Source organism: Puia sp., assembly GCF_035546395.1.
Classification (GTDB): Bacteria; Bacteroidota; Bacteroidia; order Chitinophagales; family Chitinophagaceae; genus Puia.
Genome location: NZ_DASZXR010000008.1, coordinates 288,357 through 346,027, shown reverse-complemented (window position 1 = coordinate 346,027; position 57,671 = coordinate 288,357). Strand labels below are relative to the sequence as shown.

39 protein-coding genes and 1 pseudogene (2 of these 40 cut by a window edge) are annotated in these 57,671 nt (G+C 50.5%); 14 read left to right on the top strand and 26 right to left on the bottom strand.

From position 1 onward, the window contains the following. Together VHE34_RS09825 and VHE34_RS09820 are read right to left on the bottom strand one after the other, a co-directional pair. Positions 1-1,247, bottom strand: the 5' portion of a protein-coding gene (locus VHE34_RS09825; protein WP_325587243.1) for a glycoside hydrolase family 2 protein. The gene continues 586 nt to the left of window position 1, outside the view; 1,247 of the gene's 1,833 nt are visible here — the first part of the coding sequence; the start codon lies at positions 1,245-1,247; its stop codon lies beyond the left edge, outside the window. 3 nt (positions 1,248-1,250) lie between these two features. Next, positions 1,251-1,745: a hypothetical protein gene (locus VHE34_RS09820; protein ID WP_325587241.1), complete on the bottom strand. Its 495-nt coding sequence runs from the start codon at positions 1,743-1,745 to the stop codon at positions 1,251-1,253. A gap of 414 nt (positions 1,746-2,159) precedes the next feature. Here VHE34_RS09820 and VHE34_RS09815 point away from each other — a divergent pair, with 414 nt between their 5' ends. The 4 genes from VHE34_RS09815 to VHE34_RS09800 all read left to right on the top strand — a co-directional run bounded on the left by VHE34_RS09815 (position 2,160) and on the right by VHE34_RS09800 (position 7,845). Then, the gene (locus VHE34_RS09815) at positions 2,160-5,294 is read left to right on the top strand and encodes an NAD(P)/FAD-dependent oxidoreductase (RefSeq protein WP_325587239.1); all 3,135 of its coding nucleotides are present in this window, start codon (positions 2,160-2,162) and stop codon (positions 5,292-5,294) included. Continuing rightward, a complete protein-coding gene (locus VHE34_RS09810) occupies positions 5,291-6,817 on the top strand; it encodes a hypothetical protein (RefSeq protein WP_325587237.1) in 1,527 nt (508 codons plus the stop codon). Before VHE34_RS09815 ends, VHE34_RS09810 begins: the two co-directional genes overlap by 4 nt. Next, positions 6,783-7,274: a TlpA family protein disulfide reductase gene (locus VHE34_RS09805; protein ID WP_325587235.1), complete on the top strand. Its 492-nt coding sequence runs from the start codon at positions 6,783-6,785 to the stop codon at positions 7,272-7,274. The genes VHE34_RS09810 and VHE34_RS09805 overlap by 35 nt, the downstream gene beginning before the upstream one ends. A 256-nt stretch (positions 7,275-7,530) precedes the next feature. Beyond that, on the top strand, positions 7,531-7,845 hold the full coding sequence (locus VHE34_RS09800; protein ID WP_325587233.1) for a hypothetical protein: 315 nt from the start codon (positions 7,531-7,533) through the stop codon (positions 7,843-7,845). A gap of 459 nt (positions 7,846-8,304) precedes the next feature. Here VHE34_RS09800 and VHE34_RS09795 read toward each other — a convergent pair whose 3' ends face one another. The 5 genes from VHE34_RS09795 to VHE34_RS09775 all read right to left on the bottom strand — a co-directional run bounded on the left by VHE34_RS09795 (position 8,305) and on the right by VHE34_RS09775 (position 17,984). Continuing rightward, positions 8,305-8,493 (bottom strand): hypothetical protein, encoded by a 189-nt coding sequence (locus VHE34_RS09795; RefSeq protein WP_325587231.1) that lies wholly within the window; start codon positions 8,491-8,493, stop codon positions 8,305-8,307. 421 nt (positions 8,494-8,914) lie between these two features. After that, entirely contained in the window at positions 8,915-11,608 is a 2,694-nt protein-coding gene (locus VHE34_RS09790) for an alpha/beta hydrolase family protein (protein ID WP_325587229.1), read from the bottom strand. A 174-nt stretch (positions 11,609-11,782) separates the two neighbouring features. After that, positions 11,783-13,216, bottom strand: a complete 1,434-nt coding sequence (locus VHE34_RS09785) for a RagB/SusD family nutrient uptake outer membrane protein (protein WP_325587226.1) — start codon at positions 13,214-13,216, stop codon at positions 11,783-11,785. Positions 13,217-13,226: 10 nt separating this feature from the next. Beyond that, entirely contained in the window at positions 13,227-16,583 is a 3,357-nt protein-coding gene (locus tag VHE34_RS09780) for a SusC/RagA family TonB-linked outer membrane protein (protein ID WP_325587224.1), read from the bottom strand. 222 nt (positions 16,584-16,805) lie between these two features. Further along, positions 16,806-17,984, bottom strand: a complete 1,179-nt coding sequence (locus VHE34_RS09775) for a FecR family protein (protein ID WP_325587222.1) — start codon at positions 17,982-17,984, stop codon at positions 16,806-16,808. 289 nt (positions 17,985-18,273) lie between these two features. Between VHE34_RS09775 and VHE34_RS09770 the strand changes: the two genes are divergently transcribed. Continuing rightward, positions 18,274-19,209: a TlpA family protein disulfide reductase gene (locus VHE34_RS09770; RefSeq protein ID WP_325587220.1), complete on the top strand. Its 936-nt coding sequence runs from the start codon at positions 18,274-18,276 to the stop codon at positions 19,207-19,209. A gap of 2 nt (positions 19,210-19,211) precedes the next feature. Here the strand turns inward: VHE34_RS09770 and VHE34_RS09765 are convergent, their stop codons facing one another. After that, a complete protein-coding gene (locus VHE34_RS09765; RefSeq protein WP_325587218.1) occupies positions 19,212-19,796 on the bottom strand; it encodes an RNA polymerase sigma factor in 585 nt (194 codons plus the stop codon). A 335-nt stretch (positions 19,797-20,131) separates the two neighbouring features. On the opposite strand from VHE34_RS09765, the gene VHE34_RS09760 reads away from it, so the two are divergent. Together VHE34_RS09760 and VHE34_RS09755 are read left to right on the top strand one after the other, a co-directional pair. Continuing rightward, positions 20,132-20,389, top strand: a complete 258-nt coding sequence (locus VHE34_RS09760) for an HTH domain-containing protein (RefSeq protein WP_325587216.1) — start codon at positions 20,132-20,134, stop codon at positions 20,387-20,389. Positions 20,390-20,490: 101 nt separating this feature from the next. Then, positions 20,491-21,426: a TlpA family protein disulfide reductase gene (locus tag VHE34_RS09755; RefSeq protein WP_325587214.1), complete on the top strand. Its 936-nt coding sequence runs from the start codon at positions 20,491-20,493 to the stop codon at positions 21,424-21,426. A 3-nt stretch (positions 21,427-21,429) separates the two neighbouring features. Here VHE34_RS09755 and VHE34_RS09750 read toward each other — a convergent pair whose 3' ends face one another. The 12 genes from VHE34_RS09750 to VHE34_RS09695 form a co-directional block, all read right to left on the bottom strand. Next, positions 21,430-23,376 (bottom strand): YWFCY domain-containing protein, encoded by a 1,947-nt coding sequence (locus VHE34_RS09750; protein ID WP_325587212.1) that lies wholly within the window; start codon positions 23,374-23,376, stop codon positions 21,430-21,432. 12 nt (positions 23,377-23,388) lie between these two features. After that, positions 23,389-24,492, bottom strand: a complete 1,104-nt coding sequence (locus VHE34_RS09745) for a relaxase/mobilization nuclease domain-containing protein (protein ID WP_325587210.1) — start codon at positions 24,490-24,492, stop codon at positions 23,389-23,391. Next, positions 24,456-24,812, bottom strand: coding sequence for a hypothetical protein (locus VHE34_RS09740; protein WP_325587208.1), 357 nt, complete (start codon positions 24,810-24,812; stop codon positions 24,456-24,458). Before VHE34_RS09740 ends, VHE34_RS09745 begins: the two co-directional genes overlap by 37 nt. Then, positions 24,790-26,433, bottom strand: coding sequence for a conjugative transposon protein TraM (gene traM / locus VHE34_RS09735; protein ID WP_325587206.1), 1,644 nt, complete (start codon positions 26,431-26,433; stop codon positions 24,790-24,792). Before traM ends, VHE34_RS09740 begins: the two co-directional genes overlap by 23 nt. Positions 26,434-26,445: 12 nt before the next feature. Next, a complete protein-coding gene (gene traK, locus VHE34_RS09730) occupies positions 26,446-27,063 on the bottom strand; it encodes a conjugative transposon protein TraK (protein ID WP_325587204.1) in 618 nt (205 codons plus the stop codon). Between the two features lie 12 nt (positions 27,064-27,075). Next, a complete protein-coding gene (gene traJ, locus VHE34_RS09725; RefSeq protein WP_325587202.1) occupies positions 27,076-28,026 on the bottom strand; it encodes a conjugative transposon protein TraJ in 951 nt (316 codons plus the stop codon). Next, positions 28,010-28,642, bottom strand: coding sequence for a hypothetical protein (locus VHE34_RS09720; RefSeq protein ID WP_325587200.1), 633 nt, complete (start codon positions 28,640-28,642; stop codon positions 28,010-28,012). Before VHE34_RS09720 ends, traJ begins: the two co-directional genes overlap by 17 nt. A gap of 11 nt (positions 28,643-28,653) precedes the next feature. Further along, positions 28,654-31,842 (bottom strand): TraG family conjugative transposon ATPase, encoded by a 3,189-nt coding sequence (locus VHE34_RS09715; RefSeq protein ID WP_325587198.1) that lies wholly within the window; start codon positions 31,840-31,842, stop codon positions 28,654-28,656. After that, positions 31,839-32,168 carry a DUF4133 domain-containing protein gene (locus tag VHE34_RS09710; RefSeq protein WP_325587196.1) on the bottom strand — a complete coding sequence of 110 codons (330 nt, stop codon included), beginning with the start codon at positions 32,166-32,168 and terminating at the stop codon, positions 31,839-31,841. Before VHE34_RS09710 ends, VHE34_RS09715 begins: the two co-directional genes overlap by 4 nt. A 13-nt stretch (positions 32,169-32,181) precedes the next feature. Continuing rightward, the gene (locus tag VHE34_RS09705; RefSeq protein WP_325587194.1) at positions 32,182-32,511 is read right to left on the bottom strand and encodes a DUF4134 domain-containing protein; all 330 of its coding nucleotides are present in this window, start codon (positions 32,509-32,511) and stop codon (positions 32,182-32,184) included. A 203-nt stretch (positions 32,512-32,714) separates the two neighbouring features. After that, entirely contained in the window at positions 32,715-33,083 is a 369-nt protein-coding gene (locus VHE34_RS09700) for an RteC domain-containing protein (protein ID WP_325587192.1), read from the bottom strand. Between the two features lie 196 nt (positions 33,084-33,279). Then, complete coding sequence (locus tag VHE34_RS09695) at positions 33,280-33,786, bottom strand: Crp/Fnr family transcriptional regulator (RefSeq protein WP_325587190.1); 507 nt, start codon at positions 33,784-33,786, stop codon at positions 33,280-33,282. Between the two features lie 344 nt (positions 33,787-34,130). Here VHE34_RS09695 and VHE34_RS09690 point away from each other — a divergent pair, with 344 nt between their 5' ends. Continuing rightward, positions 34,131-34,514 carry an AraC family transcriptional regulator gene (locus VHE34_RS09690; protein WP_325587188.1) on the top strand — a complete coding sequence of 128 codons (384 nt, stop codon included), beginning with the start codon at positions 34,131-34,133 and terminating at the stop codon, positions 34,512-34,514. A 1-nt stretch (position 34,515) separates the two neighbouring features. Here the strand turns inward: VHE34_RS09690 and VHE34_RS09685 are convergent, their stop codons facing one another. Both VHE34_RS09685 and VHE34_RS09680 read right to left on the bottom strand, forming a co-directional pair. After that, on the bottom strand, positions 34,516-36,951 hold the full coding sequence (locus tag VHE34_RS09685; protein WP_325587186.1) for an outer membrane beta-barrel protein: 2,436 nt from the start codon (positions 36,949-36,951) through the stop codon (positions 34,516-34,518). Positions 36,952-37,115: 164 nt separating this feature from the next. After that, on the bottom strand, positions 37,116-38,426 hold the full coding sequence (locus tag VHE34_RS09680; protein WP_325587184.1) for a thioredoxin family protein: 1,311 nt from the start codon (positions 38,424-38,426) through the stop codon (positions 37,116-37,118). Positions 38,427-38,709: 283 nt separating this feature from the next. Here VHE34_RS09680 and VHE34_RS09675 point away from each other — a divergent pair, with 283 nt between their 5' ends. From VHE34_RS09675 to VHE34_RS09655, 5 genes are all read left to right on the top strand, one after another. Next, positions 38,710-41,367 carry an alpha/beta hydrolase family protein gene (locus VHE34_RS09675; RefSeq protein ID WP_325587182.1) on the top strand — a complete coding sequence of 886 codons (2,658 nt, stop codon included), beginning with the start codon at positions 38,710-38,712 and terminating at the stop codon, positions 41,365-41,367. Between the two features lie 511 nt (positions 41,368-41,878). Then, positions 41,879-42,463, top strand: coding sequence for a hypothetical protein (locus VHE34_RS09670; protein WP_325587178.1), 585 nt, complete (start codon positions 41,879-41,881; stop codon positions 42,461-42,463). Positions 42,464-42,587: 124 nt separating this feature from the next. Next, positions 42,588-45,254 (top strand): protein kinase domain-containing protein, encoded by a 2,667-nt coding sequence (locus tag VHE34_RS09665; protein WP_325587176.1) that lies wholly within the window; start codon positions 42,588-42,590, stop codon positions 45,252-45,254. Between the two features lie 467 nt (positions 45,255-45,721). Next, positions 45,722-47,236, top strand: a complete 1,515-nt coding sequence (locus tag VHE34_RS09660) for a hypothetical protein (protein ID WP_325587174.1) — start codon at positions 45,722-45,724, stop codon at positions 47,234-47,236. Positions 47,237-47,246: 10 nt separating this feature from the next. After that, positions 47,247-48,041: a glycosyltransferase gene (locus tag VHE34_RS09655; RefSeq protein WP_325587172.1), complete on the top strand. Its 795-nt coding sequence runs from the start codon at positions 47,247-47,249 to the stop codon at positions 48,039-48,041. Positions 48,042-48,143: 102 nt separating this feature from the next. Here VHE34_RS09655 and VHE34_RS09650 read toward each other — a convergent pair. The 3 genes and pseudogenes from VHE34_RS09650 to VHE34_RS09640 form a co-directional block, all read right to left on the bottom strand. Continuing rightward, positions 48,144-48,365 (bottom strand): annotated as a pseudogene (locus VHE34_RS09650) (IS1 family transposase); the annotation flags it as partial. A gap of 453 nt (positions 48,366-48,818) precedes the next feature. Then, entirely contained in the window at positions 48,819-50,282 is a 1,464-nt protein-coding gene (locus tag VHE34_RS09645; protein WP_325587170.1) for a RagB/SusD family nutrient uptake outer membrane protein, read from the bottom strand. Between the two features lie 27 nt (positions 50,283-50,309). Next, positions 50,310-53,654 (bottom strand): SusC/RagA family TonB-linked outer membrane protein, encoded by a 3,345-nt coding sequence (locus tag VHE34_RS09640; RefSeq protein ID WP_325587168.1) that lies wholly within the window; start codon positions 53,652-53,654, stop codon positions 50,310-50,312. 593 nt (positions 53,655-54,247) lie between these two features. Between VHE34_RS09640 and VHE34_RS09635 the strand changes: the two genes are divergently transcribed. Beyond that, a complete protein-coding gene (locus VHE34_RS09635) occupies positions 54,248-54,625 on the top strand; it encodes a hypothetical protein (RefSeq protein WP_325587166.1) in 378 nt (125 codons plus the stop codon). 76 nt (positions 54,626-54,701) lie between these two features. Here the strand turns inward: VHE34_RS09635 and VHE34_RS09630 are convergent, their stop codons facing one another. Continuing rightward, positions 54,702-57,671, bottom strand: the 3' portion of a protein-coding gene (locus VHE34_RS09630; RefSeq protein WP_325587164.1) for a SusC/RagA family TonB-linked outer membrane protein. It continues 246 nt past the right edge of the window; only the last 2,970 of its 3,216 coding nucleotides appear in the window; its start codon lies off the right edge, out of view — the gene reads right to left on this strand; it ends in the stop codon at positions 54,702-54,704.

Genomic DNA, 57,671 nt, shown 5'->3' with positions numbered 1-57,671 from the left:
TGCAGTTGTTCGATGTTCTCCGCGTTCTCCCGCTCGAATTCCTTCCGTCCTTCCGGCGAAAGGTTTCCGGGATAGGGCATGTCCTGCCATACCAACATTCCAATGCGGTCGCAGTGATAATACCAACGGGCTGGCTCGATCTTGATATGCTTCCGGATAGTATTGAATCCCATCGACTTGATCGCTTCGATATCCCATTTCAGGGCCGCGTCTGTCGGCGCCGTATAGAGGCCATCCGGCCAGTATCCCTGGTCGAGCACTCCGAGATTGAACGTGTAGCGGTTGTTCAGGAAGATCCGCTCCTGTCCCTCGGCATCCTTCCGGATCTCGATCTTGCGCATACCAAAATAGCTCTTCACCTCATCGACGACCTTTCCTTTGTTGAGCAAACGGACCGATAGATCGTACAAGAAGGGACTGTCGGGAGACCAAAGGCGCAGGTCTGCCAGTTTCAGCTGTAGTCGCTGGTTGGCCGGTCCTTTTATAACGCTGCCGTCACTGGCCATGGCTTCCACCTCCAGCTCTTTACCTGCAGCGCAATTCACGGTCAGATTCAGGCATTGACCGTCCACATCGGGCGTCATGGTCAAAGAATGGATGTACTGTTCCGGCACGATTTCCATCCACACGGTTTGCCAGACGCCGCTCGCCGCAGTGTACATGATGCCAGCGGGATGAAGTGATTGTTTTCCATGCGGATTTATCCCATCGTCCGTGGGATCCCAGATGGCAACGGAGATCTCGTTTGCGCCCTTTTTAACCAAGCCGGTTATATCACAGGTAAATTCCTGGTAGCCGCCGGTGTGCTCACCAGCCGGCTTACCGTTCACCAAAACCCTGGCCTGGAAATCGACAGCCCCAAAATGCAGCAGGTACCGGCGGTTGTGTTCTATCTTATTAAGTGAGAGGTGCCGATGATACCAAAGCTCCTGAGTGGGTTGAAGGGCCTTTTTTACACCGGACAAGGCGCTTTCCAGGGGATAAGGGACAAGAATCTTGCCGTCGTATTTCATGCCAACCGCCGATTTTCCCGAATCCGTGATGGCGTAATCCCAAAGCCCGTTCAAGTTGACCCACTCCGGCCGTACCAACTGCGGCCGCGGATACTCGGGTAATGCGTTTGCCGGTCCAACTTCCTTGCTCCATCGGGTGGGGAGAGTAAGAGCTGCCGGATGCCAGGACTCCTGTGCCTGGACGAAAAAAGCGAGCAAAATAAGCGCGAATGTGATAGTTCGTTTTGCATTCATGAATTAATCTTGTTTGGTATAGACCGCCTTAATGGAATAGTTGCCATTGCTGACCGTACTGACCGTCCGAACGATTTGTAGCGTCCGATCGCTATCGGACAAGGTCCAGACCTCCTTCGAAGTTAGTGGATATACTACTCCCGGGATCGCGGCGCTATCGAGGATGTAAGATGCACTTTCTTCCATAGACAGTCCGCCAGTGACAAATTCAACCGCAGCCATTTTGGTCCCACCGTAAAACCTTACCTGGGCCGCCATCCCATTCATCGGCAAGCCCTCCAGAACATGTGTGGTCCCGATCCGTTCAATGAAGATACTGTCCTTCCGTTGATCTACTTTGATACTATTAGAAGCTGCCGAGGCCGGGATATTCCCCAACTCAGTTCGTTGCTGATCCAACTGCCAGCTCCCGGAGAAATTTGCCTTTTGTGCGTAGCATATCCTTCCCGGTGCAAGGAGACTAATCGTGATAATGCTCGTCCCAACAAGAGATCTCATTTTCATATTCAAAATTGATTTATGGCTTTCAATTCGTTATCTGACAATTGATTATAAAGTCAGAAAAGTAATGGGGGTTTAAAATCGGCAACATCCCAAGCTTATTACTCCTACCGGAACTGATCCTTTCAGCCTTGCTGTTCCTTTTTTTGCAGTGCGCCGCTCACCTAAATATTCGCACTTATTTTTTATGACGCATGGTAAACCATTTAGTGCCTTAAGTGCACCTTTTAAATTTGTTAAGCGCCGCACATCCATTGTATCTTGCATCCAGTTAATCACATTAAACCTTTTCCGCCATGATCAGACAAACTATTTACCGACCAGGCGAATGCGATTATTCAGGCAACAGTTTCCGCCTCCTTTAATTTCTACTCCTTTTACAGATTCCCCTTTCACTAAAAAAAATTATGCATGCCTACCAAAGCCATTATTATTGGCGCAGGACCGGCCGGCTTGACCGCGGCCTATGAACTCTTGCAACATACCGATATTATTCCCATTGTCCTGGAAAAGTCAGGAGATATCGGCGGGATATCTAAAACGGTGAATTACAAAGGGAATCGAATGGATATCGGGGGACATCGCTTTTTCTCCAAATCGGACCGGGTAATGCAGTGGTGGCTAAATATAATGCCAGTCCAACCAATGGAAGAACAGCAATTCACGGTAACCTATCAGCGACACTCCAGGACGATTAAAAAAATGGAAACCTGCGGCCGGCAGGAGAATACCTCCGATCTCGTGATGCTGGTGAGAAACCGCCTTTCCAGGATTTATTTCTTAAGAAAATTCTTCAGTTATCCGATTCAATTGTCTTTGGATACGCTTCGCAAACTTGGATTGGCGCGAACTCTGGGCATTCTTGTTTCGTATAGTAAGGCAAGACTATTCCCAAGAAAACCCGAGAAAAGTCTGGAAGACTTCTTCATCAATCGTTTTGGCGAAAAGCTCTACCGACTCTTCTTCAAGGACTATACGGAAAAGGTTTGGGGCGTCCCGTGTACGAAGATATCTTCGGAATGGGGCGCACAGCGCATCAAAGGCATTTCCATTGCCAAAGCAATTGCGCATGCAGTCAAATCCTTTAAGCCCAAACCCAAGGTCGGCAAAAATGATATCAGTCAGAAAGGCACCGAGACTAGTCTGATCGAACGGTTCCTCTATCCGAAATTTGGCCCCGGTCAGCTTTGGGAAGAAGTAGCCCGACAGGTACAGGAAAAAGGGGGGCAAGTAATCTTTCATCAGGATGTTCGCGCCATTGAAATGGACGGGGAACAGGTCACCGCCGTTACTACGCTCGACGCGCAAACTGGTCAATCGCGCATCTGGGAAGGCGACTATTTCTTTTCCACTATGCCGGTTAAGGAACTGATCGCTGCGATGGGGAAAGAAGTTCCGGCCAATGTGCAGGAGACTGCATCCGGTCTACAATACAGGGACTTTATTACAGTTGGGATGCTTCTGCGAAAGATGGTACCGCCAAAAGGTGATGCAGCCGACGCGCCTTCGGGAATCCTCCCAGACACCTGGATTTATATCCAGGAGAAAGACGTCCGGGTTGGACGGCTGCAACTATTCAATAACTGGAGCCCCTTCATGGTAAAGGACCCAAATACCGTATGGATTGGGATGGAGTATTTCTGTAACACGACGGACGCTTTCTGGCAGCTTTCGGACGAGGAGATCAAGGTCCAGGCTGTTTCAGAGTTGGCAAAGATGGGCTTGGCAGATAGTGTCGATGTCCTCGACACCAACGTCCTGCGGGTAGAAAAAACTTATCCGGCCTATTTTGGCACCTATGAACGCTTCGAGGAAGTCAAACAATTTACCGACCGCTTTGCCAATCTCTTCCTGGTCGGTCGAAATGGAATGCACAAATACAACAATTCTGACCATTCCATGCTGACTGCCATGGTGTCCGTCGACAATATCCGTAAGGGCATCTCCACTAAGGATAATATTTGGAGCATCAACACCGAACAAGAGTATCATGAGGAAAAGGTCCAAGAAAAGACGGAGGTACCTGCACGTGCTGCTGCGTCCGTTGCAGTGCCCGGACAGAGGGAAGGTTTCAAGGACTATTTATTCAAAGACCGCCGGAATAAGCCCTTTCTCTGGACGGCCGGCATCGCCATAATCCTGCAATTTGCAATTTTTAAGCATTTTTACCCTCTGGCCGGTTTTATCAGTGGGGATTCCTACGTATATCTTGAAACGGCTTACGGCAACTTCGATATAAACACCTATCCAACCGGCTATTCTAAATTCCTGCGCATCTTTAGTGTCTTTTCGAATTCCGATTTTGCGCTGGTCGCTTTCCAGTACCTAATGTTTCAGGCTAGCTCGCTCTTTTTCCTATTCACCTGCTTCTATTTTTACCGGCCAGGCCGGATGGTGCGATGGCTCTTGTTCGTATTTGTCGTCTTCAACCCCGTATTTCTTTACCTGGGCAATTACGTACTTAGCGACGCTCTCTTTATCCCCTTGAGTATTAGCTGGTTCACTCTCTTGTTGTGGATTCTCCATCGGCCAACCACCCGATTGCTCATTGTCCAAGCCATAATCCTCTTCTTGGCCTTCACTGTTCGATACAATGCTTTGTTCTATCCGTTGGTCGGCGCTATTGCGCTACTTCTTTCAAGGCAGCGGATTTGGATAAAGCTGGCAGCCATTTCCGGCAGCTTTCTGTTGATCGGCTCATTTGTCTTGTTCATTAGTTCACGCTATAAGGAATTTGTTGGCATCTGGGAGTTCACCCCTTTCAGCGGGTGGCAGATCGCCAATAACGCCATGTATGCTTATCGATACGTGGACCATGACAAACTCGTCATCCCCCCGCCCCATTTCCGCGAACTCGACCGCATGGTCCGGACCTATTTCGATTCCACTAGGGACACCAAAAAGCACCCAGAGTCGATGCTCGTGGCCAGTACCGTTTACATGTGGGATCCCAGTTCACCCCTACAGAAATACATGGACCTGCAATTTAAAACAGACAGTATAGCCAAACCCCTTAAAAGATGGGCCACCGTGGCGCCGCTATATGCTGAATACGGCAAATGGCTGGTTCGGACTTATCCACTCGAATACGCTGCCCACTATCTATTGCCAAACGCGTTGAAATACTATACCCCACCCGTTGAATTTCTAGAGACTTATAACATGGGAATAGATAGCGTTGCCGGCATAGCCCAGATGTGGTTTCATTGGAAATCGCCCAAGGTCAAAACCCTGATGAAGGATTTTAATGTATCAACCCTTAATTGGTTTCCGATCGTCATCGGTGTATTAAATGTCCTCTTTTTGCTCAGCACACTATTTTATGGCATCCTCAACGGAATTAAAAACGATAATCGACTAGGACAAATTCTTTGGTTAACGATAGGCCTCTGGATCGTCAATTTCGGGTTTAGCGTTTACGCCTCACCTATTGCTCTTCGCTTCCAATTATTTCCGGTCCTAATATATATAACAGTAGCATGTCTACTTCTGGAATCCATCTGGAAAGCTGCCTTTTCATCCGCCATTAATACTTCGGTTTTATGATTCAGCAACTCACATCCCATCCTTTTAAACACTGGGCCTGGAATGACCGGGAAAACAGGACTTTGATCGCAGTTTTTGCTATCATTTCGATCGCAGCTTTCATTTGGCTAAAAGTGCTCTATCCGTTCCCCAACTTCCTACCTGATTCCTACTCCTACCTGACGGCCGCATACAACAATCAGTCAATCAATATTTGGCCTATCGGCTATTCAATGTTCTTGCGTCTTTTCAGCAGTTTCACCCGTTCCGATACCGCTTTAGTCTTTTCCCAATATTTTCTGCTTCAAGGCTGCCTACTTTATTTTCTGCTTACGCTTCGGTATTGGCTATCCCCATCGAAATGGACTTTCCGGATCATGCTCATTTGTTGTGTTGCGAATCCTCTGTCTCTTCTCATCAGCAATTTCGTCGCTAGTGATGCGGTCTTCGCTTCTCTAAGCCTTATTTGGCTCGCTCAACTCCTCACTATCCCCTTTCGGCCCACCATCAATTTATTAATCCGCCACGCAATAGTTGTTGTACTCGCCATCTTAGTCCGTCACAACGCGTTATATTATCCATTCGTAAGTCTGGCCTGCATCGCTTTTGCCATCAAACCCATAAAAATCAAACTGGTTGGGATAGCAGCCATGTTCACGCTGGTAGGAAGCATGGCAGGCCATTCGCTATATCACTATCGCCAACTCTCCGGCAAGGCCCAATTCTCCGCTTTTGGCGGTTGGCAACTCGCAAGCAACGCACTTTATGTTTATGCTCATGTTGAGCGCGAGGACGCTGTTGATGACGTCCCCAAACCGCTCCAACCTTTGCACCGTTTGGTAAACCTCCACCTCGACTCTCTCAAAAAACTTCCTTTCCGCCCAGATCTCCAACTGGGTATTTACTATCTCTGGGATGAAAAGGCCCCCTTAAAGGAATATCTTCGTCAGAAATGGGCAAAGGATTCGACCACCGACTTACTCACCAGATGGGCCTCTATGGGCCCGCTTTATGCCAAATATGGCGCCTGGTTGATTCGCCGCCACAGTGCGGGCTATCTGCGCTATTTCATTTGGCCAAATTTGGTTCGCTACTATACTCCCGACCCTGAATTTATACACTCCTATAACATGGGCAGTGACTCAGTAGAAGAAATTGCCCGCTTTTGGTTTCATTATAAAAGCACAAGAGTCCACGCGGCTACCAAAGACATTTCCTTGGCAGATGCTTTCCCTATTGTTCTAGCTCTCATTAACGTCCTATTCATATTATCATTCATCGGTTTTGCGTTCGTTGGAGGATTCCGTGATGCGCGTTTCGGTCTTCGCCGAGCTCTTCTTTTGATAGGGGTCGTTTGGCTGATCAATATGGGATTCAGTGTCCTAGCTTCGCCCATCGTCCTTCGTTACCAGTTGTTTCCCTTGTTCTTTACGCTAAGTTTCGCTGCCTTACTCTTAGAGTACATTATCCATCGAAGCACTTCCTCGAGTCAATCTTCAACGATTCATCATGAAACCTATCGCCAATCTATTGCTGTTAGTTAGCCTGGTTGCCTGTTCAAATCCCAACCGAGTGCGCACTGGCTTGGAAGGGAAACCGTTACCGGCATTCAATTTATCGCTACCTGATAGCACAACTAAATTCAATACTTCCCAAATACCTGTCGGGCGACCAGTTATCCTATTTTATTTCGGTCCATATTGCCCGTATTCTAAAGCTGAGATGGCAGACATCCTCGCGAATATGCCTTTCTTAAAAAATGTTCGTATCTACCTGATTACCACCGCTACCCATTCCGATATGATGTCCTGGCAAAAGATCTACCGTTTGGGAAATTATCCAAATATAATTCTAGGCAGAGACACGACTGACTTCTTCGGACACTATTTCAACACCATGGGCGTACCTTATCTCGCTGTCTATGACCATCAAAAACATCTGAAGGAACTCCTTATGGGAAAAATGGATTTCGAAACACTTAAAGAAAGCGTTTCGCCATAAAATATTTTTGCGCAAAAATTACCTGTACCAGCCTGATCAGTTGGTCCAGGAAAATCCGTCCAACTCCGCAGTCTTGCGATATCGACGGCATTCCTTTCTAGCTTATGGCCAGTGCACTGTCCTACAAGGAAGGGAGTGAGTACAAGTCGGGCGAAACCCGGCATTCACTGGGGCAGCCGAAAACCAGCAGAACAGAGTAGGCACATTGTACATCCCGGTAAAGTTTCGCTTTTTGATCCTAAAAAGCACCTTAGTTATGAAAAGAGCAAAAATCATGTTGATGGCCATCGCCGTATTCGGCGTCGTTGGCGGCGCATTGGCTTTCAAATCTTCGAAGTTTTTCAGTGGAACGTTTTACATTTGTACGACTACCACCAACGCAACGACTCAGTTGTACTGCACAGCCCCTGGCGTAACGACGGTAAACAATGGCATACCGCTCGTGGGGGTAAAAACGGTGTATGCGTCAACTACTTCACCGCTCGGCACCTGTCCCCATACAGTTGGTGCTCGCACCATTTACTGTACGACCCCTATTGCATTACAAGCATTTAGTCAAGCAGGGGAATAACAGTTGAATCTCACCACAGCGGTTCTGCCTCTTTTTAAGAGGTAGAACCGCTATCTCTTTCTTAAAATTGCGTTTTGTCTTTGTCTTGTCCTGATTTAGGTTGTCAAAATTGGTTGTAGTAATCAATAAACCATGCCATACTATAAGCTTAATCTTCCAGGATCGAAAGCTGCCTTGTCAGCAGGTATGAAGGTAAAACTCTTTATGGAAGTGATGCGCTAAACGGAGATAATCCATGCCCCAAGACTGTCGAAGAACTTCAGGAAACCATTCGCTTCGTCCAACTCAGGATCACCGCCCCTGGAGACGCTCATCGGCCGAAGAGGAGGAATTTCTCAACTCCATCTAAAAAAGCTCGACGCAAAATAGTAGTTAAGCTCAGAAACCTGTCACCGACTTCACCACGCGGCAACTCTGCGAGCTGTTTTTGCTATTCCCGAGGGCCCACTAAAAATTCTATCAAAGGAAAAGATTGCATATCAGCAGGCTGCCGTCGTTATCAAACTCGTCAACGATATCCGATCCACTCTTCCCTAAGTCCGCACAAATGAACTCTATCAATTGCTCAAACCTCCGCTCAGCAACCACGGGATCAAAATAGGAAGATACAAACTTTTCCAACTGCTTGTCGACCACGAACCTGCTCATTCAAAAAAAGAAACGAAAGCCCGTCACTACTGATTTATCGCATCCCATATTCAAGTACAACCACTTGATCAAAGGGCACGTGATTACCCACACCAACCTACTCGGGGTTAACATTACCACCGCTGTCCGGCTGGCGGATCGCTATACCTAGCTCGCCCTGGTTGCAGATGTCATCTCCGAGAGATCATCGGCTATCCCATACCCTGGGGACGATCAGTCCGTTAATGCCCTCCAAATGCCTATAAATGAATCCAATCAATGGTCAATATCTGACGCATTATACGGACAGAGGATTACGATATTGCTGCTCCAATTACGTCATGCTACTTTGAAACCACTTTATCGACATCTCCATTACGCAAAAGGGTGAGCTCTATGAAAATGTTTTTGTCAACTTTTTTCAGGGCGCGTCATTTGTCCTCTATTTTCCGACTGATTTCTTTCCTCCGGAAAGGTCCAACCCATCATCGATACCCTTCCATCTCGCCGAAACGCCCACACTCATCCACCGGGGCTCCGGTTGCCCTTTCAAATAATGGTCAAAGTACTGCGTCAGCCGCAAGGTATAATCTACCGCACTTTTACCTCCCAAATTATGCCCCTCGTCGTCGTATTGGAGCAGCCATACTGGTTTACTCATCCGGCGCAGCGCCGTAAATAGTTCCACTCCTTGCTCCCAGGGAACCGCGCCGTCTTGCCGATTGTGAAGGATCAGTAGCGGAGTCGCAATCTTTTTAACCTGGAATACCGCCGAGTTTCGAAGATACGCCTCCATATTTTCCCAATACGGTACTGCCATCCGATACTGACCATATTCAACAAAGAACTGGCCAGCACAGGACGCCAGGTCTGCCTCTCCGCTTTGGCTAACCATGTCACTCACGCCGGCCGAACTCGCCGCCGCCGCAAACAGACGCGTGCGTGTGATCAGGTAGTTCGTCTCGAATCCCGCGAAACTGTGCCCCTGGATTCCCATTCTATTGCGATCCACCCAGGGCTTTGCCGCCATCATATGCGCCGCCGATACTACGTAATCATAGATTCCGGCTCCAGGGTCGCCGGGCGTGTAATAGATATCCGGGCAAAAGACCAGATAGCCCCGGCTCACAAACCAAGGGATATTCATTCGCCCTCGGCAATAGGTGGGGTACAGGTAGTTGTTCAGACCTTCGCTCAGCCGCTCATAATAATTGAAGATAACCGGGTATTTTTTCTTCGGATTAAAATCCTCCGGTCGGTAAAGGATACCTTCTCCTCTGTGCCCGGAGAACGTGGTCCACCGGACCAGTCCACTCCGCATCCAGTTAAACTCCTGTTGGGGCTGAAGACTTGTTATCGGCTTAAAACTTTGAAAATCGGCCGTTATGAACAGGTTTGGGTATTCTGTGCTGCTCTGTTTCCGCAGCAGGTACCGCTCCGCATCTCGGGCCTTCCATAGGCCATTCGGAAAACTTGAATACGACAAGCTCCCAGAAAAATAATACAGTGCATCGTCCATCTGCAATAGCTCCGGGATCCCGCCATGATGCCAGTTGATCCTATAAAAGCCATTGCTTTTATTCTTCTCATCGAGAGCACACAAGATGATTCCTCCCTTATCATCCACCAATACCTCGTTGCCGCCACTATCCTGCTGGGAATAACTGCACCGCAACGCCACCCTATGCTTTCTTCCATAACCAGCGGTAAGATTGATGGGTAGTCGTCTACCTCGTGGATCCACTTTCCAGATATCATACTGGTCGTACAGCAAAACCGCACTATCACCCGGCAGCCACATCCCACAACCAAATGCGGTGGGAGGAACCGAATAGCCATCCCGTTCATCAACGACTGGAAACGGGATCCGGAAACTGATATTCCGACAGACTTTTTCCGAAATATCATATGCAAAATAGGCCCGTTTGATCTGGTCATACCACAACACATACCGGCCTTCTTGGGAGTATTGGGTAAACGGCGGAAAGAAGATTCCCCTGCCAATGATCTGCCTCGAACCGTCGTCCGTATTGATGAGATACATGTCGGACCGTTTCACCCCCTTAAAATAACCCTCTCCGGAATTATACTTCGTGGCGGTCAGCAGGTAGTTGTCGTTCCCCGCCCGGTTGAGTTCAGCCATCCCGCCAAATCCATCCGTCTCTTCCTCTAACCGCAATACCCGGTCAGCTCTGACCTGATAGACCGCTCTAAAAGATTCCAAGGTGTCCCTTTGCCTGTCACCCAGCTGAAAATATTGCAAAAACCGGTCCTGGTAATTCCAGATATCCACACTGGCCCCGATCCGTGTCGGTGGATAGACGGGCCGAATCCGCCGCAACCAAAAAAATACCTTCTTCCCATCCGGACTGAACTCGAGCTCTTCCGCCTCTACTGCATACCCTGCCTCTAGCCCCATCGTTCCCTCATCGACCATCACCCGGGCACTGTCGCCCCCTGCCCTATACCAGTACAGCACCTGACGAGTCCTTTCTCCACCTACCCCCTCCGCAAAAAAAGCCAACCTGTTTTCCTGATCCGAAAAGGTTAGATGGCTCAATCCCGTACCTCTGTAAACGACCTTCTTCTGTCCGCCTCCCAGGTCCACCCATTCAAGCTGCACCGCTTTGCCGTCCAAATTTCCGCTGCGCTCAATCACCAACGCTTTCCCGGTATTGCTGAACAGGTAATCCCGAACCGCGCCATAGTTCTCTTGTTTACCGGAATAAAGATCGGCTACTGCCAGCTCTCCGACGGTCAACCTATATCCCAGCCAACGGCCGTTTCCTGCTTTCGGCAGTTGATAAGAAGCCACCCCCGGGGTAAAAACAGCTCTTCGGGCCTTCAAGTCAATGACACATAAACTGTCACCGGCTACCTGGCAGATCAACCGTTTACTATCCGCTGTAAAGGTGGCCTGCCCGCCGCCCGCGATTTCCAACCGGAAAGGCTCATCGGTCGACTGTACATATAATACAGGCGGTCTGTCTCCTGCCACGATGCTGTAACACACATAGTTCCCATCAGGACTGATCGATTCCTGCTGAATATACGGCCAGTTCGAAAGAGCCGCCGTATCCAAGGCCGGCTTCTGCGCAAAAAGGACCAGTTCACATTCCAGAAGCAGTATTGTCAACAAATACCTCATTTTCGATTAATTTCTAGAAAAGTACAGTTCTTCGCCGCTATCTGCTTACCCGTGAAATTAACAGTAGAAAATGTCGCCACAAAAGCGCCAAAAATGTAGGTAGAGCTATTGGAAAATATGCGAAAGCGACGGGATAAGCCACAGAACACAGTCAAGACAATATTATTGGTATCCCCTATTCTGCTTTAGCCTCGGATCCGCTTGGATATCGCCATAAGGAATGGGGTAAAGACTATCAGTCGGCTCCCAGGTGCCTGCTTTTAAGGGCGTAACGCTACTCATCACTTGATCCACCACTCCGGTTCGTTTAATATCCAACCACCGGTGCCCATATTCAGTAAATAATTCTACACGGCGCTCTTGAATAATAGCGTTCAAGACATCTGCTTTTGTTGATGCTGCGGTAGGAGGTAGATTAGCCCTGGAGCGGATAATATTAAGATCAGACTTTGCGCCCTCTAGATTCCCCTGTTGCGCCCTTGCTTCGGCTCGGATGAGGTATTGTTCCGCCAGCCGCATTATAGTTGGGTACTCTGCTGGAGGCACCCCCGTATAATAAAGCTTATATTTGTAAGGAATGTAATATACATTCGGTCCGGAAACGACACTGTCCACCCACGCCTTTCTGCGCAGGTCCAAGGGTTCGAAACTGGCCAGCAGTGCCTCACCCAGTGTGAAAGGAGCAAAGGAAGCAGGTCCTCCGGAAAAAATTACGGACAAAAAAAGCCCGCCATCGTTAGTATTGCCGAAATCATTATTCGGTAGTTCCAACTGCCAAATAGCCTCCTGGCTAGACGTTAGGAATACGCTATCGATCCCTGCACTGTCCTGATACAGTTTATATACAGGATTGTTGATAACCAGGGTTGCCTCCTGTTCAGCACTGTCATAAACCCCCATGTACAAATAGACACGTGCAAGTAGCGCAGTCGCGACAGCACTATTGGGTCTCACTCTTTGGGTGGAAGGGTCACCTTTTGAATCCATATAATCGGTTCCTAGGCGACTTTGAGCGTCCTTTAAATCCGCCACAATCTCCGCATAGACAGCACTTGCCGGACTTTGCCCAAGAACTGCATTCTTATTATAGTCGGCACTCATAACAAGTGGAATATTTCCATAAATATTGACCAGATAAAAATTGCAGAACGCACGAATAAATTCTGATTCACCAATCGCCTGCTGTCTAATGGCCGGCGTAATAGCTGCGGAACCAGAAGCGCCAGCAATTATCTCGTTGGATTGATAGATAAGATTATAAAGATCCGCCCAGATGCTCGGGGGATTATTGCTTTTTTGCGCATTGCCATACGCTTGCTCGAGCACCGCTGACGTTCCGGAAAATAAATTAAACTCATCAGCGGACAAACCCAAAAACTCGGAGATCCCGAATTGACCTCCTGCAATTGAATTTCCTTCCATTGTGACGTAGATACCGTTCAACGCCGATTCGATTGTTGTATTAGTTGAATAAACCGAGGCAGCTGACAATTGAGTGATTGGCGGAGGAACCTCTACAAATTTTCTGCAGTTAAACGATACTATGCAAACCGTAGCAAAACAGATTATACATGTAACTTTTTTGTACTTTTTCATGTCAATTCATTTAAAGAGAAAAGTTAATTCCACCAGTGATGACTCGCAACGGTGGCAAAGCCGTCGAGCTTTGGTTTTCTGGATCTAGACCTTTGTACCCCGTTATCGTCAACAAATTCTGACAATGCACATAACACCTTAGCTCCTGCAGATGCATCCGGCTTGCCCATGTACGTGGGAAACGATATGAAAGCGACAGATTGCTGAGCCTGACAAAGCTGGCATTCACCCACAAATAAGTGCTGTTTTGTGCATATTGATACGCCGAGAAAGCAGGCGAGGCATAGTCCTGCGTAAATCTTTCAACCGTTGCATGATCCCCCGGCTTCCGCCACCTTCCTAAAAATCCCGTAGGCGCATTCGTGCCGTAAATCCCTGGAGCCACTCCTTGAGCCGCAAGATAGTTCAAACCCATCTGCCTCCTAAAGCTAAACAAAAATGAAAGTTCAAGATTGTTGTAGGAGATTGTATTCTGAAACCCTCCATAATATTTCAATGTTTGGTCTAAGATGGCCGTATTATCGATACCATAGGAAGGTGCAAAAGTTGATTTGCCGCTGCTATCTCTAAACTCGTAAACTCCAGTTTCTGGATCAACCCCCAGGCATTGAAATACCTTCAAAATACTTAAGGGCTTACCTACAACGAACCTGTTAGCATACGGCGAATTCGCCAGATTAGGAAAAGCCACCAGTTTATTTCTACCGATCGTCAAATTAAGGGAGCTGGACCAGGTAAAGTTCCGACTTTTGATATTAATCGTACTCAAGGCAAACTCCCAGCCTGAATTTTGAACGATCGCCGGCAAGTTCTCGGAAATGAAGGCAAACCCTGTGATTGACGGCAACGGCGTGCTTACCAATTGGTTCGAGCTTCGATTATGGTAATAACTTGCATGTATCAGCACACGATCCTTCATGAATCCCAGATCAAGGCCTCCTTCAAATTTGCGAGTTTCTTCCCAGGCCAATTGAGGATTGCTGAGGCCAGTAGGCACTAAGGACCCAATCCCTTGATAGGGTATAGGAGCAGTTTGATAAAGAGAAAGATATTGATAATCTCCAATCTGGTCGTTTCCGGTAGTTCCATAACTTCCTCTTATCTTCCCGAAGCTAAGAAAGCTTAAATTTTCCGTGAAAGCCTTCTCCTTGCTGAAAATGTAGCCTACACCCAACGATCCAAAATTATGGAACTGGTTGTCGGGACCAAATCGGCTACTCCCATCCCTTCGCCAGTTGAAATTAAGGATGTATTTGTCAAGGTAATCGTAACTGAGTCTACCGAAGACCGCACCGTATTTATAAGTAGCATAGCTTGTCGAGGGTACCGTTACGACGGGCGCCGCCTGGATATTTTGAATCAATGCGTCGCTAGTATAGCCGCGGGCGGACAAGGAGAGTCCACTGCTGCTATTTTTCTGAAAAGTCGAACCAGCAAGAAATGTTACTTTCCCTGGTCCGGCATAAAAGTTATAACTCAGCTGTGGTTCGGCGATCCACGTAGTGATAGTATTATACGTGAAGCCGGCGAACCCAGTTTGAGGGAAGGATGGATCCTGAGCAGCGATTGGAGTGATTGAAACGTCATTGGACTGCATGTGTGTGTAACCGAGACCAGTCCTGATTTCCAATCCTTTGATAATAGTATAAGCGAAATTGGCGTGACCCACCAGATTATTGTTATTAGCAGAAAACCGCATATATTGGTAGACAAGGGGATTTGCCTTGAAACCCAGATGATCAGCAACTAAATCGAGAGACCCGTCCTTGTTGTACAGTGATGGCAAATTGGGCGGCAGGTTAGAATATTGACTGAGATCCGAGGCTGGTAATTTACTTGAACTCAGAATGTAGCTAGTTGACAATGAAAGCCGGAACTTACCGTCTGTTGAAACATTGTCTACATTAAGATGCACCGCTCCGCGTGGTACACTCCCAGTGAAGGGGAAAACCGTGGATACTCTATTGTAGTCTGCACTGAAGAGATATTGTGTATTTGGACTCCCTCCAGAGAATGATACGGCCGCGTCCGTATACGCTGCGGCATTGCCGGTAAGTAGGCGCTGCCAATTCGTAAATCGTGTCGAGTCCCAGGTCAGAAGATCTGGGGCAAATAGGTTGGGATCGCTCAAAGAATCTCCATCGTTGGCAATAGCTTCCCTACGCATCGCAAGATATTGGGCAGTATTCATCCAGTGCGTCTTGGCCGGCGCCTTCCCAATACCCTGGTTCAGGTTAATATCCAACCGGGTCTTACCCACTTTTCCTTTTTTGGTGGTGATTAGGATCGCCCCGTTAGCAGCTTTTGATCCATAAATCGCGGTGGCATCTGCATCCTTAAGTACCTCGATGCTTTCAATATCATTGGGGTTGATATAATCCAATGGATTTCCACCTCCGGGCTGCTGATTGTAAAGCTGGTTAAATTGATACTGCGAAACATATGGGACCCCGTCTATCACATAGTAAGGGTCACTGCCATTAGTGAGGCTATTTCGCCCACGGATTTGCACGAAATATGAACTCCCCGGCATCCCACTATTCTGAGTAATTACCAGTCCAGGGACACGACCTTCGAGTGCTGCCAAAACATTTGTAATCGGACTTTGGGCTATCTCCTCCGACTTAACTGTCGTTACATTGCCCGTACTCAACCTCTCCGTTGTCGACCCGTATGCAATCACCTTTGCCTCGTCTAGCCCATTATTTGCCTGTACTAGCTTGATCACTAAAGGCGCATCTCCGGCCACATCGACTTCGGTCCGTCTGTACCCTGTATACGTCACCTGCAATGTGGATTCCACAGGAACCGCCTTCAAATAGAATTGCCCTTTCTCGTCCGTTAACGTTCCCCGCTTGCCGCCCTTGATCGTCACTGTAGCGCCAACCAGCAACTCACCCTGCTCGTTAGTAACCTTGCCGCGTACGTCTACCTGTCGAGCCTCTGGCGCAGCCGGAGCATCTGCGCTCTTCACCGGCTCTTCGATCTTTTTAACAATAAATACCGTCTTCCCCTGACGATAAAAATTCAATCCCTGGCCTTGCAGGATTTCCTTCAACGCTGTTTCGAGGTCCGCCCCCTGGATGTCCACATCCTGAGGTTTCTTATCCTGGATCAGCGCTGAGTTGTAGAAAAAGGAGATCCCGGTCTGCTTCTCGATACTCGAAAAAATAGCTGGGAGCGATAAATTCTTTCCTTTGATGGTGATGCCTTGCGAAAAGCCGGCAGCACTCAACTGCAAACAAGCAGCGAGCAGGATGATAGAAGTCAATCTTATGACGCGAACTAGTTGCAGGCGGAAACGCTCGGCCCGCAGTCGCTTCAGGTTGCCGCATGGCGATGCCATAACCTTGATGAAATATTCCATGGTTGTGTCCGTTGGGATTTTTGTTCCGTAGCTAATAATCAGTTTCTGGGAGAAATAGCAAGGAGAGTTACCCCGGCGGACGGGATATGGGAAGAGTAGATTTCGGTCTCATGCAAGATGGTTTTGTTGTGGGTTAAATGCCGGCTGGTTTGGCGCAGCCAATGCCAATAGGGAAGATTTGATGGCCATGGTGCATAAGAAGGCCGTAGGTTGGAAATCAGCTTAGTTGGAAGAGACGATCAAGGTTCGGCCCTCCAACCGAAAACCTACCTGGTTGTTATCCCAGTATTTGCGCAATATCGGCAACAGGTCGTTCAGCGGCAGATTCCTATCTATCTTTCCGGCAAATTCCATTTCCGGCGCCTTCCCCTCATAGACCACCTCGACATCATACCACCGTGCCAACTGCCGCATCACGGCTGAAAAGGATGATTTGCCAAAATAGAAGAATCCATCCTTCCAGGAAACGATATCTCCGCTCGGCACATCCTTCAAAACAGTGACACCGCCATCCTTCCTCACTTGTGCCTGCTCATCCGGTTTCAACTTAATCAGTGCATTGGCCGCCTTCACCGCCACCGATCCGGTCAGTAAGGTTGTCTGGGTCCCCCCTTCATCGGAATAGGACATGATATTGAAACTGGTCCCCAACACTCGCACCTCTTCATCCCGCACCTTTACGATAAAGGGCTGATCGGCCCGCGGCGCCACTTCGAAAAACGCTTCACCACTCAATTCTACCGTTCGCTCCCTTCCCCGAAACGAGGTCGGGTACCTCAGGCTGGTCTCATTGTTCAGCCAGACCTGAGATCCATCGGGTAATCGCAGCTGATATTGTCCCGATCTCGGCGTCCTCAGAATATTATATACGATATCGTCGTTATTGCCCGCTCCCCCCTGGTACATAAGACTTCCCTTACCGCTCTTCACTACCTTACTGTTCCCCTGCAACCCTACCTCACCCCTGGCCACACTATCCAACAAAACCTCCCGCCCATTTCCTAATACCAACACCGCCGTATTCTTGCCGGGAGGAATGGGCTTCACCTTCGCCACTTCCACCGCTTTCTGCGCCCCGGCCCCCGGCCGCCATTTCCACAAAACACCAAGGGCTAAAGCACCACAAACAACCGCCGCCGCTGCAAACCCCGAGATCCGCAGCACCTTCGACCGCCGGCGCTGACGCATCTCACGCATCCACCGCTCAAAACCGGCCACTGGATCGAACCTTCGCATCATGCCGATCTCTTTCTCAAGGAACCCCTCGGCCGAGACCCGCTCCAGCCATTCCCGATTGACAGCGGCCGCATTCGCCCATTGCTCCAACTCCTGGATATCTTCCGGGGACATTTCACCGGATATCAACCGGGATATCAACAATACCAGACGATCTTCTGTCATATCTATTCTATCTTTCTAATTACGCGCGGGCTACCGCTCTACCTATTCCAAAAATTGGAAATCGTAACAATTCTATAACATTCGATATCTAGTTACGCTGATTGACTATGGCATCTTTCAGTTCCCTGCAAATTTTTTTCAGTCTAATTGCTTTTATGTATGCTTATTCCCCTAATGCATTGGGCCAGAATGGCCGCACATCCCCAAAAAACATCCCGATCGGAAATACTTCCATCCTTTTTGGATATGCTATCCCCGCTAACTTGAGGGTATTCCATATCGCCCGATCATGAACAAGACTATCCTCGTCGAGGTCATTACCTACTTCTTTATCCTGCTGTTTCTATATACCGGAGTCGTCAAACTTTCCGAAGTTCACCTTTTCCGGGAACAAATCATCTCTTCCCCCTTCCTCGGTCCGCTGGCGGGCGTCTTCTCCTGGGCCCTCCCCATCGGCGAGATCCTGCTTGCCATCGCTCTTTTTATCCCGGCGCTTCGGCTGAAAGCACTCTATGGAACGCTGATCCTTATGTCTCTCTTTACCCTTTATGTAATTGTCATCTTCTTCGTGGACAGCCGCCTGTCCTGCAGCTGCGGGGGCATCATCGAACAATTGACGCCCAAACAACATATTCTTTTCAACTCTTCATCAGTAGTCCTCAGCGCCCTGGCGATTACCCTCTACAAACGCGCCCAGCCTTCCCCCCGCTTCCGCTGGTTCGCCGGCACCAGCACCATTGCCCTATTGTTGCTGGTCGGCTGGGCCTTGTTCACGGCCTTCACCGCCCCGGCAACGGTCAGAACCGGATTGGAAGGTCGTGAAATACCGAGGGTGCACCTGCAGCTTATCGATAGCACAACCTACATCAATACGGCCGATATCCCCTCAGGCCAGCCCCTGGTGGTAATTGGGTTTTCCCCGATATGTATCCACTGCCAGGACCTCACCCGCGATATCATCCGCAACATCGACCAGTTCAAAAACATTCGCATCTACTACCTTACAACGGCTTCGTTCAGCGACATGAAGCTGTTTTATAAAGCCTTCAAACTCTCCCGATTTTCCAATATCGTTATGGTGAAAGATACTGCAGACCGTTTCCTGCCTTATTTCAAGGCGCCGGGGGTCCCGTACATAGTGGTCTTCGACTCGAAAAAAAGGGTAAAACTGGTGGTAAATGGCCAATCCAATGCAATCCGTCTGGCTCAACTGGCCGGAGAATAAGTCTAAAAACGCATGAAAACGAGCACGAAGAACATCCACTCGTTGTTTGTAAGGATCGATCGCAAGGCTTTTAGGGAGCGGGACTTTATGATATATACGTTATTCTCACTGGTATTCAATTCATCCGCAATTTCCTTCGTGCTTTTTCCTTCGATATAGCTCATCCGCAAAACATTGCCCCCCGGCAATTGCTCCATTTTGGTTAAAATGGCTTCGACCAATTTGGCTTGAGCCCGCTCCACATCCAGCGGCGTGAGCTCCCCGGAATCGGCGCCGGCCATTTTAACCCATTGCCGATCCGTCGTGTGGGCCACCCGCAAAGAGCGCAGATGCGAAATACAAGCGTTTCGCGTCACCAGGTACAAAAAATTCTCAAGATGCCGGCAGGTGTCAAATTTGTCCCGCCGTTCCCAGGCCTTGCGAAAGGTCTCGCTTACAATGTCTTCGGCATAGGTATCCTCCCGTAGAATTTTCGTGGCAAAATAACTGATCGGGCGGTAGTATTTATCAAATACATGCCGGAATGCCTCCTCATCCCCGTCGCGGAACAGGAGGAACCAATCATCGCCTTTGCTACTTATTTTCATTGTTGGGTAAGGAGGCTTATCAGGCCAACTCATGCAAATTGTAAATTTTTGAAAATCATTTGGCTGATAGGAAAGGAAGCAATTGGACAAGGAGAATAAGAGGAATAACCAGTCACAATATACAAATTTACCCAGTTTCGTCGAAGAAAATACTGTTTTTAGTAAACCAACAAAATTTGCAGTGTACCCTCCTTGCGTCGTATCTTTCAACCGATTGTAGCACTAGCCCTTCATCCCCCAAGGCTCACATTTCAACTCTACATCCCCCTCTCGGTTAGCAGCACCATACGTAGTTATCCATTAACCAATTCATAAAAGCAAAAAACCTTGTTGCTATGAAATCTCTATTGCACCGCCTTATCCGGCTCGACTACCTGATCCATCTCAAATCCACCGGCACTCCCGCCAACTGCGCCAACAAGATCGGCATCTCCGAACGCAGTCTCTATGACTACCTCAAAATGCTGAAGGAAATGGGCGCGCCCATCAAATTCTCTCGCAACCGAGGCACCTATTATTATGACGAAGAGGGCCGCTTTCGCGTCTCCTTCATCTCCCGGGAACAGATTGAAAAGCTCGAGAATCTCGCCTGATCACCGGCAAACCCGACTTCATCCGGTTCAACAACGGTTTTATCCCATTCAAAAACAGTAACCCTGCTAACTTGAGCAGGGTTACTTATCCCGTTAGAAACATGAACCGCTCCATCCTCGCCGACGTCATCGCCTTCTTCTTCATCTTCCTTTTCGTCTACACTGGCGCCATCAAACTCACGGAGATCCAAACCTTTCGGCAACAACTGTCCTCTTCCCCCCTGATGTCCTCGATGGCCGGCGTCATCACCTGGGCCCTCCCAATCGGCGAGCTTCTCCTGGCCATCGCCCTCTTCCTCCCCAGGACCCGGCTAAAGGCCCTATACACCACCGCAGCTTTGATGACCGCTTTCACCGTCTACGTCGTCATCATCCTTCTCATCGACAACGAACTCACCTGCAGCTGCGGCGGAATAATCGAAGAACTCACCCCCAAACAACACGTCGCCTTCAACAGCGCCTGCGTCATCCTCGCCGTCATCGGCATCCTGGCCCTGCGCAAACAACAACCCACAAGAAACTTCAGACGGCTGACCCACTCCTCGGCCCTCGCCCTCTTCGCCCTCGTCACCTGGTTCCTGGTCTCCGCTTTCCGGCAACCCAGCTTCGAAAAAACCGGCCTCGAAGGCCGCCTCATCCCCTCCATCCCCCTCCAACTGACCGACAGCACTACCTGGCTCAAAACCGAAAATATTCCCGCCGGCAAACCCTTTATCGTCCTCGGCTTCTCTCCCTGGTGCGTCCACTGCCAGGCGCTGACCGTCGACATCAAACAGCATATCAATAACTTCAAGGACATCCCCATCTACTACATCACCCCTGATCGGTTCAAGAACATGCGCACCTTCTACCGCTTCTACAAGCTCTCGCAATACCCCAACATCACCATGGGCCGCGACAGCGCCAACAGTTTCTTCCATTTCTTCAAAACCAACACAACCCCGCTGATCGCCATCTACGATGCCAAGAAAAGGCTCAAAAGAGTGATCCCCGGTCAGCCCAAAGCCATTGACCTCCTCAAAAGCCTGCAGGAATAACCCTCAGCGGGTAGTCCCCAACTTCCGATGCCCCTCCGCCACCAGCATCCGTATCTCCCCCCGCACGCGCTCAAAACAAACCTGCACCGTCCCCGCATCCACTGCCCGCACCACCGGCAACTCAACCGCTGCCGACGAATCATCCCCACCCGAAAGATCCAATACCAACCGCCCATGAAACGCCTTCAACTCCATCTCCCTCCCCGGCTCATCCGACAACACCCCCACAAATTCACCGGAGGAAAGACCCGCCACAGTAGCCGGCGTAACGCTCGGCTCCCAGTGCACCGAAACAGTCGCAGCCGTATCCGAACTATTCGTGGTAAACCCCACCCTTTCCCGCTGTACCTGCGGAAACCGCTCTGCCACCCATCTCGCCGTCTCCCCACCCACCTGCCCGCAAAACAGGTTGCCGGAGATATTCATAAACACATCCGCCTCATCCCGGGTGTACAATCCCCGCAGCTGGCTCAGATCCTGCACCGCCAGGATGGGAATGATATCGTTCGACCGCGCCGTCGCCAGGGTCGTCGCCAGCGAGTAAGCCCTCACCGTCGCAAACTCATCACAGACCATCGCCAGCGGGTATCTCCCCGGCTGATTGCAAAGCCGGTTCAACCGGTCGATATACAGGGAAAGGATCGGCGCCAGCGCCTCCTGCCGCCCGGGATCACCCCCCAGGCAGAAGATCCGCGGCGCGGCCGGATCGTTGATGGCCAGGGGCAGATCGTTCCCCGTCAGGATATAATACAGATCGGGCGAAGCCAGCCGGCTCAGGGGGATCCGCGCGGAAGCAATCTGACCGTCCAGCATCTCGAAGCTTTTATTGGTCTGCGCTTCGACAAACGGCCGGATCAGCGACTCGATCTCCGGCTCGGCCTCCAAAATGGGAAACAACGCCTCATACGGCTGCTGCGCCAGCTCGATCGCGTGCGGCAGGGTACAGTATCGCCCGCCCTGGTACTTCCGCAGATACCAGATCAGCGCGCCGAGGAAATTTACCGGCGACTCGACAAAGAATTCTCCCTGCTTATGGATCCAGGTTTTATTCAGGCTCAGCAGGATGGTCCGCGCCGCCCCAAGCGCATCCGACACCCATCCGAGGGTCTCCGGCGCCAGCACATTACACCGGTGACTCCGCGACAGGTCCCCAAACTGGATACAGCAAAACCTGGCTCCGGCCGGGTACTTCTCGCGGTTAGCGAGAAAACACCGATACACCAGCCCGGTCAGCACGGGACTCTTGAAATCATACAGGAAGATCCCCACACCCTTCGCCATCAACTGCCGGATCAGCGGCTCGATAATGTACCGCGACTTCCCCGACCCCGGCCCGCCCAGGATTAGGATCCCGCGGCGGGGATTGACCAGGTTGACCCAACTGGACATGGTCTTCCCATTGAAGACATGCTCCGCCCGCAGGCTGAGCGACAACCCGTGATCTATCCGCCGCCGCTCCTGGGGAAAACCACCCCGCTTCCGCCCGAACGGGTCATCGGCCGCCCCCGGCACCGACAGCAGCCGCCGCAACCGGCTCCCGCCCATCAACAGGAGCAGGTAGCCAAGGACCGTAAAAAAGAAATACGCCCCGATCGTCGCCATGGGGTCCGCGGCCCACATGAACACCAGCGGACTCGCGCAAAACAACAGCGCCCCCGCCAACAGATACCCTACGATACTCCGCCGCGAGACCTCGACACTCTTCCTCGCCGGCGCACCGGTCAGCGAAAGCCCCAGGAACAGCACGATCACCGCATGGATGGTAACCCCGCCAAGCAAGCCGGTGCCCTGTACAACCGCCAGAATTCGATCGGTGATGCGGTTGGTGAACCCCCAATGTTCGAAGGCCCAATACCCCGTATGATAAAAATGCAGTCCCAGGCAGGCGACGCTGATGGCGCCGCTCAACCGGGTAATATCCCTGTACGAAGAATGCGCAGATGTTTGCATAACGATAAATTTCTAAATTGATAACCGGTTCCGTTGCTGTTGCTGTTGCCGCTGGACTTCTTGCTGCTGCTGATCCGCCTCCTCCGGCGCCAACCGCTTCTGCATCGCGGCAAAAGAATAATTTTCCCCCAACGCCGCCCCCTCGAAGACGGTCTTGTTCGCATTATCCACATACCAAAGTCTCTCTCCACCCTCTTTCGCCGCCCCGGTGACAAGGCTCACCCGCCGTTTCGCCAGCGCCGACCGCAACGCCTCCAGGCTCAACCGCTTCCCCGCCAACGTATAGTCGATGGTCACGGTCAGCGACTCGCGATGCCGCTCGCGCAAGGCCTGGTTCTCCACAAACCGTTTCTCCAGACTGGCCCAGGTAGGCCGGCTGGGAAACCGCCGCGCTGGCAGGTACTCCCTCACCGGCTTTCCGTCATCCCCGAGGGGATGATAATGCAACCCCTGCTTCTCCCAGGTCATCGTATGCGCCTTACCCCGGCTGGCTTCGATCCGGTGCAGCCGGAGCACCGCATTCAGCTCTTCGAGACTCGTATACTTGTACTGCGGAACCACCTCCTCGAGGACGCGGTTGATCACCGGGTACAACACTTGAAGACCCTGGTCCAGGTGCTTCAGCGCCTCGGGAATATCGGCGTATTCCGGCTCCCCATGCGGCAATCCATATTTCGCGGCCAGCCGCTCGGTCACCGCATAGCTTCGCCGCAGCATATATTTCGACACGGGGATGACCTGCCCGTCCCGGTCGATACTCGTTGAGACCAGGTGAAGATGCTCCTGGTGAGCGTCGCGATGCCGGTAGATCAAATAGGGCTGATCCCCCCGGCCCATCTCCTCCATATATTCCCGTGCAACGGCCACCATCGTGGCATTGGAGACGCTGGCCCCTCTGCCAAACTGCAGGCTCGTATGAAACATCTTCTTCCGCACGGCATCGTTATACCCGGCCCGTAGCTCGAAGGGATACAGCTTGTCGGCATAGCTCAGCGTGTCATGGTCCTTCACAAAATTCTCCGCGCCGATACACTCGGCGACCTTCTGTTTCACCTTCGCTTCATGATAGTCCAGCACGGCTACCGGGCTGGGGTTGCGTTTGAGATTGGCATGCATAGATGGACGATTTGTTCGATGGCTTGCTGTATTTGTTGATGGATCCCGATCAGCCGTTGCCGTTCCTCCGCGGACAGATCGCTCCGGCTCCGCACGGCCTCCAGCTCTTTCCGCAACCGCCCGATGACTTCGACGAAAAGGTCGAAGCTGCCGTTCCGCTGAACGATCTCGATGGGCTCCCCAAGGGTCATCTTCCGGGCATAGGTGCCGATCTGGTTATATCCCGTTCGGGCAAAGGCTTTCTTCAACCGGGCAAACTCCTCCGGCGTATACCGCACCCGCAGCTCGGGACGTTGATTATCGACGGGCTTTTGGTTCATCGGGTTTGGCTTTTAGGATGGTTTTCGAAGAAATGATCAACACAAGGGTCCGGCCCCCTCCTTTTTCCCCCACCTCGAGCACCAGTTGCTTGTCCTTTGCGAGGGCGAAAGGCCGAAAACCCACAAAGCTGTGCCCGACCGAATCCCCCCCAACAGCGGTTACCGAAGCCGGGACCCATGGTTCCAGCCCCTGCTCCTGCACCGCCGTTCGCCGGAACACCCGCCGATCCCGCATCGTCCAGCGCATGTACGCAGGAGAATAACCGATCGGCGAATGATTGGCCCACTCCAACCCGAACCAAAGCAAGGAGTCGCGGATACGCACGCTGCGCAACCGCAGCTCCATCCCCTCATTCCGGCAGCGCTCCAGTACGGAACCATCCGCCGGCCAGTCCGGTGGAACCGGGCCGGTCTCCTTATCTGCGGATGCCGGCGTCTCAGCCGCAGATACAAGGCGCATGGCTCCAACAGAATCACCAGTCTCCCCAGTCCCCAAACGCGCCATCCGCCAACCGTCAGCAACCCGCAGATTACGCAGCAACACCTGGTACCCCGCCCTCACGGTCACCCGCACCTCCCGCACCTTCCGCCCGAGGAAGCTCTTTGCCGCCTGGATACCCGCCCCCGCCGCCTGCGCCCCAAGACTCGGATCCAGCGTCAACACGTTCAACGCATTCACACCCTGGTCTGCCGACTGCTTCGCCACTTCCCGGCCCAGCAGTCCCGGGATATGGATGCCCGGCAACCCATCCAGGTCCACCACCTGCCAGTCCGTGGGGTACAGGTTTCGATCCCTCCGCAGGGCGCCGATATGCACCAGCAGGCGGTCCGCATTCAGCGACACCGTCCCATACACCATCTCCCCGGCCGGCGCCACACACCCCGCCACCCGGATCGCGTCGGTGATCCGCAGCGCGATCGTCCCGCCTGCCACCAGCGTCTGATCTTCGGGGACCACGGCCGCGATGCTATTGACCCCGCTGTCCGCGGGCAGTACGGCATCCGCCGGCCGCACGACAGCCGGCGCCACCGCGACAGCGCCTGACGCAGCCTCCTGGGGATGCTGGATACGGATAACCTTATCGAGCATGGCATTCAACCGGTCCAATTGCGGGTCAGGAGTCGGCGCGCCGGCCGCTGCATCCCTCGTCACGGGCGGCACACCTACCCCATCCCTCGATGCCGCCGCCAGGGGCAATCCATCCACTCCTCGCGCGGCATTGGCCGGATGCAACTGCAGCACCGGCTGTTGCAAGGAGCTACGCAGCCCGGCCAGGCGCCGCTCCAGCTGCTCCGCCCGCGGATCGGGAAAAGGCGCCGGCTTCACGACAGGAACCGCAGGCGCCACACTATCCACATGATAAGGGTCCTGCCGCTGATACTGGCCCTTCCGCACCGAATCCTTATCGGCCAGCTCATAGGTCTTTAACTTGTCCTGGAAAGCCTTCCGCCAATCCACGGCGACCGGCGGCAGCTGCATATTCAGTCCCCGGGGGACGGCGCCGCCGGCCGCCCCCTTACCCCCACCCAATACCTGAAAAACAAGACAACAAAAAGGGAATACCACTATCGGCAGGAAAAGCAATCCCCGCCGCCGTTCCTTCGTTAATTTCCATTTCATCGCAATACAATTTTAACGTGATTCAATTTTCAGATCATGATTGTCGAGTATGGCCCACCGTTCGATCAAAAAGCCATGCGGATCATTATCGCTCCGGGCCGTATTCCGCAGCAGCCCCTCGGTCACCAGGTTCCGCGTAACCAGGCTGGTCGGCCGGATGATCTTCTCGGTGGCATAGCACCGGAAAGGAATGGGATAGGCCCGCATATCCAGCACGACACTGTCGATCACCAGTTCCTGGCTGATATTGCCGGCAATGATGCCGTTATAATAGCCGCTCTCCTTCAGCCCCTCATACACCCGCCGCGCCGACCCATCGGCGAGATACAGGGCCTTGCCGAGATGGGCCGTAATAACCTTCTCGTCCGGATCGAGCGTGAAAAAGGCCTCGTGAAAGGTGCGAATATGATCCCGGGCCTCCACGGGGATATTCTCGGCGCGGCTCCCGGCCATCGCCACCAGCGCCTTACCCGATTCGAGGATATAGATGCGGTCCTGGTTTCGGTCGATCGCCCGCAGCGCCTGCCAGACTACAAATCCACACAGCAGCAGACTGCCCGCAATTAGCACCAGCGTAAAAAGCCGGACCTGTTGAAAAGCGGTTTCGAGATTTCGTGTTTTTGGGAACATAGATGATAGATTTTAGGTGAGACTCGTCCGCCACAACCGGGCGCCCATACCCGCGCTGCGGACGATATAATGCGTCACCGACGGGACCGTGAAATACCCCACAATGCCCATCAGCAGGAACACCAGGTAGGCAGCATCGGTGGCGCCAAAGGTCGTCTGGCCCGTCGCGCTCAGCTGGGAAATATCCAGCCGGATCATCTCCTGTTGGATCTGCGCGATCAACGAACCGAAGATATTCGCCACCGGCAGCCAGAGAAAAACATGCAGGTATCGTGACAGCCATTGGGTAAGGCTGTCCTCCAGTCCCCGGTAGACCGAGAAGGCAAAGGCCAGCGGGCCGAGAATCGCCAGGATGACGAGATAAAAGGTCCGCACGGTGTTGATGCACAGCGCCGCCGCCTCATACAACACCTGCAGGATCTCCGACAGCCAGACCTTCACCGAGTTGCGGAGATTGTACGCCGCCCGGCTCATCTCGAACTTCAGCCGGTTACTGACGCCGGAGAACACTCCCGAATCGGCCTCCCCGGACAGCTCTTCCCAGCGCTCCAGGCTGCCGCTGCCGTTGGCATTGACATACATCTGCCAGTCGGTGCTTTGTTTCAATGCCTCCTCCTTCTGCTGCAGCAGCGTCGCCACGCCCTGGTTGGCGTCGCTATACATCGCCGCAGTCCCCGTTACAGTCGGCTGCATTACGCCATTGATAAGGGCGATGACATAGGGCCACAGCGCGATGGCCATCCCGATCGCAAAAGGCCGGTAAAGGGCACCCATTTCCACCGGCTGGGCCCTCGAGATGCGGGTCCAGACATGGGCGGCCACATACCACAGCGTGCCGAAACCGGCTATCGCCGAGCTGGTCCCGATCAGATCGCTGCAATGCACGATCATCGTATTGTACACGTCTTGCAGCGTTCCCTGCAGTCCGCCGATCTGCGCGGCGATATCAATCAGGTAGACCATACAATCGTTTTAAGGTGTTGAGATCCCCGGCTTCTTTCTGTCGTCTCGCCGCCTCGACGGCCAGGGTATTGTTGAATTCCTGCGAGAAAACCAGCTCCGCTTTTAGCCGGGTGTCGATGCGCCCAAGGGTCTGCAGCCGTTCGGCATCCGACATCCGCAGCTCATTGTCGGCGCTCACCATCGCCAGTTCCTCGAGGTCCTGGTTGCAATGGGTCAACAGGGTCGAAAGGGTACCGTTGATATAGTCGAGCTCCGGCCCCGAGAACACCGGATTCGTCGCAACCAGCGCCCCACCGCTTCGGTATCCATTCATGATCCGGGAGGCGTTGTGGACGATCGTGCCCATCCTTGGGTCGCCGCGCACCATCGGGCTCAACACCCATAGCGCATCGAGAAAGGTTTTGTGGAGATGGAAATTGTCCCTGGCGATATCGCGGATCTGGGTAAACCCGTTTTTCAGCTCGTTATATCCCTGAACCAATTCCTGCAGGGTCGACCGCATGGCAGCCAGTTGCTCGCCGTCGATCGCCAGCTGCTCGGTGAGTTCGAGAATGGACTGGCTGCGCGCGTTCAGGCAACCGCAGCCAAGGACCGCGAGAAGGAGTAATTTTAGCATCGTTGATGTTTTTAATGGATTCCGTAAAGTGCCCGGATGGTCTGTACATCCGCCTGGTCCTTTGCCCGCTGCAGACTGACCAGGCGCGCTTGCTGCGTGTACGATCGCAAGGCGGCATAGTCACGGTCGATGGCCGCATCCGTCTCGTCGATCGTCTGCAACCGGCCCGCGTCATCCATCTGCGTCGCATAGCCGGTCACCACCGTCGTGAGCCGTTCGGCATTCTGAATACTCGCGTCGAGGATGCCTTTGCAGACGTCCAGCATCTGCGCCGCCTCGGCGGCGCTGAGATGCGGATCGGCCCGGATGGCGGCTGTCGCCTGCTGATACGCTCTCACCAGCTGCACCTGCCGGTCGATCAGGCTCTTTACCCGGCTATAACCCGTCAGAACGGATTTCACCTGCCACAGTTCATCGTAGTACGCATGGTAGAGATCATCCTGTTGCCGCACCCAGCCGGTGATATCGTCGAGCAGTTCGCCCGCCATGCTGTTCTCGGCTGCCTTTTGCGTATTCTGCAGCCAGAGGGTCGCCGCCTTTAGCCGTTGCAGGCGCAGATCGGCCTCTTCCAATGCCGCCTTGATCGCGTCGTCGATGATATCCAGGATCTGCGCCGAAGCTCTGCGCTGGGGCGCCAGCAGAAAACCGGTGGTGAAGACCAGGGCGAGAAGCCACTTCACGGCGCCGGACCGGATGTCCGCTGCCAGCGCCTGGATGCCTTGGAGGATGCCGCCTTGCTTTTCGGCATATTCTTCCACCCGGACCCGCTCGGAGGGTTCCGTGGTATAGGCCAGGTGTTCTTCAAGGGACACTTCAAGGCGGTAAACCTTTCGCTCCGTGGCGCCCAGCGCAATAAATACTTCCTTGTATTTTTTGTCCGGGTCATTGGCCTTGTTCAGGGAGAGGATCAGGGCCTTGTCGTTTTCGGTCAGCCCTAACAACTCCTGGATTTGATCGAAACGGTTCATGAACTTGCTCTGGTCGAGCAGGATCTTGCAATCGGCATTGTTGATGATGCTGTTCTTCACCACGGGGCTGGACACGATGTCTTCGATATCCTGCGTGACGACGATGGCCTCGCCATAGAATTTACGGACGGTTTTGAACAGGTATTTGATGTACTCGCTCATACCCTCCTTCGCGATGGCCTTCCAGGCTTCTTCCAGCACGATGACCTTCCGGATGCCTTTCAATTTCCGCATCTTGCTGATGAAGAGTTCCATGATGATCAGCGTGGTCACGGGAAAAAGGATGGGATGGTCCTTGATGGAGTCGAGATCGAAGACGATCAGCCGCTGATGGAACAGATCGGCATTCTCCCGGGCGTTCAACAGGTATTGAAATTCGCCGCCTTTATAGTAGGGGCGCAACACATATAACAGGCCCTTGCCGTCAACATCGCTTTCTCTCATCCCGTCTTCCTCCAGTCGCGGCAGGAATTCATCCTGCAGCCATTCATAGAAGCTGTCGAAACAGGGGAAGCACCCCGGGTTCTGCGTCTGCCACCGGAAATATCCGTCCAGCATATTGCTGACGGTGACATATTCTTTCCGGGTAAACCCCTCCTCGGTCTTCTTGAACAGGGTCAGCAGCAGGGCCTTCAGGCTCTCTTTTTTCTCGGTATCCGGCGTCTCTCCTGGCGGGAGAAGAAAGGGGTTGAATTGGATCGGGTCCTTTTCCGTACACTCGAAATACTGGCCGTCCAGCAGCCGGCACAGCGATTTGTAGCTGCCGCCCATATCCAGAACCACGCTATGGGCGCCCTGGGCATGATAGCTGCGCAGCATATGATTCATCTTATACGACTTCCCGCTGCCGCTCGGGCTAAGGATAAATTTATTCCGATTGGCCGTCTTTCCTTTGCGCATCGGTTCGTCCGAAAGATCGACATTGACCGGCACCCCGGTAAATCGGTCTCCCAGCCGGATCCCCGTGGGCGCGCTGGCGTCCGGGTTGCTGGATTCGGGGAGGAACCAGCACAAGGCCGGATTCAGAAAGCTGGCGAAGGTCTCGTTCATCGGCAGGTCGCCGGCATTGCCCGGTATTCCTGCCCACCAGATCTGCGGCGCACCCTCGGTCTCCAGGTGCGGTGTCGCACCCGTGCGCCCGATAGCCGTGCTCAACCGGTTGCTCACGGACGTCACCGCCGTTGGGTCCTCGCTCCACGCCATTACGTTGACATGCACCCGCACCGGTACCTGTCCGGGTTGAGCCGCCTGGTTCAGGTAGGCTTCCGTCTCCGCGGCCGTGACCCCGTTCTCCCGGCTGGCGCCGGCCAGGCTCTTCAGCCGGCGGAGCCGGGTCTCCAGCTTCTTCAGCTCCGGCCTCGGATCGTCTTTGACGATAAAGAGATTGTACACATGGTCGATATCCAGCAGCGGTCCCAGATGGGTGGCAAATCCCACCGGCAGCTCGGTCACCGGGGTGCTGTACGGCTCGTAGCGGCAGCTGGGCGCGCATTGTGCCGGGAGGTTCCCGGCATCCGCCAGGGTATACAGGATCACCTGCTTCCTTCCGACGCGGATATTCCCGTTGTGAATCGCAATATCTGTCAGCGTCGGCTGGAGATGCTCCGGGTCCAGGGTCATATATTGTTCGATGATCCCGGTGGTATCCGGTCCGCCGGCCAACTCCTCGCCCGCCAGTTGCCGGACCTTGACCAGTCCGGTAGATTCGAGGATATCGGCCAGCTGCCGGCAGCTGGCAAGAAACGCTTCCTGCGTGCATTTATCCAGCAATTCCCCGGGCACCAGCGTCGGCCGGACCAGCGTGGACAACGCCGAGGTGGAGGGTCGCCCTCTTTCGGCTCTCCGTGCGACGGCGAGGAAACTCCGGTGACGCTGATGCTTCCGTCCCTCGAATTTCCGGTCCGAGGCAGCCGTCAGGAAATGGTTATCGGCGGTGGTCGTCAACAGGTGGTTATCCGCAGCGGTAGTCGACCCCTTGTCCCGGTAAGCCGGAGGTAGTTCATAGCGGACTCCGGTGAACCACTCCTGAAAATGAACGGTCACGCCATCGGAAAAGCACCCGATGCCTTTCGCCAGCGCTTCGTGGAGAAGACCCATCTCGGATTGAAAAAGCGTGAAGATGGGCGATTTGAATAGTTCGAAAATAATGGACACATCGCCTTTTCGGCTGACGATGCAGTCCTGGTCGATCTCCCGGAAGGGGAGGATCTGTTCCAGTTGGACAGTTTTCATGACTCTCTTTTAAAAAGGTTTAAATAAACTTGCCGGCTGCCGGCCCGGATGACCCGTGGCAGGGCTCTGGCGGCAAGATGTTTCATCCATCCATGGACGCCGAACCGCCGACTCAGCCACACCGTCATTACTAACGCGGTTCCTCCAGCTCCAAAGGCTATGAGGATACAAAGCCATGGCGGAACACCACAACAGTAGAGAAGGACGAAGAGAAGGAGATCGGCGATCAGCGCCGCGGCGGCGACCAGGATGTAGGATCCTTTGAGACCCTTGAATTCCATCGGGCGCCCGATGGCCCGATAATTGGGATAGACACTCGTTGTCATATCACATGGCTTGTTAAAGACCGAAGAAGGATTTGATGACCGTGGCTACTATGACCAGGAAGACACAGCTGCCAAACCAGCCGGCGGCGGCCTTATAGGCCTCCTGCTGATGTCCTGCATTCCAGTGCCGGAACACCTGCACCGCCCCCACCAACGCCAACACCGCTCCAATGGCATACATCAGCTGGCACCCGGTGTCATAATATCCCCGGATCATCGTGTTGGCCTGGCTGATGCCCTGGTTACCGTCCTGTGCCCGGGCGACAGTCCCACCGGCAATGGCAACCAACAGCAGCGGCGCCCTCTTCCGCAACCAGTCAAAGAGTCTGTCTCGGTAAAACAAGATCAGTAAAATTGCATAGTAAAGGACCGTCAACAGAAGAATCGCTGTCAGGAATCGGCCCCAGGAAATAAAAAACAACATTTGCGATCGATTTTTTCGGTGAAAAAATGTTTACGATGCAAATGTTGTTTATTTGGCGGGCGCGGTTTCAATACTAAGGAACTCACTGAGGAAATCCGGCTCGCACGCGCTTGAAACACAATCTACTTCCAACCCGGTCGGTCGTCAGCGAGTTTCTCCAGATGAGCCTGCAACTGTCGTGTCGCCGTCGTTAACCACGCCACGGGGTTCTTCCGGCTCTTCAGCCCCTGCACCCCGCCCTCCCAATTGTTGATCGGTTTATGGAAGGTCATCTCGAGCAGAGACTGGATAAATTCCTGTGTCGCCGGCTCTCCATTTACCCGGACGCACCTCGACCTCCAAAGCGCCATCCCGATCTCGATCAGATCGATCTCACTCCCCGCAAAACTGATCTCGACACTTTCCTCTCCCTCGGACAGCCCTTGTTCGGCCCTGTGCAGCTCCCTGCGCAGCAAAGCGATGTACATCTTGTTCTCCGCACTGTTCTTCATTTCATCCGCATTTTACATTAAAAAAAAGGTTCGCAACCAGCCGGAGCACAAAAAACGGGGTCCGGCCTTGCGCAGCCGGTACCCCGTACCTGCATTCGCCAACGCCAAACATCACACTTCTTACGCTCACACTATTGGTTACTTGCAAAACAAAAATAATCGAACTCGATGAAAAACGAGAATGACAAAAATCACTTTATTTGCTCCGTCGCCTGTTTTTCCGGGTAGGCCGGCTGAGAGTCTCCCGCTCCACCCCCATCCAGGACGCCAGGAATTTCTTAGCCACCCGTTGGAACAGCTCCGGATATTTTTCATTTGCCAGGCGCAGTCTGTCTTCGGCCCGGCGCTTGCGGATCAGTCGCGCATGATCATGAAACAAGGTCAGGTACTTGATGAAAAGCAAAAGGGCCAGGAAACAAAACGAGGGATAACTGTTGCAGAGCTGAAAGAACTCGTCCCGTTCGATGTAGTAAAGTTCGCCATCTTCGAACGCCTCCAGGCAGTCTTCGCTGGGCGTCTCCGAATAGAAGCTGCCGACGGACACCACCGTGTCGTTTTCCATGAAAAAGCCCGCCGACACCGGCTTTCCATCCACATCATAATAACAATGCAATAGACCCTTCTTGATAAAATACAGCCGTTGGCTGATCTCGCCGGGGCGAAGAAGAACATCGCCCTTACGCACCTCATGGCGCTTAGCCATTTTCCGGATTGCGGCAAGACACTCGGCTGGCTGGGGAAAAACAGAACAGAGAAACTGCAGCATTTCTTCCATAAAGCGGGATTAGTGATTAAGTACAAGCAAATTATGAGAAGGCTTTTAATCTTCCAACAAACTGCAGCAGACTCGCAGCGCGCTTCGCCTAACCATCTGCTTTTGTTACTTTTTTGCTATCACTTGCGGTTTTTTTAGCCCCAAACCGCAAAGCCGCTTCACTCTCGTCCTTTAGTAAACGCTTTTCTGCTTTTGGTAGCCCACGAATTTTTGCTGCGCGTCAGGCAAGGATCGTATATTAGTTGTCGGACATTCTTTAAACCTTATCATTTATGCAACGCAAAAAGAAAATTGCGGGCTACGAGCAACCCATTTCCCGCACAAAACTCTACGACGTTCCCGCCATCGAACTGGCCAAATCCCTCATTGAAAAAGATCCGGTAGCCCACATCCACATCCCCATGCTCGCTGACCGGGCCGGCATCAACGAGTTCAAACTAAAAGTAGGTTTCCGCGAGCTCTTTCAAACCAGCCCCTATCAGTACCGTCTGCGACTTTGCCTTGAGAAAGCGAAGGCTCTCCTCGAAGAAACAGATGACACCATCGACCAGATCGCCTCCAAGGTCGGATTCGACACTTACAACGGCTTCAGCACGGCCTTTAAAAAGGCGTTCAGCATTGCGCCAACCGAGTATCGAAACCGGCAATCAGCCTGAGCTATTTTTTATTCAATTTTTTTTCGAAATGGTACATGACACTCAACATCCAATACCGCCCGAGAATATTCGAGGCGGTTTGGGTGTTGGTGTTCCCTTTATTTATCCTTGTGATTCCGGCATTTTGATCCAGCACATTATTAACCAGGAACTTTATTCTCAAATCATCATGCAACAGGTTTCGGCTCAAATAAGCATTCCAGAGCACTGTGGATGTATTACTCGAAAATTCGTTCGCCCTCTCTTGCCAAATGACAGTTGCACTGCTCCCTATTTCATAGTGAGGAATAACGAACAACCTAACCGAAGCCCCGTGTGATTGTGTCCAATAATGCATTGTAACAGAAGCATTTACAGAATTCCTGGAGTCGAGGTACTTAATATCGGCATTCAATTGAATACTGTATTTGTTCGAAACGTATTTTGTGGCACTTACGCCACCGCTCGCGGAAATCACCGTGCTTCGATTTAAGGTCGCGTCGACATAATTAATCGATCTATTATAACTGTTAGTACTACGAAAACCCCACTCTATTCCGCCCATTGCATGATTAATAAACAAATTGGCTCCAAGCGTACGTCCACCTTTTACGTTGACAGGCTGACTAACCTGTCGTCCCGAGCTATCGGTTACCGTCTTAGTGCTTATACTATTGCTGTTGAATCCAAAGACAAATGCAGTATAAACCATCCATGGCCTGAGCAATCGAAAGTTTACGATAAGGGATTGGTTTATAGAGGGCCGTAGGTTGGGATTTCCTATCGTCAACCGCAAAGGGTCGTTATTGTTTTTCAATGACGCTAATTCGGAAACGGAAGGCTGTAGCGTCCTCGCTTCGTAGTTAATCCGCATATCCAGAGCCTTCCTTATTAAATAATCAATCAGCACCCTCGGAACCACGTAAAAGTTCCGCAGTGGTAAAACTGACCCTTCACCCCTAAGCTTTTGAGCGGAGTAATGGTACAGCCACGAAGTGCCGACCGAATACTTAAGGCCTTTAAGTTTGCCCTGGATCGAAATATCAGCTTGTTGACTGAGAGTATGGACTTTCAAGTCATTGGTCAAACTATCTACCAACTGTGTATATTTCCCACCGGCTCGATTGTACGAGGCCTGAATCGGATTACTATATCCATCAGTCAACTCATAGATAAACCCGAGATCAATGACATGAAAAACAGGCTGCGTATACGTGAGCTCGAATTGATCACTAAAGTTGTGTGCAGCAACGACCTTTCGCTGGTCTAAAGTATCCAAATTCGTGTTTACTGTCCCTCTTTCAAGAAACCGGTTCATCGAATAGATGTACCCGGAAGCCTTGTTATCGTCCTTGGAAATTCTTGCACTGAACGATAAGATTCTGCTCTTCAACCTTCCCAGTTCCAATCGCCACGAAAGATTGCCTCCTATGCCGTCAGTATTAACTTGATCGATTACATTTCTTAGGCTACTATTTAATAACGTATCATTGAGTCGCGTTTCCGAAACCGCCTGCAATTGATTTCGGGATCGGCCAAATAAGGATTGAAGACTCATTTGCAACGCTGATCGTGGACTGATATTTCTTTCGAAAACTACTTCTCCGCTTTGCTGCTCCTCTTTGTTTATAGATTGGCTCTTTTGTTGCTGGCTGTATATTCCCGTAGATAGCACTTGAACCATCTCCGTTTTTGTTATGGGATTCGTCCAAAGATTTCCAAACTGATAGTTTGTCATTAGATGGCTACAATCATCCCATTGATTGCTATAATGCAAACTTGCTCCACTGAATCTTGGAATTCCCGTCCCGGCAGACGCCCCGATCGGATCGCCGATATCCGATGTAAAACTGTACGTAGCCTGCGTTTCTCCGCCCCCTTCAAAATTTATTACTCCAGTATTCCCTGAAAGAGCAATCGCCGCGAATTGCTCCTTCCTTCGAAACCCTGCCACAACTCCGCCTGCCGTATAATTACCCTCTGCACTACTACTAATTTCCGTCCGTCCGGAATATCCGTTTTTCGCACTCTCTTTCAGAACGAGGTTGATCGTCTTTATTCGCGTTCCGTCATCCACGCCGGAAAACCTAGAACGATCGCTTCTTCGATCTAAAATCTGCACACGTGCAATCTTATCGGCATCAAAATTTTGGGCCACCAATCCAGGACCACCTTGAAAGATGTCTTCCCCGCCCACAAGGAGATGCTCGATCTTTTCACCATTGTATGTTATTGTCCCGTCGATTTCGATACGTAGACCAGGCAAACGTCGAAGTAGATCCTGAACAACAGCGTTACGACGCATCCGAACTTGCTCAACATTGAATTCAATCGTATCACCCTTCAACTGCGGACGCTTGGCAGCGGTCACAACGGCCGCCTTCAGGCTATCGAATTTGATAGGTATAGAGTCCTTTATACCTTTACCGAAAATATCCTTCTGCCCAAAGGTTCCCAAGGATATCAAAATAAAATAGATTGGTAGGAATATAGATTTAATACTTGTCAATATAATGAAATAAAGACAAGTAATTTATCTCAATTCACCGCAGGAAAAATGCAGATTGAATCATTCCCTTTATGAAACAACTTCATCCCTTTCAAGAACAGCAATCAACAATCTCACCAGGTAGGTTTTCCTTCTTTCATTGCTTCTAGGGCAACCTTCGTTCTGTTATCGAAGGGATTAATCATGGCAGCCTTGTTTTCCAATGAAATCGCTTCCTCCCCTCTTCCTAACCGATATAAAAGATTAGCCTTGGTATCCATAAAATTCGATGCATGCTTTGTAGAATCTTCGACTACATCAACGACAAGAGTAATCCAACTTAGCGCCCTCTCTAATTTATTGACATCTTTACTCCGAAGAAAAACTCCATATGCGTAAGTATTGATCAATTCCCGGTTATCGGAATTTTTCACATCCTTCATCTCCTTCCAATTATCCAGTCTATCGAGTAACGCGTTGCAAAACTGTTCCCAGTCGCCCCTATATTGATACCAATCGATTTTCCCATGCAGAACAGCATCCATGTGCATGTCGCCAAATTCCCCGACAATATCTTTACTCAATTGATGCCAATCGGGGACCTCGCCGGTCTCTTTGGCTCTCTCAATCACAGGCATGATTTTATCCTGATAAATTACCTGATCGACAACCCTTTCAGAAAAACCCTTACGTCTGTAAATGGAATCTGCCTGTCGGGAATGTTGTATAAGCCACAGCACGATCCGATCATCTGTACGCAATTGGCTGACATACCTTAAAACGGAGTCTAACCGGTGTTTCACATAAAATCCCGAGTCCGGCATATTATTGATATATCCGCGGATATAGTCTCTTATTAGCGACACGAATAGTTTTTCGTCGCCATTCTGGTTCGCCAACTCCGCCAAGTAAGCCATCTTGTTGTAGCTTAGTTCCCCAGCCCTGTACTCCTTTATCAGGGTATAGTATTGCAGGGCGGGCTTCATGGCCGAACGGGCAAGACCGATAAATTCTTCCGGCGCATAATATCCGATACCTTTATGAACCAATTCACCATCGGGAGAAAAGAACAAATACGTTGGATATGCGTTGATCCCATACTCGTTTACGATCTGATGCGCATCCGCGTACCTGGCCTTGACATTTACACCGTCGCCTTTTGACGTATCGCATTGAATTTTAATGGACAAAAAGTATTGATTGATAAAAGTACCTACTCGCTCGTCTGGATAAGTCTCGTTATCCATCGTTCTGCAGGGTGCACACCATGACGCATAACAATCAATAAAAAGGTATTTTCGTTCCCTTTTCGCCATGTCCCTTACTTCCGACCAGCTGAGGTTTTCCAAAAATCTCACTCCCCCGCTCCTGCTGATGTTTGCTTCGGCACGCGTTGCGGATACAATGGTGAGGCCAAATAGCAATAACCCAAAAATTCTTAACATTTCAGCTTTTATCAAATCAACGAATGACCACAGGCTTTAACCCTCCAAAATGTCGCTTTATGCAAATAATTAACAACCAATTTGGTATATTGCACATTAGTGCTTTCAGACATTCATTCGCCCAGCACGCAGCCAGCTATTCCACGGCCTTCATTGGTTAGATTCAATGATTCCTCGTGATAGGGCTCAATAAGACTGAACTGTCGCTGCACCTCCGCCACTAATCTTGCTAAACGTCGCGAACGATCTGTGGCCGCATCATCTCATAAAACTTCCAAAGGCAATGTTATTCGCCAAAAAACTACTCTCGCTTTGCATTTTCCTGCTTCTGATCCTCCATTTAGGTGCACAGAAATTACTAGTGGACTCTAGCGCATACGGCACATGGCCCCGCCTTGGTATTCGCGCAATAAGCAATAACGGCAAATTCCTCTTCTACACTATACACGACCCGGTCGGAAATCACGACCGCCTCTGTTTACAAGCAACCGACGGCAGATGGAAAAGAGAATACATCGACGTTTTATCGCCCAATTTTACCCAAAACAGCGAGAAATTGATCTTCCAACAACACGATACCCTTTTTTTCGTGAATTTGGGAGCAGATTCCGCAGAATATTTTCCAAATATTCTTGGACCCTATCAATATCTCCCTAGAGGGAGAAACTCTGGGCTTATACTCTACAGAACGAAGCAGGCTCCAAATCAGCTGGCGATAAAAGAATACCCTGGTGGCCAGGAAAAGCTAGTTCCTGCCCCGGAGAGTTACTGGAATGAACCATCAAATGGAGGAATAGCATTTTTGACAAAAGACACCGGAACAAGTGGCGCAATTTACCATTTGAAGTACATTAATGTAAACGATAATGTCGCGCTCGACATCTACAACGGTGACAACGTCGAAAACGTTGAATTCAGTCGCGACGCCTCCATTTTAATGTTCCTGACCCGGGATTCCGCAAATGAAAAATCCCTTTGGTACTGTCGATTGGGTAAAAACCCCACTAAACTAGCGACCGATCGGTCCGTTACTACCGACTTCTCCCTGAAGCTGGGTGAAATTCTCTCTATAGATGAGGAAACTAATCGCGCTATTCTTACCCTCGAAACTAATGTACAAGTTACCCCCCTTCCGCCCGGCGTCGACATTTGGAATTACAATGACCCCAGTCTTCAATCGCGGCAGCTGTATGAACTACGCCAGGCTCGAGGTCGTCACTTATATAAAGCAAGCATAAATCTTGTAGACCATCGCATACTTCAAATCGAGAATAAAAACCAATCGGTACTGGATCTGTTTGTTTCGCAACCACTCCACAACTGGGTCTTACTCCATCAAACGGGAGATGGCGACTACTATTCCGAATGGAATTGGAATAAAAAAGCGACCGCTTCAATCTATCTCTTATCACTTCAGAATGGAGGCAAAAAGCTTCTCGCGACAAATGTCGCACCAAGCGCATTCTTTACTTTATCCCCGGATGAAAAATACGTTTTGTTCTACGACGCGGAAAAATCATCTTACTGCTCCTACGAAATATCCACCGGCATTATCAGAAACTTGACTGCCGCCATACATGATAAATGGACTAACCCATCTGTCGAGGACCAGCCAAATCGTAAATATGTCCCAATTGGAATTGGAGGCTTTTCAAAAGAGAACGACTTTGCATATCTCCACGCGCAATATGACGTATACCAGGTGGATTTAACCGGCAAAGCCGCGCCTGTCGCGCTTACCGGCAGCTATGGTCAGGCGCACCATATCGTATTCAGAATGGACCCCCGATACGGTGATTACCCTTTCTCTCGATCCGTTGTTCTTCATGCGTTGAATACCGACAACAAAGACCAGGGATTTTACCGGGTCTTCTTTGACAAACCGGGAAAGTTGGATTCACTAACCATGCAATCGGCATCGGTCGTGTTTGAAAAAGCCCGTGATTCGCAAACCTTTCTTTTTTCCTCTGAAGATGCAAGCAGATCTCCTGACGTCTTCTCGTCGAATGATCTGCGACATTTTACCCGCGTCACAGATCTTCACCCGGAAGCTAAGTACAATTGGCTCACATCCGAGCTCATAAAATGGAGGCTGCCGGACGGAAATTCCTGCCAGGGCATCCTTTATAAGCCGGAAAATTTCAATCCGACTAATCGCTACCCTATTATCTTCCATTATTACGAACGATCGTCGGATCGGCTGCACACTTTTATGGAGCCTGAGCTTAGTGGCGCTGACATCAATATTCCTTTATACGTCAGTAACGGATATCTCGTATTTGTGCCTGACATTTTCTACAAAATCGGCGAACCAGGCCGGTCTGCATTCGACTGTATAGTATCGGCTGCAAAGTTCCTCTCAAATCGGAAGTATATTGATTCGCATAGGATGGGTTTGCAGGGCACTAGTTTTGGCGGATTCGAGACTCTGTACGTAATCGCTCATACAAATATTTTTTCCGCTGCAATGTCCTCATCCGGTATGAGCGATTTCATCAGCCTATACGGCAGCATTATCGGAGACGGAAGCAGCCGTCAGAGGCAATACGAGCTTTACAGGGATCGAATGGGCGCAACGCTCTGGCAAATTCCATCGCAATACGCTGAAAATTCGCCGGTCTTACGTGCCGACAAGATCACCACACCATTGTTATTGATGGCGAACAAAAATGACGGAGACGTTCCCTTCCAACAAGGGATCGAGTTATTCACCGCACTCCGGCGATTAGGTAAGAAAGCCTGGATGCTGCAATATGATAATGGAGGTCATGGACTTGTGTCACTGAACAGTAAACGTGATTTTACCCTAAGAGTGCTGCAATTTTTTAACCATTACTTGAAATACGATCTCCCCCCCAAATGGATGACCCGTGGAGTTCCCGCCGCCCTTAAGGGCACTGATTCCGGCCTGGAATTGGACGCCAGTGGAGCTACTCCTTAGGGGAGAACGGAAAAACACCCATCCATTTCGCTTATATATTAGTCCAATTCAAATGTATCGCATGGGTTATTTTTGATGAGATTACCAATTACTGGCGATAGCCATTTGTCGCTATGGCCTAAAAGCAATCTCACCGTTATGACAAGGTTAAAATTCTTGCCCGCGATGATCGCGGGCTGTCTGGCAGTCGCCTCTATTGCATTCGCAAAAGCCAATCAGAAGAGTTTTACGGCCGGAATTTGTACCAGAAGTGGCAACGGGCACCGGTGTACTATCCTAACTGCCAATGTAAACGCTGCATACGGTATTATAGCATTTACAGGCCATAAAGCAAAGTGCTCCACCAGCCCAACAGCCCATATCCAACTCGCAGGCAAAATTTGTGGACAAGCCTTTATACATGGTCTGCAGACTAATGGATAGTCAATGTAAGCGCACTCTCCCCCGACTACTTCGTCTCGCAACCCCGCCTCCTTGGGTCTAAACATCGCACAGGCAAAATAAGCTTCCCATGAGCCAATATACGCTCCATTCTTTCCAATCCGCCACTGAAAAAACGGAACAACTCTTCGACTGGATATTCATGACAATCCAACCTTTTCTGAAGGGTCGAATACTGGAAACAGACAGTGGCCAAGGATATTTTTCATCAAAATTATCAGCCGACGGATACACCATTCAATTGAATGCCATATCCGAACCCAATCGGGAAGAATTGCAAGCGAGATTTAAAAATGCTGCAATGGTCCGTGGAGTTCACAAAATCAATTTTCAAACCTCCAAAATGGAATTGAAATACGTCGGCTTCAAGGACCAATTTGCTACAGTTCTGGCAATTTGCGAAATACCGGGCTTCCATTCCTTCCATACGGAGATGCCGGTAAAAGCCCTACGGTTCCTACAATCCGAAGGTCATCTCATTATTGTCGGCAAATCTACAATTGAACTTTTTCCGAATTCACAGGCCGATATCGCAGAGCTGAAAAGATATCATCGGGCCGACCTCAAACGCCTCTTTATCGGTTGTGACATTCTCAAAGTCGAATACTTTGACTACGACGGATTGTTTTTTCTGGCAGTCGGAAAAAAACATTAACAGGCAGGCATAAACTCACGGTCGACTACAATCCACTTTACTCATATTTTCATACTATTCTAAAACATTACAAAGAGTAATTTAGACGTCGGTATCCAGGCAGTTACTACTTTATTTTATCCTTATGCATAAGGCCCAATTAAATATCATATCACCGCCGCCGGCGACTGGCAATTCAACAGCATCACTACTCATCCATGAAACCGAAGATTTCGCCGAACTCCTGGCATCGATGGATCTGCAATATAACGGCACTCAGTACTACTGGGAAGTAGGCCAACCATCTAAAACGCAAGGATGGATCATCCATTTATCCGTAATCAAAATCCAGGTACTACAACTATTAAAAATTGTGATACCAGAACTAGTCGGTGAAAAGGTGCCCTTTAAGGTCGCACGGAACAGAACCATCGCCGAAAAATTACTAAACGGCAATTATGGAGCACAAAATCTAGGTAAAATAGTCGCTATATTTCCCGATTCCGACCAACAGGCTGTCTCTCTTGCTACAACCCTGATTCGCCTAACCGCCATTTTCAAAGGCCCTTCCATTCCTACCGACTTCTGCCTTGAAAATATTGTTCATACTCGCTACGGCTCCTTTTCTCCGGTGTGGATAAACGATGAAAAAGGAAAACCTGTAAAGCACATCTACAACGCCAAAAACGAACTAATTCCGGATATATATCATATTCCTTTTACTTTCCCTACCCAAGTCGATTGGCCATTCGCTCGAATAAGCGAACCGGTATTGCCAATCAGGCATAAGCTACTCAATGGAAAATACTATCCGATAGATATAATTAAAACCGATTACAGGGGGACCGTACAAAAAGCGATTTATTTCAAGCGACTGTGGAATATAAAGGCGTGTGTGTTAAAAGAAGCCCGGAAAAACATGATTTCCGACGATACAGGCCGCGACCATTCCCACAGGCTGCAATGGCAGTTCCAGCTATGCAGGCGATTGGCGGATACTATACCTGTGCCAAGGGTCTTTGATACCTTTACAGAGCACGGAGACACTTATCTAGCGATAGAATTCGTGAAGGGCATGTCTGTGGCAGACTGGTTGACCAAAATATATCGAGATCGCGTCTGGTTTGAACTTCCATCCAGACAACAAGTTGACATACTGCGCGTTCTTCTTAAAGTCATTGATATTGTTGACCACCTTCACAAAAATGGCCTGATTCACAGAGACATTTCGCCCGGCAATTTCATCGTCACCAATCGTGAAAGGGTCATACCGATCGATCTGGAATTGGCGTGGTCGTACCAGTCCAAGGCCCCATCCCCCCCCTTTCAACTCGGAACGCCAGGATATATGTCACCTCAGCAAGCCGGGGGCGAAATACCCACATTGCAAGACGACGTTTACTCTCTGGGTGGACTTGTTGTAAAAATGTGTACTAAGTTAAATCCGACGAAACTGCCGACAGCGGACCCCACCCATCTGAGGTCTTCCTTGAAGTTTTTTACCCGCGACGACCGACTCGCTGATGTGGCAACTTCCTGCCTTCAGTTGGACGCTGCAAAACGACCCGATCTACGTTCTTTAAAAACATCGATGTCAGCCATTATCAGGAAAATAGAAACAGGCCCTGAACCACAAACCCCGCCATCGGAAGGTCCGATCGATGAGCCCTTACTCAAATCAACTATCCAATCGGCATTGAATTGCCTTGCCAGTCCCAAAATGCTAAGTAAAAAAGGCCGATGGGTGTCCTTTCAAAAAGAGTTTGCAGACTCCGACATCGAAGAACTTGATTATTCACTGGGTTGGCATACCGGCATGGCGGGCCCACTTTGGCTGCTTGCTGTAGCGAAGGCGGAAGGATTTGACCTAGCTTTCTGTATGGACGCGTATTACGAAAGCTGGAGCTATATTTATACACACTATTTTAAAAGCCCTCAATCAAGAAATCCCTCGTTATACTATGGCGGAGCGGGTATCTCACTCGCGCTCACAGAGGGGCTAAACAGCGGTCTGTTATCATCTGATTCGGAAACCCTATCACGGTTGAAATCCTGCTTCGCCGTAACGCCGGCAGAACCTACTCTATCCACCGGCTGGGCCGGCCAGGGGCTGGCAGCATTAGTTGCGGCAAAATGGTTGGATAACAGCTTCACTAACGAAATACTGGAAACCAACGTAAAATCTCTGGTCGATGCCCAGCAACACAACGGATCCTGGCATATCCAGGCATCGGGGCTTGATAACGGGACAGCGGGCATCCTTTCGTTTCTTATCACATATGTGGAGCAAACATCGGATCACCAATTAGAAACAGTACTTATCAACGGGCTCGGCTCGTTGATCAGCGACAAATCAAGCAACCGCTTATTGAGTCGAATTCAAAAAAAATCCGCAGCTCGCTGGCGAAATAGCCAGTCGATGATTGACCTGACCATGATTATGATAAGATCCTATGAGGTACTTGGCGATATCCGCTATAAGCAGATGGCCGAAAAATATCTACTCGTTATTCCTTCGCGCCCCGTCGACCCCAATTTCAGCTTAGACGACGGGCTGACCAAAATCGGCACTCTATGGTTGCTTGCGTATCGGGTCTTCAAAGACCCCCACTATCTAGCGAAAGCCACATGGATTGCTAAATTATTAATACACACCATTATTCAAACAGATGACAATGCCGGATTTTGGATGGTCTCCGGTAACCCAAATGTCACAGCCGACCTTTATACGGGCAACTCGGGTATAATCTATTATCTCATGAGATATTGGCAATCTTTACAAAACACTTACATGAAGAATATCTTCCCGTAATATATCAAAATATTGTGCACAATCAGGACATGCCGAAAACCTGTAAAAGAGTAGGCGTTATCTTAATCATTAAAACCTTTGTTGCTTTTGGTCCTAAAGCAATCGTAATGTTATGAAAAGATCAAACCTTTTCCTCACTTTGACGACAGGCTGTCTGGCCGTCGCATCTTTCGCCTTTGCAAAATCTCATCAAAAAAGCTTCACCCAAGGATTTTGCACCAGAGCAGGTAATGGCCATCTATGCACCGTAGTCACGGCATCTGTAAACGGCAACTATGGAACGATAGTCTCCGGGAATAAGGCAAGATGTGTAAGCGGCAAAACAGCACATACCCAACTCGCCAACAAGGCTTGCGGGCATACACTCTACACTCAGTCAGCCGACTAGTTCGATTTCGCTCAAATCTCAAGAGAGGTATCGGCAAGTCCGATACCTCTCTGTTGTCTAACAACTTAAAGAAGAAATAATGAAACCCAAAAGTCGCTTGAGTACTCCGGCTGTTGGTGACTTAGCTTCATTCGCCAGCTTTCTATTGAGCAAAAAGAGATCGGGCAGTACTGTGATACTTGCTGTCTCAATTTGCCAGTTTGCCGTCTTTAAGCTCCTTTACCCTTTCCCAGACTTTTTCTCGGACTCGTATAGTTACATTTACGCAGCTAACGACCGTCTGGGCGCAAATATTTGGCCCATCGGCTATTCGAAATTCCTGCTGATTTTCCATTGGCTAACGCATTCGGCAATGGCGCTGAACCTGTTTCAATATCTTTTCTTCGCATTATCAGCACTTTATTTCTACCGAACGGTGGAATTCAACTTCTCTCCCGGAAAAAAGACAAAGCTAATTCTTCGGATCTTTCTATTCTTCAACCCACTCAACCTATTCCTTGCAAACTTTGTATCCAGCGATGGACTATTCGCAGCAATTAGTCTCCTTTGGCTAACAGAATTGATCTGGATTATCTACCGTCCAAACATTTTCCATCTTATCTTTCTGTCAACCACGTGCTTTGTCGCATTCACATTTCGATATAATGCAATGTATTATCCACTAATTGCCGTCCCTGCCTTCCTTATTGGAAATACGAGCATTACCTTCAAAGTTCTCGGTATAACCTTGGCGCCGTTACTGATAATTCCATTCATCGCATATTCTTCAAATGCGGCAAAGGAGATGAGCGGAACACCACAATTTCCTCCCATTCTCGGAGGTTGGCAATGGGCAAATAATGCACTCTATATTCGCGAATATATCAACGAAGACAGCACAAGGTTTCCAAGCCCCCAGATGTCCGAGCTAGACCACATTGCAAGAGGATTCTATCGAATCGTTCCACCGAAAGACAGGGAACTCCCCTCGTTTGTTGGGAACTTCTTTATCAAAGTCCCATATGCGCCCTTAAAAGTATATATGGCCCGGCATTTTGAGGATACTAGTGACTTCTCCCAGGTAGTAGCATGGGCCAAAGTGGCCCCTTTATTCAAACAGTATGGCCTTTATATCATTAAAAGGCACCCGCTCCCATTTTTCAGATATTACTTACTTCTGAATACAAAAAATTATTTTCTGCCGCCATTGGAAAAATTGGAGATTTATAATCTTGGTGAGGACAAAATGTCACGAACAGCAGTGCGGTGGTTCGACTATTCCGACAACCGGGTCTGGGCAATTTCAACAACCTTTCATGGTTACCTATTCGCCGCCTTCCCCGCCTTCTTCCTTCTATTGAATCTATTCTTCGCTTGGAATATCACTACATTTATCCGACGTAAGGGCTTCTCCCGATCGCCGATATCATTTGCATATACCATCGGACTAGTCACCGCTTTGGTGGCAATGAACGCGGCTTTTAGCGTCTTCGCAAACATTGTAGTCTTTCGGTACCAGATATTCCCGATGTATACTCTCCTCTGGATTGTACTTCTTACCACCGACTATATTGAACAACGACACGTCCCTTCGTTGCAGAAAAATTCGAAATAAGATACAGCTTATGCCAAAAATCACCATCGTTATCCCTTGTTATAATGAGGAGACACGGCTCCCGGTTCGAGAATATAGGCGATTCCTTTTTAATGCGGCTCTCGACATCTACTTTGTAAACGATGGCAGCACAGACCGAACAATCCGTCTTTTAGAAGACTTGAAAGATCAATTCCCCTTACAGGTAAAGATTCTGTCTCTTGAAAAAAATGTAGGTAAAGCAGAAGCGGTCCGAAGAGGGATTCTCGCGGCCAATACATTGGACAAAAACGACATAATTGGCTTCATGGATGCTGATCTATCTACACCTTTCGATGAAGTGGATTATTTTATTCGTGAATTCGGCAATCCCAGAATTCATTTCGTCTTCGGATCGAGGTTCTCCCGTATTGGTGCGCAAATCCGTCGCTTCAATCATCGCCACTATTTCGGTCGTATTGTTGCTACACTTGTCAGCGTTTACCTCCAAATTCCAATCTATGACAGCCAATGCGGGGCGAAATTCTTCCACGTCGGGTTCGCAAGGAAGCTTTTTATGGAACCCTTTGTTTCCCGATGGCTTTTTGATGTCGAGATCTTCAGAAGAATCGCCCTTTCGAATATGAAAGTTCAGGACTGCGCCCTTGAGCTACCCCTGCACACCTGGATAGAGAAGGGAGGATCAAAAATAAGTTTCAGCGACTACCTGAAACTCCCACTCGAGTTTTATAGGGTTTTCCGCCATTATATCAGAAAAAGGAACGCATACGCCATATACAGGCTTCGATGGACGAACCTCAGTACCCTTACGACAATCTACAAATAAAAAGAGAGAATGAACAATCATCGGTAGTGTCTCAGTTTGAAAGTTACTGCATAATCCCATCGGTCAAATTGACCAAATCTTCAAGGGTCAAAAACCGCTTGCTTAACCCGCTGCCCTAGCCGGGGTTGCTTTCAGGGTCTCATGCCGCTTTGCGAAGGTATAGTAAACAAAGTGTAATGCGACAACGTAGCCTTGGTTCTCGACCTTTTTGGAGAATCCATTAGTCAGGTGTGTGAACCGGCTCATGTGCATCCGCATCGTCAGGCATTGCCGCTCTACGTGGCTGGCGGAAATGAACTTCGGGTCGGGCTGACCGTAGACGGCTTACTTCTTACAGCCCGCGCATTCTGCCGGCCGTATCTGTGTTCGTCACCGTGACCGGTAGCGGGGCCATAGACCTTTACAACAGGTTTTCCAGTTCACGGTAAACGCCTGTATTATGCTCACGCCGCCTATACGCCGGATGTCGCAGCATCGGTAATCAGGTGCCCTTGCTGCTTGTCCCAGAGATGCTACTGGACCCTGGTTTTGACATCGATTCATACTCTTGACGCCTCAGATGACAGTTCACTTCTGTTCGACTTCTTAATACACACCTGACACGCAATCATGCCTTTCTCTTTGAAGCTCACTCCCAGCACTCTTAATGACAGCAGCAAAAGTTGGTTTGGCCGCCGCTCCTTAAAGCCGCGCCGATGGGCCTACCATCATCGTCTACCGAGCATTGAACATTTAAAATCAAAGAACTAATTTGAATCTAACATTCATTCAGAACACTCAATAGCCGGTATTCTGTGTCATACTTGCATCATTACTTATTTCGCTTTGAGGTACAGGGAGCAACTGATCCGTACTGGACCATGAGCCTCCTTTGGCCTCGCAAGCTCCTCCTGCGCCTCCCATTACCCCGTCGCTATTTCCAGTTCGCTTGAGATCCAGCCAGCGATTTCCCCATTCAGTAAACAGTTCTATCTGACGTTCATGTAAGATGGCGGCTAACAACGATTCTTTATCGGAGCCTCCATTGTAGTCCGGCAGTCCTGCACGTTCCCGGATTACATTCAGGTCCGCGATCGCTCCCGATCCATTTCCTTCTTCAATCCTCGCCTCAGCGCGGATTAGGTATTGCTCTGCCAATCTCAACATCATTGTATATTCCGTGACTGAAGATGGATCCGTTGCCGACTTGTTGTAAGATTGATACTTATACGGGAAATAATACTTCGCAGAACCGACAGACCGGGTTCCCACCCATTGCACCTTACGCTGATCGTTAGGCTCAAAACTACTCAACAATTGGGAGCTTATCGTGGCTGAATTGGTAGATCCCTTTGTTGGCGCACCCTTAAGGTAAAAGTCAAACCCGTCATATGTAAAGAAATTGGCGGGCAATGGCGGTGCCAATTGCCAGATAGCTTCTGTGCTGTTTGCCTGAAACACATAATTATCTCCTGCCGCGGCCGACAAATTGGTGCAAAGGCTGTAGTGCGACGTGTTGTTAATGACAAGGTTAGCCTCTATCTCAGCAGAATCATATTTCTGCGTATAAAGGAATACCCTTGCCAGCATCGCTGCCGCAGCACTCTTTGTTGGTCGGACTCTGTCGGTTGTTACTGTCGTATCGCTTGCATCGACATATTCAGCGTTTAGCCCGGAATACGCATCCTCCAAATCGCTGACGATTTGCCGATAGACCTGGGCTTGCGGCGCTCTGCTCATCGATCGGTTCACAGTATAGTCAGTCGTCAAGACCAACGGCACATCGCCGTAAAGATTGGTGAGATAAAAATGCCAAAAAGCACGAATAAACTTCGCCTCGCTAGTGAGCTGTACAGCAATTGGAGCATAAATACTCTTATTCTGCCTCAACCCACTAATCACCGCATTCGCCTGGTAAATATAAGAGTAGGCGTTCTTCCACGGACCAGGGTTATTAATTGGCAATAAGGCGTTCGTGTAATACTGAACCAGCGTCGGAGACGTCGAATAATTTTTCAATTCGTCACTCATCAACCCGGTGCACTGAGCCATGTTCCAGGACTCTTGGAACATCTTTATATAAATCGCAAGTTGCGCCGAAGTTGCAGCTGCACTGCTGTTGAAGACGCCGACCGTCACTAGCTGAGTAGTGGGAGGACCGATTTGAACAAACTTCTTGCACCCCGTCATGACGACACCCAAACTAAAGAGGCCTATAGGCAAATTTTTTAGAAAAAATTGCCGGTGAATATTTCTCATCATTCGAAATTTAATCGTGTATTAATCAAATTACAAGCCCACCTGGAATCCCGCTGCGATCATCCGGATTGGGGGCAGGCTCAAATTACCTGAGGATTCAGGATCGAGTCCAACGTATCTTGTGATCGTAAATAGATTTTGTGCCTGCAAATATATCCTGGCAGTCTGCAAATGACACTTAGATCTCCATCCGGCAGGCAGGTCATAGGAAAATTGCAGGTTCTTGAGACGAAGAAATGATGTATTGGTAAACACTCCGTCACTCGCGCCGAATAGGGCATAGGAGCTATTTGCTGTCCCATAGTCTGTTCCAAACGCCTGCGTCCCTGTCAGATTTCCTTTTCCTTGCCACCGGGCAAGGACCGCAGTGGGTTGATTGTAATTGAACGAGCCGGGAGCTAGTCCAAATGCATGCTGATATCCATATCCAGTTTGGTCTACATACTGCAAAAGAAAATCCAAAGAAAAGCCCTTATAAGATACCCGATTTTGGAGTCCGCCATAGAATCGTTGAGTGACAGGCCTGGAAACGATCAGATCCTGCGGATAGGAAGGTACACCGCTGGCGTTCTTTGTGGCAAAGATGTAATTCCCGTTCTGCGGATCAACTCCGGTATTGTGATAAACCTTTTGAATAAAGAGGGATTGACCAATTACATACCGGTTCTTGTAGGCAGCAAAATTGGCTAAATTAGGAAACGAAACCAGTTTGTTATTCGGCATCGTTGCATTTATTGAGCTAGCCCATTCAAAGTCCTTCGACTTGATGTTGACAGTATTCAGCACAATCTCCGTTCCTGTATTCTGAAGCACCGCAGGCAGATTATATTGTATGCTGGCAAAACCACTTAGGTATGGGAGAGACAGCCCAACCAGCTGATTTCCCGTTCGATTCCGAAAGTAGCTGACCGACAACATGATCCGGTCTTTTAGCAAGCCAATTTCTACCCCTCCTTCCAGTTTCTTTAGCACCTCCCAAGCAAAAAATGGATTAGTTAATCGTGTGGGAGCAAGCCCCGTAATCCCCTGATAGGTCGTCGAGGAAAACGTACTATAAGTACTAAGGAATTGATAATCTAGGATTTGATCATTGCCGCTTGTCCCATAACTTGCCCGCAGTTTTCCAAAACTAAGGAACGGCAGGAGGCTTTCGATAAACTTTTCTTTTGAAAAGATCCATGCCGTTCCTACGGCTCCGAAATTGCCGAATTGCTTGCCAGGTCCAAAACGACTACTACCGTCCCGACGGGCAGTTAGATTTAAAAGGTATTTCTCCCGCCAATTAAACCCAATACGCCCATAAACCGCTGTGTATCGATATAGAATATTATTTGCTCCCAACAGGTAGATATTGGATGCGGCCTGCGGATTGGATATTAGGTCATCGCTTACAAATCCACTGGCGGACTGTGTTATGCTTTTCGTCTTATTCTCCTGAAAACTACTACCCACCAACATCTCCAACTTTCCTGATCCGATTGGGCGCTGGTAGCTTATCTGAGGCTCAATGATCCATGAGGAAAATGTAGTATTGGCAAAGGTATTCCTTCTAAAGGATGGGTCTGCGTTATAGGGTGGCGCTAACGAGGTCGAAGGATTCAATCCGGTTTCATTCATCTCATTGTGGTTATAGCCCAATTCGCTTCGCAACTCGAGACCCGGCAATAGCTGGTATTTTATGCCTAGGTTCGCAATGAGATTGTTCGTAGCAGAATTTGCAGTTTGCCGTTCTAATGCCTTCGTATTGCTATAAAAAGTTGGAGTGCCTTGAAAAACCTCCCAATTTATGTTACCAAATTTGTCAAGCAACGGTGGGGCATCCGGGGCATTTGTGATATAGCTTGTAAAATCCGCTGTGGGAAGGTTGTTGTTGTCATCTACGTAGCTGGCGGTCAGGGTCGCACCCAGGCGGTGATTGGCGGAAGTGTGGGTCAAATTGAAATGCCCCATAGCCTTCTGATCCGAATAGCTGCCGGGAAAAACCGTACCCTGTTTACTGTATCCGCCGCCAAGAACAAACTGGGTGTTGCTGTTACCACCCGATAATGTTCCCTGAGCATTGGTGAAATGAGCCGTATTTCCAAATACCACTTTCTGCCAGTCCGTATAGTGTGTAGTATCCCAGACTCCATTTATATCAAAATCCATATTTCCAGCATCGGTGTTGATGTCCGGATATGGCAATCCTTCATTTTGGAATGCTTCCCGGCGCATGGCTAAATATTGTTCTGTTCGTAATAGCTTCATCTTGTGCGCGACCATCCCCGCTCCGGTAAAAACATTTGCATCGAACCGGGTTCCCCCCGTCTTACCCTTTCTGGTAGTTATCAGGATAACCCCATTCGCTCCTCTCGACCCGTAAATTGCTGTTGCATCAGCATCCTTCAATACTTCCACGCTCTCGATATCCGATGGGTTCAAACTATTAAATGGACTAACACCACTTCCGTTGGTATTGCTATTAGCATTCCCCCCTCCCAAGGCAGAAATCGAAGTAACTGAACTGGACAAAGACAAAGCGCTAAACGGTACTCCGTCGATGATATAGAGAGGATCATTCCCATTTGCAATGCTATTCTGGCCTCGAATGCGGATTACGCTGTAAGCTCCAGGCATCCCAGAGGCCTGCTGTATCACCAACCCCGGCACTCTTCCTTCCAAGGCGAGGATTGGATCGCTTACTGGCTGTTTTTGTATATCCTCCCCTTTCACTGTATAGACATCTCCGGTGTTCAACCGCTTTGTCGTGTTGTAGTAACCCTTCACGACCATCTCATCTAATCCATTTACGGCCTGCTTCAAACGGACCGCTAAGAGCGCCTCGCCTTTCATCACGCGCAACACTTCAACCCGTTTCTCATATCCGATACTAGTCACCTCCACCCTGTATTCCCCGTCGGGAACGCCCTTTACTAAAAATCGTCCGTCCGCGTCTGTCACCCCTTGTCTCTTTACACCCATCATCACCACTGTAGCTCCCACAATGGGTACCCCCACCTCTGATTGCACAATGACAGTAATCACTCCGTTATCGTTTTCCCTTGCCGAAATTGCCGGCGCCCCAACCGGAACGGGCTTTTCCACCTCCCTCTTCACAAATATCGTCCGATCCTGTATCGCAAAATCCAACCCCTGACCCTTCAACGTAATCCGAAGCACGTCTTCAACCGACGCATCCTTCATCTCCACCGTCACCGGCTTCGTCTTCTGCAACAAGCTCGCATCATAAAAGAACACATAATTCGTCTTCTTCTCGATCTCCGCAAAGATCTTCTCCAACGACCCGTTCCTCACATTAATGGACAACCGCTGAGCTACGCTCCCGGCGCTCACCTGCAGAAAGGCGGCTACTAATAATATTCCAGTTAGTTTCACGACTCGTAATAGGGTTTTACCGGTTTGTCGGTCCTTTGAAAGTTTAGGGATTGTAAGAGCCCCTAATGGCTTACGGCAACCAGCCGGCCCCTCCAATGGGGACAGACCATTAGAATTAAAATACATATATTTGTGTAGATTGAGTGTTAAGTAGCGATTATTTGACACCAAAGAGGCTATTCGCAGTAGCCTCTTTTCGTATAAGGCTTCTTAAGATGGCTCGTAATGGATATACCGCTGCAGGGTGAACTTTAGCATGTTAGGTTGATTTTCAGGTTAATAGATCGGATGCCCGGCGAACGCAAACATTCGACGGGTCTAACAGCATAGGCGGCTTAATGAAATGGTCCAAATAAATGAGAAGACAATGCAGAAGTTAGGTCAGTTCTTCAGGAGGAGATTTGGAGTATATCAATTTTACGCAGGAACTATATTCGTAACTATGGTTTGCACCAAAAATCTTTAAACTTTTTTAACCTCCTCCCTCATTCATTTCCATTGATTTAATTAATTGTTACCATTTTTTAACCCCGCTTAGGTCCCCGCATTCCCTTCGCATACATACCTGCTACTTTTACTTAAAACCTTATAGTATGAAACGCTTATCAACCGCGCTCGGCGCCCTGGTCTTCCTCCTGGCGCTCACCGCCATGAGCTTTACCGCCAAACACACACCTTCATCAAGATCAACGATCACTTCTTCCAAACCCGCCGCCAAAAAAGCCCGCGACGTAGCCTATTACTTTTACGATCTAAACGACAACTATGTCGACCACGCCACAGCCGCCGACGAAGAGTACCGGCTCGAGAACATCTACTTCGTCCTCGTCGACCAGAATCCCTCCGGCGGCGACAACCTCGAATATGGCTATGTCATGCCCGGAAAGCCCCACACCGGCTTCGTCGATTGCTTCCTCTATGGCCACTTCGGCTCACTGGCATACTCAAACGCCAAAGTCGCCCATCGCTAAGGACCGATCTGAGGCGCCAGGCTAAAGCACCAGGCCAAATCACCGGCAACAAAGCCCAAAAACAAAACGATAACGGCTACCGAACAACACCCCGGTCCGCCACTCGCGACGGACCGGCCTTCTTTCCAAACACCACGCTAAACCCCAACTCCACCACCCGCATCGGCGGCAACACGGTCGGGTCCTGCGTCTCGGGATCCGTCACCGGGAATCGTGTCACCCGGAACAGATCTTCACCCCGCAGATACAAGGTTATGCCCTCCACACCCCGCAGCCGCGGCAACACCTTCCACCGGTAATACAACGCCGCCGTCTTCAGCCGCAGGTATGACGCGCCGATCACGTTCTCATCCGACCTGAGATATCTCTGCAAAGCCTGCCTCGCCATCGCATCCCCACCCGAGGTCAGCCGCTGCTGGCTCTTACTATCCCCGGCCCCTCGCCAATGATCCAGCCATTCCACCGGCCCATTGCTCAATTGAACCCCCTGCTCCACACCCGGGGCATTTTGCCTGGCCAACGCTGCCAACGGATTGGCGCCATTCTGCCTTCTCCACTCGACAAACAGCCGCAGCTCCAGCCGCCCGTATTGCAGGCTATGGGACCAACCTGCATACCATTTCGGATCCAGGCTGGGACCAGGCGCCAGGGCCAGCGCAGTCCCTACCCCCGATGCCTGGAACTGATACAACCCCGTATTCGGATCAACCCCCAGCAAATGATAACTCTTCGTCGCCGTCAACGAATGCCCCACCACCAGCGATCCCGCGAGCGATGTACTATCCAACAACGGAAAACTCTGGAGCCGATTGAAAGGCACCGTCACCGACAACTGCATACTCCACCGCAACCGCCCGAAATGCACCCCCTGCGCCAACAACTGAAACTCCAGACCCTTATTCACCACATTAGCCGCTACATCCCCAAAATGCGCAAAAGTTCGCCTCAAAGGATTGGCCAGGTAATAGATCAGCTGGTTGTCCGTCCAGCTTCGGTAAGCCATCGCCGTGAAGAACATCGAATTCCTAAACAACCCCAGCTCCACGCCCGCCTCGGCGCGATGATTTACCTCCCATTGCAGGTTCCGGTTGACCATCCCGGCCGTCGACGTATCATACAGTCGCGGGCTGATCTCCTCATTCCCCGTCGTCCCATAACTGGCTTTGATCTTCCCGAAAGAAAGCCCGCGAGCCTCGGGGCGCTCAGCCCGGAAGATCCACGCCCCACCCACACTCCAAAAATTCCCAAAGCTAAACCCCTGCCCGAACTTGGTGCTCCCATCCCGCCGCAAGGCCGCCGAAAGGATCAAGGCGCGCCGAAAGACATAGTTAGCTCTCGCAAACAAAGCGGCATACCGGTTGTCCACCGAGGCATTCGTCGCCCCGGGCGTCACATGCCCATTCCCATCGAGAATACCCGTCGTCGAACAATAGGCCGTCTGCTGCTCCTGCCAGGTGACGCCGGCCAACAGATCCAACTGGTCCCGCCCACCAAACAACGGTCCGTGATAACGAACCAATCCCTCGACGATCCCACTGTTATAATCGTTCTCATCCGTTGTCGTATCGTCCACAGGCGGCGTCGACAGGAAAGGTATCTGCCCCGCCACCGACAACAGGCTTTTCTCGCGGGTAAAGATGCCGTTGTACCCAACCCGCGCCTCCCCAAAAAAATGATCCGCAAACTCGTAGCTCAGATCTCCATGCGCCAGCACCGTTGCGATCTTCCCGCGATACGTATTATGCGTCAACGCGAGGATATTGATGAAAGGCATCGAGGGCGTGCCCCATTGGGGCACACCCGACGCATCGCTAAAGGCCGGCGTATTCGGCGCGAGATATTGATACTGGCTTAGGTCCTGCAACGGCAGGAAATCGTTCTCCTGGTTGTACACCGCCGCAACACCCAGTTTAAGCCGGTGATTCACCGACTCGCGGTGATAGCTGCCGTTGACGGAGAGATCCTGGTCGTAAAAATCCCCCGGGTACACCGCGGACTCTTTATGATATCGTCCGCCCATAAGCCACCGGTCGCGCTCTCCGCCGCCGCTGACCTCGACCCGGGCATTTCTCAAGACCCCGGTCCCACCCATCGTCGTCTTCTTAAAATCGATATACCGGGTGGGATCCCATTGGTACTGCTCCGGCAAACTGGTATCATTCACCGTCCGCCCATCGTTGAGGATGGCCTCCCGCCGCAGCCCCAAAAATTCCGTGGTATTCAACAGCCCGCTCGTCGGCACCGTCCGGCTGACACCCCCATTCACATCCGCCGTCCACAACACCTTCCCCGCACGCCCCTCCTTGAGCGTGACAAGGATCACCCCATTGGAAGCCCGGCTCCCGTATAACGCAGTCGCCGCCGCGTCATTCATCACCGTGATGCTGCCGATAGCCGACATCGGGATACCGTTCAACGCACTGGCGCCATTCGAACCCTGCGCCGAGCCACCGCCGATCGTACTGAGGGTCCCGTTCGTCGCCCACGGCACGCCGTCGACAATGAACAGCGGATCATTCCCCTGCTGGATAGAATGCCGCCCGCCCAACAACACTTCAAAAGCGCTGCCGGGTACGCCATTGTATTGCCGGATGCTGGCGCCGGGGATAAGTCCCTGCAATGCCTCGAGCAAATTGTTCACCGGCGCATCCCCAAGCGCGGTATCCCGCACCTCGAACGCCGTCGCCGTACTGAACCGTCGCGGCGTATGACCATATGGCGGATCATACGGCAATACCACGACCGCATCCAGCGGACCCGGAAGCTGTAACGCGATGTTCACCTCTTCTCGATTGGAAAGGACTTCGGTTCGTGAGACATAGCCGGAGAAGCTGATGGTCACCAAGGTCCTGAATGATCTCACCGGCAAGCTGAATACCCCCTGCTCATCGGTCAAGGCTGGCACTCCGCCGGCGGCAACCACCGTCGCACCCGCCAACGGCACCCCGCCGGCGCCGGTCACCCGCCCCCGCAAGGGAGTATAATGCAAACCCCCATCACCCCTGGCGATAATAACCGAGGTCGAATCCCCATTCGGAGTGACCCC

Coding starts and splice junctions, on each gene's coding strand:
- VHE34_RS09795 (WP_325587231.1), bottom strand. CDS start 8,493: ATGAGCAGGTTCGTGGTCGACAAGCAGTTGGAAAAGTTTGTATCTTCC.
- VHE34_RS09745 (WP_325587210.1), bottom strand. CDS start 24,492: ATGCATGCCAATCTCAAACGCAACCCCAGCCCGGTAGCCGTGCTGGAC.
- VHE34_RS09645 (WP_325587170.1), bottom strand. CDS start 50,282: ATGATGAGAAATATTCACCGGCAATTTTTTCTAAAAAATTTGCCTATA.
- traM (WP_325587206.1), bottom strand. CDS start 26,433: ATGAAATGGAAATTAACGAAGGAACGGCGGCGGGGATTGCTTTTCCTG.
- VHE34_RS09770 (WP_325587220.1), top strand. CDS start 18,274: ATGAACAAGACTATCCTCGTCGAGGTCATTACCTACTTCTTTATCCTG.
- traK (WP_325587204.1), bottom strand. CDS start 27,063: ATGTTCCCAAAAACACGAAATCTCGAAACCGCTTTTCAACAGGTCCGG.
- VHE34_RS09820 (WP_325587241.1), bottom strand. CDS start 1,745: ATGAGATCTCTTGTTGGGACGAGCATTATCACGATTAGTCTCCTTGCA.
- VHE34_RS09675 (WP_325587182.1), top strand. CDS start 38,710: ATGTTATTCGCCAAAAAACTACTCTCGCTTTGCATTTTCCTGCTTCTG.
- VHE34_RS09715 (WP_325587198.1), bottom strand. CDS start 31,842: ATGAAAACTGTCCAACTGGAACAGATCCTCCCCTTCCGGGAGATCGAC.
- VHE34_RS09710 (WP_325587196.1), bottom strand. CDS start 32,168: ATGACAACGAGTGTCTATCCCAATTATCGGGCCATCGGGCGCCCGATG.
- VHE34_RS09700 (WP_325587192.1), bottom strand. CDS start 33,083: ATGAAGAACAGTGCGGAGAACAAGATGTACATCGCTTTGCTGCGCAGG.
- VHE34_RS09780 (WP_325587224.1), bottom strand. CDS start 16,583: ATGGAATATTTCATCAAGGTTATGGCATCGCCATGCGGCAACCTGAAG.
- VHE34_RS09810 (WP_325587237.1), top strand. CDS start 5,291: ATGATTCAGCAACTCACATCCCATCCTTTTAAACACTGGGCCTGGAAT.
- VHE34_RS09800 (WP_325587233.1), top strand. CDS start 7,531: ATGAAAAGAGCAAAAATCATGTTGATGGCCATCGCCGTATTCGGCGTC.
- VHE34_RS09690 (WP_325587188.1), top strand. CDS start 34,131: ATGCAACGCAAAAAGAAAATTGCGGGCTACGAGCAACCCATTTCCCGC.
- VHE34_RS09750 (WP_325587212.1), bottom strand. CDS start 23,376: ATGCAAACATCTGCGCATTCTTCGTACAGGGATATTACCCGGTTGAGC.
- VHE34_RS09755 (WP_325587214.1), top strand. CDS start 20,491: ATGAACCGCTCCATCCTCGCCGACGTCATCGCCTTCTTCTTCATCTTC.
- VHE34_RS09660 (WP_325587174.1), top strand. CDS start 45,722: ATGAAACCCAAAAGTCGCTTGAGTACTCCGGCTGTTGGTGACTTAGCT.
- VHE34_RS09740 (WP_325587208.1), bottom strand. CDS start 24,812: ATGAACCAAAAGCCCGTCGATAATCAACGTCCCGAGCTGCGGGTGCGG.
- VHE34_RS09720 (WP_325587200.1), bottom strand. CDS start 28,642: ATGCTAAAATTACTCCTTCTCGCGGTCCTTGGCTGCGGTTGCCTGAAC.
- VHE34_RS09695 (WP_325587190.1), bottom strand. CDS start 33,786: ATGGCTAAGCGCCATGAGGTGCGTAAGGGCGATGTTCTTCTTCGCCCC.
- VHE34_RS09815 (WP_325587239.1), top strand. CDS start 2,160: ATGCCTACCAAAGCCATTATTATTGGCGCAGGACCGGCCGGCTTGACC.
- VHE34_RS09655 (WP_325587172.1), top strand. CDS start 47,247: ATGCCAAAAATCACCATCGTTATCCCTTGTTATAATGAGGAGACACGG.
- VHE34_RS09775 (WP_325587222.1), bottom strand. CDS start 17,984: ATGACAGAAGATCGTCTGGTATTGTTGATATCCCGGTTGATATCCGGT.
- VHE34_RS09680 (WP_325587184.1), bottom strand. CDS start 38,426: ATGTTAAGAATTTTTGGGTTATTGCTATTTGGCCTCACCATTGTATCC.
- VHE34_RS09760 (WP_325587216.1), top strand. CDS start 20,132: ATGAAATCTCTATTGCACCGCCTTATCCGGCTCGACTACCTGATCCAT.
- VHE34_RS09785 (WP_325587226.1), bottom strand. CDS start 13,216: ATGAAAAAGTACAAAAAAGTTACATGTATAATCTGTTTTGCTACGGTT.
- VHE34_RS09670 (WP_325587178.1), top strand. CDS start 41,879: ATGAGCCAATATACGCTCCATTCTTTCCAATCCGCCACTGAAAAAACG.
- traJ (WP_325587202.1), bottom strand. CDS start 28,026: ATGGTCTACCTGATTGATATCGCCGCGCAGATCGGCGGACTGCAGGGA.
- VHE34_RS09805 (WP_325587235.1), top strand. CDS start 6,783: ATGAAACCTATCGCCAATCTATTGCTGTTAGTTAGCCTGGTTGCCTGT.
- VHE34_RS09765 (WP_325587218.1), bottom strand. CDS start 19,796: ATGAAAATAAGTAGCAAAGGCGATGATTGGTTCCTCCTGTTCCGCGAC.
- VHE34_RS09635 (WP_325587166.1), top strand. CDS start 54,248: ATGAAACGCTTATCAACCGCGCTCGGCGCCCTGGTCTTCCTCCTGGCG.
- VHE34_RS09665 (WP_325587176.1), top strand. CDS start 42,588: ATGCATAAGGCCCAATTAAATATCATATCACCGCCGCCGGCGACTGGC.